Source organism: Nocardioides bigeumensis, from assembly GCF_039531755.1.
Lineage (GTDB): Bacteria > Actinomycetota > Actinomycetes > Propionibacteriales > Nocardioidaceae > Nocardioides > Nocardioides bigeumensis.
Window position 1 is genome coordinate 794,440 of the sequence record NZ_BAAAQQ010000013.1, and the last position, 54,900, is coordinate 849,339.

The 54,900-nt window shown below is 71.7% G+C and carries 58 protein-coding genes and 1 tRNA gene (1 of these 59 only partly in view); 25 read left to right on the forward strand and 34 right to left on the reverse strand.

Annotated elements, in window-relative coordinates; translation table 11 throughout:
• Positions 1-136: 136 nt before the first annotated feature.
• On the reverse strand, positions 137-319 hold the full coding sequence (locus ABD295_RS18010) for a hypothetical protein (RefSeq protein ID WP_344305196.1): 183 nt from the start codon (positions 317-319) through the stop codon (positions 137-139).
• A 100-nt stretch (positions 320-419) separates the two neighbouring features.
• Here ABD295_RS18010 and ABD295_RS18015 point away from each other — a divergent pair, with 100 nt between their 5' ends.
• Positions 420-1,337, forward strand: a complete 918-nt coding sequence (locus ABD295_RS18015; RefSeq protein ID WP_344305197.1) for a LysR family transcriptional regulator — start codon at positions 420-422, stop codon at positions 1,335-1,337.
• Between the two features lie 10 nt (positions 1,338-1,347).
• Here the strand turns inward: ABD295_RS18015 and ABD295_RS18020 are convergent, their stop codons facing one another.
• Genes ABD295_RS18020 through tmk form a run of 4 tightly spaced genes read right to left on the reverse strand, consistent with a single transcriptional unit; the run spans position 1,348 to position 6,607 of the window.
• A complete protein-coding gene (locus tag ABD295_RS18020) occupies positions 1,348-2,985 on the reverse strand; it encodes an alpha/beta hydrolase (RefSeq protein WP_344305198.1) in 1,638 nt (545 codons plus the stop codon).
• Between the two features lie 57 nt (positions 2,986-3,042).
• A complete protein-coding gene (locus tag ABD295_RS18025; protein ID WP_344305199.1) occupies positions 3,043-4,653 on the reverse strand; it encodes an alpha/beta hydrolase in 1,611 nt (536 codons plus the stop codon).
• Positions 4,650-5,822, reverse strand: coding sequence for a DNA polymerase III subunit delta' (locus tag ABD295_RS18030; protein WP_344305200.1), 1,173 nt, complete (start codon positions 5,820-5,822; stop codon positions 4,650-4,652). Before ABD295_RS18030 ends, ABD295_RS18025 begins: the two co-directional genes overlap by 4 nt.
• Positions 5,819-6,607, reverse strand: a complete 789-nt coding sequence (tmk, locus tag ABD295_RS18035) for a dTMP kinase (protein WP_344305201.1) — start codon at positions 6,605-6,607, stop codon at positions 5,819-5,821. Before tmk ends, ABD295_RS18030 begins: the two co-directional genes overlap by 4 nt.
• Before the next feature lie 190 nt (positions 6,608-6,797).
• Between tmk and ABD295_RS18040 the strand changes: the two genes are divergently transcribed.
• Entirely contained in the window at positions 6,798-8,291 is a 1,494-nt protein-coding gene (locus ABD295_RS18040; protein WP_344305202.1) for a lytic transglycosylase domain-containing protein, read from the forward strand.
• Positions 8,292-8,300: 9 nt separating this feature from the next.
• Here ABD295_RS18040 and topA read toward each other — a convergent pair whose 3' ends face one another.
• Entirely contained in the window at positions 8,301-11,009 is a 2,709-nt protein-coding gene (gene topA, locus ABD295_RS18045; RefSeq protein WP_344305203.1) for a type I DNA topoisomerase, read from the reverse strand.
• Between the two features lie 253 nt (positions 11,010-11,262).
• Here topA and ABD295_RS18050 point away from each other — a divergent pair, with 253 nt between their 5' ends.
• A complete protein-coding gene (locus tag ABD295_RS18050) occupies positions 11,263-11,874 on the forward strand; it encodes a hypothetical protein (protein ID WP_344305204.1) in 612 nt (203 codons plus the stop codon).
• A gap of 36 nt (positions 11,875-11,910) precedes the next feature.
• Here the strand turns inward: ABD295_RS18050 and ABD295_RS18055 are convergent, their stop codons facing one another.
• From ABD295_RS18055 to ABD295_RS18065, 3 genes are all read right to left on the reverse strand, one after another.
• The gene (locus tag ABD295_RS18055) at positions 11,911-13,389 is read right to left on the reverse strand and encodes a DUF7059 domain-containing protein (protein WP_344305205.1); all 1,479 of its coding nucleotides are present in this window, start codon (positions 13,387-13,389) and stop codon (positions 11,911-11,913) included.
• Positions 13,390-13,464: 75 nt separating this feature from the next.
• On the reverse strand, positions 13,465-15,762 hold the full coding sequence (locus ABD295_RS18060; protein ID WP_344305206.1) for a sodium-translocating pyrophosphatase: 2,298 nt from the start codon (positions 15,760-15,762) through the stop codon (positions 13,465-13,467).
• Positions 15,763-15,913: 151 nt separating this feature from the next.
• The gene (locus ABD295_RS18065; protein ID WP_344305207.1) at positions 15,914-16,261 is read right to left on the reverse strand and encodes an anti-sigma factor antagonist; all 348 of its coding nucleotides are present in this window, start codon (positions 16,259-16,261) and stop codon (positions 15,914-15,916) included.
• A gap of 285 nt (positions 16,262-16,546) precedes the next feature.
• Here ABD295_RS18065 and ABD295_RS18070 point away from each other — a divergent pair, with 285 nt between their 5' ends.
• Together ABD295_RS18070 and ABD295_RS18075 are read left to right on the forward strand one after the other, a co-directional pair.
• Positions 16,547-18,835, forward strand: a complete 2,289-nt coding sequence (locus ABD295_RS18070; protein WP_344305471.1) for a DEAD/DEAH box helicase — start codon at positions 16,547-16,549, stop codon at positions 18,833-18,835.
• Positions 18,836-18,851: 16 nt separating this feature from the next.
• Positions 18,852-19,139, forward strand: coding sequence for a hypothetical protein (locus tag ABD295_RS18075; protein ID WP_344305208.1), 288 nt, complete (start codon positions 18,852-18,854; stop codon positions 19,137-19,139).
• 16 nt (positions 19,140-19,155) lie between these two features.
• On the opposite strand, the gene ABD295_RS18080 is transcribed toward ABD295_RS18075, so the two are convergent.
• From ABD295_RS18080 to ssd, 7 genes are all read right to left on the reverse strand, one after another.
• Entirely contained in the window at positions 19,156-19,554 is a 399-nt protein-coding gene (locus ABD295_RS18080) for an Rv3654c family TadE-like protein (RefSeq protein WP_344305209.1), read from the reverse strand.
• On the reverse strand, positions 19,551-19,946 hold the full coding sequence (locus ABD295_RS18085; protein WP_344305210.1) for a TadE family type IV pilus minor pilin: 396 nt from the start codon (positions 19,944-19,946) through the stop codon (positions 19,551-19,553). The genes ABD295_RS18080 and ABD295_RS18085 overlap by 4 nt, the downstream gene beginning before the upstream one ends.
• 2 nt (positions 19,947-19,948) lie before the next feature.
• Entirely contained in the window at positions 19,949-20,110 is a 162-nt protein-coding gene (locus tag ABD295_RS18090) for a DUF4244 domain-containing protein (RefSeq protein WP_344305211.1), read from the reverse strand.
• A gap of 174 nt (positions 20,111-20,284) precedes the next feature.
• Complete coding sequence (locus ABD295_RS18095) at positions 20,285-21,022, reverse strand: type II secretion system F family protein (protein WP_344305212.1); 738 nt, start codon at positions 21,020-21,022, stop codon at positions 20,285-20,287.
• Positions 21,019-21,687: a type II secretion system F family protein gene (locus tag ABD295_RS18100; protein WP_344305213.1), complete on the reverse strand. Its 669-nt coding sequence runs from the start codon at positions 21,685-21,687 to the stop codon at positions 21,019-21,021. Before ABD295_RS18100 ends, ABD295_RS18095 begins: the two co-directional genes overlap by 4 nt.
• Before the next feature lie 116 nt (positions 21,688-21,803).
• Positions 21,804-22,982 (reverse strand): TadA family conjugal transfer-associated ATPase, encoded by a 1,179-nt coding sequence (locus tag ABD295_RS18105; protein WP_344305214.1) that lies wholly within the window; start codon positions 22,980-22,982, stop codon positions 21,804-21,806.
• A complete protein-coding gene (ssd, locus tag ABD295_RS18110) occupies positions 22,979-24,028 on the reverse strand; it encodes a septum site-determining protein Ssd (protein WP_344305215.1) in 1,050 nt (349 codons plus the stop codon). The genes ABD295_RS18105 and ssd overlap by 4 nt, the downstream gene beginning before the upstream one ends.
• Before the next feature lie 151 nt (positions 24,029-24,179).
• Between ssd and ABD295_RS18115 the strand changes: the two genes are divergently transcribed.
• On the forward strand, positions 24,180-24,995 hold the full coding sequence (locus ABD295_RS18115; protein WP_344305216.1) for an HAD family hydrolase: 816 nt from the start codon (positions 24,180-24,182) through the stop codon (positions 24,993-24,995).
• 214 nt (positions 24,996-25,209) lie between these two features.
• On the opposite strand, the gene ABD295_RS18120 is transcribed toward ABD295_RS18115, so the two are convergent.
• Positions 25,210-25,995: an oxidoreductase gene (locus ABD295_RS18120; RefSeq protein WP_344305217.1), complete on the reverse strand. Its 786-nt coding sequence runs from the start codon at positions 25,993-25,995 to the stop codon at positions 25,210-25,212.
• A 59-nt stretch (positions 25,996-26,054) separates the two neighbouring features.
• Between ABD295_RS18120 and ABD295_RS18125 the strand changes: the two genes are divergently transcribed.
• The 4 genes from ABD295_RS18125 to ABD295_RS18140 all read left to right on the forward strand — a co-directional run bounded on the left by ABD295_RS18125 (position 26,055) and on the right by ABD295_RS18140 (position 31,203).
• Positions 26,055-26,894, forward strand: coding sequence for a class I SAM-dependent methyltransferase (locus ABD295_RS18125; protein ID WP_344305218.1), 840 nt, complete (start codon positions 26,055-26,057; stop codon positions 26,892-26,894).
• 416 nt (positions 26,895-27,310) lie between these two features.
• Complete coding sequence (gene acs / locus ABD295_RS18130; RefSeq protein WP_344305219.1) at positions 27,311-29,320, forward strand: acetate--CoA ligase; 2,010 nt, start codon at positions 27,311-27,313, stop codon at positions 29,318-29,320.
• 28 nt (positions 29,321-29,348) lie between these two features.
• Positions 29,349-30,686, forward strand: a complete 1,338-nt coding sequence (locus tag ABD295_RS18135) for a hypothetical protein (protein ID WP_344305220.1) — start codon at positions 29,349-29,351, stop codon at positions 30,684-30,686.
• A gap of 112 nt (positions 30,687-30,798) precedes the next feature.
• Positions 30,799-31,203 carry a phage holin family protein gene (locus ABD295_RS18140; RefSeq protein WP_344305221.1) on the forward strand — a complete coding sequence of 135 codons (405 nt, stop codon included), beginning with the start codon at positions 30,799-30,801 and terminating at the stop codon, positions 31,201-31,203.
• A gap of 4 nt (positions 31,204-31,207) precedes the next feature.
• On the opposite strand, the gene ABD295_RS18145 is transcribed toward ABD295_RS18140, so the two are convergent.
• The 4 genes from ABD295_RS18145 to nth are packed head-to-tail and all read right to left on the reverse strand — an operon-like array spanning position 31,208 to position 34,366.
• The gene (locus tag ABD295_RS18145; RefSeq protein ID WP_344305222.1) at positions 31,208-32,386 is read right to left on the reverse strand and encodes a MarP family serine protease; all 1,179 of its coding nucleotides are present in this window, start codon (positions 32,384-32,386) and stop codon (positions 31,208-31,210) included.
• 23 nt (positions 32,387-32,409) lie between these two features.
• A complete protein-coding gene (locus ABD295_RS18150) occupies positions 32,410-33,126 on the reverse strand; it encodes an NUDIX hydrolase (protein ID WP_344305223.1) in 717 nt (238 codons plus the stop codon).
• Positions 33,123-33,623 carry a TlpA family protein disulfide reductase gene (locus tag ABD295_RS18155; RefSeq protein ID WP_344305224.1) on the reverse strand — a complete coding sequence of 167 codons (501 nt, stop codon included), beginning with the start codon at positions 33,621-33,623 and terminating at the stop codon, positions 33,123-33,125. The genes ABD295_RS18150 and ABD295_RS18155 overlap by 4 nt, the downstream gene beginning before the upstream one ends.
• The gene (gene nth / locus ABD295_RS18160) at positions 33,620-34,366 is read right to left on the reverse strand and encodes an endonuclease III (protein WP_425574121.1); all 747 of its coding nucleotides are present in this window, start codon (positions 34,364-34,366) and stop codon (positions 33,620-33,622) included. Before nth ends, ABD295_RS18155 begins: the two co-directional genes overlap by 4 nt.
• A gap of 124 nt (positions 34,367-34,490) precedes the next feature.
• On the opposite strand from nth, the gene ABD295_RS18165 reads away from it, so the two are divergent.
• On the forward strand, positions 34,491-35,168 hold the full coding sequence (locus ABD295_RS18165; protein WP_344305225.1) for a Crp/Fnr family transcriptional regulator: 678 nt from the start codon (positions 34,491-34,493) through the stop codon (positions 35,166-35,168).
• Positions 35,169-35,291: 123 nt separating this feature from the next.
• On the forward strand, positions 35,292-36,116 hold the full coding sequence (locus tag ABD295_RS18170; protein ID WP_344305226.1) for a DUF559 domain-containing protein: 825 nt from the start codon (positions 35,292-35,294) through the stop codon (positions 36,114-36,116).
• Positions 36,117-36,205: 89 nt separating this feature from the next.
• Here the strand turns inward: ABD295_RS18170 and ABD295_RS18175 are convergent, their stop codons facing one another.
• Genes ABD295_RS18175 through ABD295_RS18200 form a run of 6 tightly spaced genes read right to left on the reverse strand, consistent with a single transcriptional unit; the run spans position 36,206 to position 39,458 of the window.
• The gene (locus ABD295_RS18175) at positions 36,206-37,051 is read right to left on the reverse strand and encodes an MBL fold metallo-hydrolase (protein ID WP_344305227.1); all 846 of its coding nucleotides are present in this window, start codon (positions 37,049-37,051) and stop codon (positions 36,206-36,208) included.
• Positions 37,048-37,914, reverse strand: coding sequence for an NUDIX hydrolase (locus ABD295_RS18180; RefSeq protein WP_344305228.1), 867 nt, complete (start codon positions 37,912-37,914; stop codon positions 37,048-37,050). Before ABD295_RS18180 ends, ABD295_RS18175 begins: the two co-directional genes overlap by 4 nt.
• Positions 37,911-38,369, reverse strand: coding sequence for a RidA family protein (locus tag ABD295_RS18185; RefSeq protein ID WP_344305229.1), 459 nt, complete (start codon positions 38,367-38,369; stop codon positions 37,911-37,913). The genes ABD295_RS18180 and ABD295_RS18185 overlap by 4 nt, the downstream gene beginning before the upstream one ends.
• A gap of 3 nt (positions 38,370-38,372) precedes the next feature.
• Positions 38,373-38,531: a Sp36 family protein gene (gene sp36, locus ABD295_RS18190; RefSeq protein WP_167880347.1), complete on the reverse strand. Its 159-nt coding sequence runs from the start codon at positions 38,529-38,531 to the stop codon at positions 38,373-38,375.
• Between the two features lie 9 nt (positions 38,532-38,540).
• Complete coding sequence (locus ABD295_RS18195; protein ID WP_344305230.1) at positions 38,541-39,158, reverse strand: YdeI/OmpD-associated family protein; 618 nt, start codon at positions 39,156-39,158, stop codon at positions 38,541-38,543.
• A gap of 42 nt (positions 39,159-39,200) precedes the next feature.
• On the reverse strand, positions 39,201-39,458 hold the full coding sequence (locus ABD295_RS18200; protein ID WP_344305473.1) for an Ig-like domain repeat protein: 258 nt from the start codon (positions 39,456-39,458) through the stop codon (positions 39,201-39,203).
• Between ABD295_RS18200 and ABD295_RS18205 the strand changes: the two genes are divergently transcribed.
• Complete coding sequence (locus ABD295_RS18205) at positions 39,379-39,780, forward strand: hypothetical protein (RefSeq protein ID WP_344305231.1); 402 nt, start codon at positions 39,379-39,381, stop codon at positions 39,778-39,780. The genes ABD295_RS18200 and ABD295_RS18205 overlap by 80 nt on opposite strands.
• On the opposite strand, the gene ABD295_RS18210 is transcribed toward ABD295_RS18205, so the two are convergent.
• Complete coding sequence (locus tag ABD295_RS18210; RefSeq protein WP_344305232.1) at positions 39,743-40,147, reverse strand: hypothetical protein; 405 nt, start codon at positions 40,145-40,147, stop codon at positions 39,743-39,745. The genes ABD295_RS18205 and ABD295_RS18210 overlap by 38 nt on opposite strands.
• Before the next feature lie 84 nt (positions 40,148-40,231).
• On the opposite strand from ABD295_RS18210, the gene ABD295_RS18215 reads away from it, so the two are divergent.
• Genes ABD295_RS18215 through ABD295_RS18235 form a run of 5 tightly spaced genes read left to right on the forward strand, consistent with a single transcriptional unit; the run spans position 40,232 to position 44,105 of the window.
• A complete protein-coding gene (locus ABD295_RS18215; protein ID WP_344305233.1) occupies positions 40,232-41,944 on the forward strand; it encodes a sensor histidine kinase in 1,713 nt (570 codons plus the stop codon).
• A complete protein-coding gene (locus tag ABD295_RS18220) occupies positions 41,941-42,591 on the forward strand; it encodes a response regulator (RefSeq protein WP_344305234.1) in 651 nt (216 codons plus the stop codon). The genes ABD295_RS18215 and ABD295_RS18220 overlap by 4 nt, the downstream gene beginning before the upstream one ends.
• Positions 42,592-42,623: 32 nt before the next feature.
• Positions 42,624-43,367, forward strand: coding sequence for a phosphotransferase enzyme family protein (locus ABD295_RS18225; RefSeq protein WP_344305235.1), 744 nt, complete (start codon positions 42,624-42,626; stop codon positions 43,365-43,367).
• Between the two features lie 55 nt (positions 43,368-43,422).
• The gene (locus tag ABD295_RS18230; protein WP_344305236.1) at positions 43,423-43,554 is read left to right on the forward strand and encodes a hypothetical protein; all 132 of its coding nucleotides are present in this window, start codon (positions 43,423-43,425) and stop codon (positions 43,552-43,554) included.
• Positions 43,551-44,105 (forward strand): P-loop NTPase family protein, encoded by a 555-nt coding sequence (locus ABD295_RS18235; protein WP_344305237.1) that lies wholly within the window; start codon positions 43,551-43,553, stop codon positions 44,103-44,105. Before ABD295_RS18230 ends, ABD295_RS18235 begins: the two co-directional genes overlap by 4 nt.
• Positions 44,106-44,135: 30 nt before the next feature.
• Here the strand turns inward: ABD295_RS18235 and ABD295_RS18240 are convergent, their stop codons facing one another.
• The gene (locus ABD295_RS18240; RefSeq protein ID WP_344305238.1) at positions 44,136-44,576 is read right to left on the reverse strand and encodes a hypothetical protein; all 441 of its coding nucleotides are present in this window, start codon (positions 44,574-44,576) and stop codon (positions 44,136-44,138) included.
• Positions 44,564-45,187 (reverse strand): hypothetical protein, encoded by a 624-nt coding sequence (locus ABD295_RS18245; protein ID WP_344305239.1) that lies wholly within the window; start codon positions 45,185-45,187, stop codon positions 44,564-44,566. The genes ABD295_RS18240 and ABD295_RS18245 overlap by 13 nt, the downstream gene beginning before the upstream one ends.
• Positions 45,188-45,319: 132 nt before the next feature.
• On the opposite strand from ABD295_RS18245, the gene ABD295_RS18250 reads away from it, so the two are divergent.
• Positions 45,320-45,715: a low affinity iron permease family protein gene (locus tag ABD295_RS18250; protein ID WP_344305240.1), complete on the forward strand. Its 396-nt coding sequence runs from the start codon at positions 45,320-45,322 to the stop codon at positions 45,713-45,715.
• A 15-nt stretch (positions 45,716-45,730) separates the two neighbouring features.
• On the opposite strand, the gene ABD295_RS18255 is transcribed toward ABD295_RS18250, so the two are convergent.
• Both ABD295_RS18255 and ABD295_RS18260 read right to left on the reverse strand, forming a co-directional pair.
• Positions 45,731-46,411, reverse strand: a complete 681-nt coding sequence (locus ABD295_RS18255) for a 3-oxoacid CoA-transferase subunit B (protein WP_344305241.1) — start codon at positions 46,409-46,411, stop codon at positions 45,731-45,733.
• A 1-nt stretch (position 46,412) separates the two neighbouring features.
• Positions 46,413-47,195 carry a CoA transferase subunit A gene (locus ABD295_RS18260; RefSeq protein ID WP_344305242.1) on the reverse strand — a complete coding sequence of 261 codons (783 nt, stop codon included), beginning with the start codon at positions 47,193-47,195 and terminating at the stop codon, positions 46,413-46,415.
• 83 nt (positions 47,196-47,278) lie between these two features.
• On the opposite strand from ABD295_RS18260, the gene bagA reads away from it, so the two are divergent.
• Entirely contained in the window at positions 47,279-48,286 is a 1,008-nt protein-coding gene (gene bagA, locus ABD295_RS18265) for an ATPase BagA (RefSeq protein ID WP_344305243.1), read from the forward strand.
• Entirely contained in the window at positions 48,283-49,488 is a 1,206-nt protein-coding gene (gene bagB / locus ABD295_RS18270) for an ArsA family ATPase (RefSeq protein WP_344305244.1), read from the forward strand. The genes bagA and bagB overlap by 4 nt, the downstream gene beginning before the upstream one ends.
• Positions 49,489-49,513: 25 nt before the next feature.
• Here bagB and ABD295_RS18275 read toward each other — a convergent pair whose 3' ends face one another.
• The gene (locus ABD295_RS18275; RefSeq protein ID WP_344305245.1) at positions 49,514-49,801 is read right to left on the reverse strand and encodes a WhiB family transcriptional regulator; all 288 of its coding nucleotides are present in this window, start codon (positions 49,799-49,801) and stop codon (positions 49,514-49,516) included.
• Between the two features lie 248 nt (positions 49,802-50,049).
• On the opposite strand from ABD295_RS18275, the gene ABD295_RS18280 reads away from it, so the two are divergent.
• Complete coding sequence (locus tag ABD295_RS18280; protein WP_344305246.1) at positions 50,050-52,548, forward strand: transglycosylase domain-containing protein; 2,499 nt, start codon at positions 50,050-50,052, stop codon at positions 52,546-52,548.
• A 59-nt stretch (positions 52,549-52,607) separates the two neighbouring features.
• On the opposite strand, the gene ABD295_RS18285 is transcribed toward ABD295_RS18280, so the two are convergent.
• Positions 52,608-53,066: a GatB/YqeY domain-containing protein gene (locus ABD295_RS18285; protein ID WP_344305247.1), complete on the reverse strand. Its 459-nt coding sequence runs from the start codon at positions 53,064-53,066 to the stop codon at positions 52,608-52,610.
• Between the two features lie 82 nt (positions 53,067-53,148).
• Between ABD295_RS18285 and ABD295_RS18290 the strand changes: the two genes are divergently transcribed.
• From ABD295_RS18290 to ABD295_RS18300, 3 genes are all read left to right on the forward strand, one after another.
• On the forward strand, positions 53,149-54,105 hold the full coding sequence (locus tag ABD295_RS18290; RefSeq protein WP_344305248.1) for a metallophosphoesterase: 957 nt from the start codon (positions 53,149-53,151) through the stop codon (positions 54,103-54,105).
• A gap of 72 nt (positions 54,106-54,177) precedes the next feature.
• A tRNA-Pro gene (locus tag ABD295_RS18295) sits at positions 54,178-54,254 on the forward strand.
• Between the two features lie 231 nt (positions 54,255-54,485).
• Positions 54,486-54,900, forward strand: partial view of a SigE family RNA polymerase sigma factor gene (locus ABD295_RS18300; protein WP_344305249.1) — the 5' portion only. The gene runs 122 nt beyond the window's last position; the window shows 415 of its 537 coding nt (coding positions 1-415); the start codon lies at positions 54,486-54,488; its stop codon lies beyond the right edge, outside the window.

Consider the following 54,900-nt stretch of genomic DNA (forward strand, 5'->3'; position numbering starts at 1 on the left):
CGCCGGGCAACCCGCCGAAGTATACGGAGCGCCTGGGCCCGGGGCGAAATGCAGAAACCGGGTCGAGTGCGCACGCGGCTGTTGCGCCGCAGCCGGTGCGCACTCGACCCGGTGGGCCGTGTCGGACGCCGTGTCGTCAGGCGGCGGTCAGGGTCCGCGTCTCGGAGGGGGCAGCCTTGCCGGTGGTCCAGGTCTGGTCGGCACCGCACCAGCAGGCGAAGGCGATCTCGATGCCGTGGTCGGTGTTGGCCATCGAGACGATCTGGCTCGCGAAGACGAGCGAGCGCTTCTGGCAGGACGTGCAGTAGTGGTCGAACATCGGTGACCTCCTCCGGTCTCCTCGGCTGGTGCCACCATCCTGACGTGATCCAACCGATAGGGGTAGCCTCACTATCCAATCTGACCCCTAGGGAGTTCCTATGCTTTCCCTGCACCAGCTGCGGTGCTTCCTGGCGACGTACGAGCTCGGGAGCCTGACGGCCGCCGCCGAGGAGCTCGGCTACGCACAGCCCTCGGTCTCCGAGCAGATCCGCACGCTCGAGCGGTCGTTGGGCGTCGAGCTCTTCCATCGCGTCGGCCGGGGGGTCGTCCCGAGCGACGCGGCCGACTCGCTGCGTCCCTACGCCGAGCAGGCGCTGGGCGCGGCCGAGGAGGGACGTCGGGCGGTGCGTGCGGTCACCGAGCTGGAGACGGGGACCGTGCGGTTCGGCATCTTCGGCATCGCCCGCCTCTACACCAGCGCCACCCTGGTGGCCGACGTGCTCGAGCGGTATCCCGGCGTGCGTGTGGAGCTGATCGGGCAGAACTCGACCGAGGTGCTGGAGGACCTCCGTCGCGGGCGCATCGAGGCCGCGATGGTCGCCGCCCCCCAGACCAGCGAGGGGCTGGCGGTCACGCCCGTCGCCCGCGACGAGCTGGTCTACTGCAGCGCCGACCCGGCGCGCCTGGCCACTCCGGTCACGGCCAAGCGGCTGGCCGAGGCCGACCTGGTGATGCCCGACACCACGTGGCGGGCGGTCGACTCGACCAGGGTCGCGCTGCGCCGCTGGTTGCACGAGTCCGGCCACAATCCCCGCACCCGCATCGAGGTCGAGGACGTCGAGACCGCTGTCGAGGTGATGGGGCGCGGGCTCGCCGACACGGTGCTCCCCAAGGGAGCCGCAAGGGAGCTCCTTCCCCGCCTGGCACCGGGTGCCGGGTGGGCAAGTCTGCGACCACGCATGTACGACACGTTCGCGATCGTGCACCGCACCAACGCCCGGCTCTCGCCCGCGGCGCGGCTGATGATCGAGCTCGCCACGGCGCGCATCCGCGAGGTCAGCGAACCGATCTCGTGACCGAGCCGGGTCACCGGGGCTTGTTCTTGTCCCGGTCCTTGATCTTGCCGATCTTGCCGGGCTCGACCTTGCCGGACTGGCACTCGAGTCCGTCCTGGGGCACCTCGCCCCAGATGAGGTAGTTCTCGACGGCCAGGTCGACGCACTGACTGCCGACGTCGTAGCCCGTGTGCCCGTCGCCCTCGCGGCTGATGAGCACGCCGGACTCGAGCTGGTCCGCCAGCGTGACGGACCACTCGTACGGCGTCGCGGGGTCCCGGGTCGTCCCGACCACGATGATCGGGGCCGCTCCCTCGGCCCTGATCTCGGGAGCCGGCTCCGCGGCCTTGGCCTTCCACGCGCGGCACGAGGTCGTCATCCAGGCGAAGGTGCGTCCGAAGGTCGGCGAGGCCTCCTCGAACCGGGGCACCAGCGCCGGGACGTCGGCGGGCTCCACGGCCGAGGGGTCATCGAGGCAGCCGATCGCGTAGAACGCGGCGTCGGAGTTGTCGGCGGGCTTCTTGGCGTTGTCGAGGGGCTCGAAGTTGGCCGACAACCAGAGCAGGTCCTCGCCGTTGCCGTCGGCAGCCTCCGTCAGCGCCTCGGCCAGCGGCGGCCAGAACTGCCTCAAGTAGAGCGAGTGGGTGATGGCGTTGAAGACGTGCACCCTGGTGAGCGGAATGCCGTAGGGCCGCAGCGGCGAGGTCTCGCCCTGATCCAGGAAGGCCCGGATCCGCTGCACTCCCGCGTCGACGGAGTCGCCGAGGGCACAATCGTCCAGCTTGATGCAGTAGTCGACGAAGGCGCGCAACGCCGTCTCGAAGCCCGCCGCCTGCCCCAGCAGCAGCTCCTCGTGGGCCAACGTCACGTCGAGACCGCCGTCGAGGATGAAGCGCCCGACCTTCTCGGGGAACAGCTCGGCATACATCGCGCCGAGCTTGGTCCCGTAGGAGGCGCCGTAGTAGTTCATCCGCTCCTGCCCGAGCGCCGCGCGCAGCACGTCCATGTCGCGGGCCGCCTCGACGGTGGTGACGTGGCCGGCAACCCCGCCGGACAGCTCGGCGCAGCCCGACGCCATCCGCTCGGTCCAACGCGTGAAGCTCGCGACCTCCGCAGGATCGTCCGGGTCAGGATCGGCGGGGTAGAAGTCCGCCAGGTCCTTCTCCCGCACGCACGTGACCGGCGCGCTGCCTGCCGTGCCGCGCGGGTCGAACCCGATGATCTCGAAGTTGCGCAGCACCGGCTTGCCCAGCACCTGCCGAGCGCTGGCGGCGAACTCGACGCCCGAGACGCCGGGCCCGCCTGGGTTGACCACGAGCGGGCCGAGCTGGCCCGACGAGGGGACCCGGAGCACGGACAGCTCGATGACCCGTCCCTTCGGCTTCGCGTAGTCCAGCGGCACCTTCAGGGAGGTGCAGTCATAGCCCTTCTGGCAGACGTCCCACTCCAGCGCCTGGGTGTAGAAGCGCTCGAGCGCCGGCTCCGGCGGCACCCGGACGCTGGCGTCGGGGATCTCCGAGGCTCCGAACGGGTTGGTGGGCCGACCGTCCTTGCCGATGCCGGGGCCGAGCTGCGCGGTCCTGTCGATCCGGCCACCGGCGAAGGCGAAACCGCCGACCACCAGAGCGGCCAGCACGACGAACACCGCGACCGGGTGAGGACGGCTCACCGACAGATTGAAACATTCTCTTGTCGGGTAGGGAGCGACTTGGCGCGGGTCGACCGGTCAGCACTCGAGCCCGTCATCAGGCACCGTCCCGTCCACGAGATAGGCCTCCACCGCCTCATCGACGCAGTCGTTGCCGGAGTTGTAGCCCGTGTGGCCATCGCCGTCGCGCGAGACCAGGACGCCGGAGTCGAGCTGGTCGGCGAGCGCGGTGGCCCATTCGTACGGCGTCGCCGGGTCGCGCGTCGTACCGACCACGACGATGGGTGCGGCCCCCTCGGCCTTGATCTCGGGCGCCGGCTCGACTGCTTCGAGGTCCCACCCGCCACAGTTGGTCAGCGCCCACGCGAAGACGCGTCCGAAGGTCGGCGAGACCTCCTCCAGCGCCGGCACGCGGTCGGGAATCTCGGCCGGCTCGATCGACCTCGGGTCGTCCAGGCAGCTGATCGCGTAGAAGGCTTCCTGCGAGTTGTTCTCGTATCCACCTGGTCCGCGCGAGGCGTAGGCGTCGGCGAGCAGACCGAGCGTCATCCCGTTGCCGTCGAAGGCCTGCTTGAGGGCACCGCTCAGGACGTACCAGTAGTCGCGGACGTAGAGCGGGGTGACGATGCCGTAGAACGCGCGCCCCACGGTCAGCTCCCGGTCGCCGCCAGGGATCGGCTGGGCGTCGACCTCGTCGAGGAAGTCGCGGATCCGCTGGAGCCCCTCCTCGACGGAGTCGCCGAGGAAGCAGTCGGAGGTCTCCTCGACGCAGTTGGCGACGTAGGCCTCCAGCGCGGTCTGGAAGCCGCCGGCCTGGCCGACGGCGTACTGCTCCAGCGTCAGGGTCGGGTCGACCGCGCCGTCGAGCACCAGCCGCCCGACCCGCTCCGGGTAGAGCTCGGCGTACGTGGCACCGAGCTTGGTGCCGTAGGAGGCCCCGAGGTAGTCGAGGCTCTCCTCGCCCAGCGCAGCGCGCAGCACGTCCATGTCGCGGGCTGCCTCGACGGTCGACACGTGGCCGGCGACCTCGCCCGAGAGCTCGTCGCACCCCTCGCCGAAGCGGTCCGTCCACTCTGCGTAGGTGTCGGCCTCAGCCGGGGTGTCGGGGTCGGGGTCCTGGGCGAGGTAGGCGTCGAGGTCGGCGTCGCTGAGGCAGTCGACCGGGCTGCTGTCGCCGGTGCCGCGGGGGTCGAAGCCGACGATGTCGTAGGCGTCCAGGAGCGGCCTGCGGAGCACCGACTCGGCCTGGGCGGCGTAGTCGGTGCCGGGGGCTCCGGGGCCGCCGGGGTTGACCACCAGCGAGCCGATGCGGTCCCCGGAGGCGGGCACGCGCAGGAGCGCGACGTCGATGGTGTCACCGGCCGGAGCGCTGTAGTCGAGGGGCACCTCGAGCGTCGCGCACTCGTACCCGGACTCGCACGACTCCCAGTCCAGTGACTGGGAGTAGAACGGCGCCAGCGCAGGATCGGGAGGTTCGGTCACCGACGCGTCCGGGGTGGGCGTCGCGTCGTCCGAGGGCCCGGTCGACGGCGCGGAGGACTCGCCTGCCACGGGCCCGAGGTCGCCGCCGCGGTCCACCGCGCGCACGGCCACCGCGAAGCCGACGACCAACAGCGCTGCGATGACGGCGAAGACCACGACGGGGACGACCCAGCGGCGCTGGCGCGGCGGCACCTGGGTCGAGCTCATCGGTCTCCCCCTTTGTCCAGGCGCAACCCCATCATCATCGCCTCCAGGGCCAAGGCCGGCTGGACGTTGAACTCGAGCATCTGCTCGCGCGCGGCGAAGATGGTGTCGATGCGGCGGAGGTTGTCGTCGGGGCTGGTACGCCGCGCGAGCTCGGTGATCTCGCCGCGCATCTCCTCGTTGACCAGCGCCGTGGTGGCGCGGGTGGCGAGCGCGATCGCGTCACGGTAGACCGACACCAGGTCCATGAGTCCTCGGTCGACGACGTCGAGGTGGCGCCGCTTGGCTCGGGTCTTCTGGCCCCTCTCCAGCGCGGCGACGGCGGGGGCGTACTCCCGCGGGCGGCGGCCGCGCTCGAAGACGCCGTAGGCCGTGTCGAGGTCGGCCTTCTCGCGGGCGTCGAGATCGGTCGTGATCGCCGCCGACTCCTCCTGCGTGGTCTCGACGAGATTGGCCGCGGCGGTCATGCAGGCGCCGATCGAGGTGAGCCGGGACGGGAGGCCGACGACCTCGCGTCGCCGGTTGCGGGTGTCCTCGTCGCGGGCCAGCGCGCGGGCGCGGCCGATGTGCCCCTGGCTGGCCCGTGCGGCGTACGCCGCCAACGCCTCGGTCACCCCGTCGCGCCGCACGAGGAAGGCGGCGACGTCGGCAGCCGTGGGCGTGGTGAGCGCCAGGTGGCGGCAGCGCGACCTGATGGTCGGCAGGACGTCCTCGGTCGTCGGGGCGCACAGCAGCCACACGGTGCGGTCGGTCGGCTCCTCGATCGCCTTGAGCAGCGCGTTGCAGGCCTGGTCGGTGAGCCGGTCGGCGTCCTCGACGACGAGCACCTGCCAGCGGGCACCGATCGGCGCGAGGGCGGCGCGACGCACGAGCTCGCGGACGTCGTCGACGCCGATCGAGAGCTTCTCGGTGCGGACCACGGTGACGTCGGCATGGGTCCGCGCGAGCACGGTGCGGCACGCGTGGCACTCGCCGCACCCGCCGGCGGCGCCCCCCGCATCGGCTGTGCGCTCGCACTGCAACGCCGCGGCGAACGCGATCGCCGCGTTGGAGCGGCCCGAGCCGGGCGGCCCGGTGAAGAGCCAGGTGTGCGTCATGCCCTGGCCGCCCACCGCCCGGCGCAGGACCTTGATCACGTGCGGCTGGCCGACCAGCTCGTCCCAGACGGTCACGTCGCCACCCGCTCGGCCTGGGCCAGGAACGGGCGCGTCCGCTCGCGCACCGCCGCGCTGATGTCGGCGACGGGCAGGCGGGCGTCGAGGACGAGGTAGTGGTCCGGGTCCGCGTCAGCCATCGCCAGGAACCCCGCGCGGACCCGCTCGTGGAACTCCATGGACTCCCCCTCGATGCGGTCGCGCTCCTCGAAGCGGCCGAGCCCCGACGTGGGTGCGAGGTCGAGCAGCACGGTCAGGTGCGGCCGGAGGTCGTGGGTGGCCCACCGCGCCACCCACTCGACGTCGCTCAGCTGCAGCGCTCGGCCGGCACCCTGGTAGGCCAGCGTGGAGTCGACGTAGCGGTCGGTGATCACCACCTCACCGCGCTCGAGCGCGGGAAGCACCACCGTCTCGACGTGCTCGGCCTTGTCGGCGGCGTAGAGCAGCGACTCGGTGCGATCGGCCAGCGCTCCCGTCTCCGGGCTCAGCACGATGGACCGCAGCAGCCGGCCGACTGGGGTGTCGCCGGGCTCGAAGGTCAGCAGCGGTCGGAAGCCCTCGGCACGCACCCACTCCGCGAGCGCGTGGGACTGGGTCGACTTGCCCGACCCGTCACCGCCCTCGAAGCAGACGAAGACCCCGGACGCGGTGAAGCGGCCCGGGAACGCAGGCGGCTCGGCGCGGTGGGCGGACAGCGTGGGCTCCTTCGCAGGTGTGGACCGAGTCCGGTCAAGGGCGGTCTGGGCCGGTCGGCGCCAGGCTGGCGCCGTACGACGCTCGGGGACGACGCTACGAGGTAGCACCGACGCCCGTCATCCGGGGTTCCACACGCGACTTCACCCACAGGGATGGGACGCGTGGGGGACGGAGGTAACTGTTCGTCGACAGGTCTGGTCGAAGCCTTGAAAGCACGGCCAGCGGGTGTGAGGGTGTGGATCTCGGGAAGTGCGCCGGCGGGGGGTTGGCGCGCGCACGGGGGAATGAGGGGAAACCATGGCGAACGCGTTCGTCCGAGTGTCCGGTCGGGTGGGACCGCGCCGGCGGCGTGCCCTCGCCCTCGTCCCGCTGGCGCTGATCGCCGGCGCCTGGACCCAGTCCTCGGCGCCTGCCGCCCCCGTGCTGGCCGCCGCGCCGGCACCGGCTCCGATCGCCGTCGAGCCGAGCCCTCTTCCGGTCGTCCGCCAGCCCGCCAGCGTCTCGCGGCCGACCGAGTCCGTCGCGACCTCTCCGCTCGTCCGCGACGCAGTGGTCACCGAGGTCGGCTCGGCCTCCGACATCCCGACCGTCGCCCAGGCCGCCTACCAGCGCGCCGAGGCGGTCCTCGCCTCGGCCGCACCCCGCTGCCAGCTGACGTGGGAGCTCGTCGCCGCCGTCGGGCGGGTCGAGTCCGACCACGGTCGGCACGACGGCTCGCGGCTGACCGCCAAGGGCGTCGCGCGCCCGCACATCCTCGGGCCGCGGCTCGACGGCCGGAACCGCACAGCCCGGCTGCGCGACACCGACGCCGGTCTGCTCGACGGCGACAAGGGCTACGACCGCGCGGTGGGGCCGATGCAGTTCGTCCCGTCCACCTGGGCCGTGGTCGGCGTCGACGCCGACGGCGACGGACGCCGCAACCCCCAGGACATCGACGACGCCGCCCTGGCGTCCGCCGTCTACCTCTGCTCCGGCGGCGAGGACCTGTCGACCGAGGAGGGCCTGCGGTCCGCGATCCACCGCTACAACCACAGCGACTCCTACGTCGACCTCGTCCTCCGGGTGATGGCGGCCTACGAGGCCTCGCGGAGCGCGACGGTCGCCTTCACCTCGCAGGCTGTCCTCGCGCCCGGCTTCGACCTGCCCCGCGCCACCCTTCCTCGTGAAGCCGTCGACCCCGGCGCCGACCCCGACGACCACGGGTGGACGGACCCGAAGTCCCCCGACGATCCGCGTGGCCCCAAGCCACCCGACGACCCCAAGGGGCCGAAGCAGCCGGCCGACCCGAAGGACCCAGGCGACCCGGCTCCGGCTCCCTCGCCCGCTCCGGCACCGGAACCCGCGCCCGCACCGGCTCCTGCGCCCGCCCCGGCTCCAGCGCCCGCCCCGGCTCCAGCGCCCGCTCCGGCTCCTGCGCCCGCTCCGGCACCCAGCCCCACGCCGACACCGACGCCCACGCCGACCCCTGAGCCGACGCCCGAGCCGGTCCCGGTCGACCCCGCCGCTGCCTGTGCCGCCCTCGGTCACGTCGACGACCCGGCTGTCGCCGACGACTCCTACGACCGGTGCGTGGCGGCGTACGCCGGCGTCGCCGACGCCTGCCGCAACGCGAACCTCGTCGACGACCCGGAGGCCACCAACGACCCCTACGACCAGTGCGTGGTCTCGGGCCTGCCGCCCGTGACGCCGACCGAGCCGGTCGGTGACCCGACCAGCGGCGGCTCGGCGCCCGAGAGTCCGGCGAGCACCGAGAACCCCGAGAGCACCGAGCCCACGACGCCCGCCGGCTGAGCGGCTCGCTCAGGACTTCTTCGCGGCAGCCTTCTTGGCGGTCTTCTTCGCCGTCTTCTTGGTCGTCTTCTTGGCCGTCGCCTTCTTGGTGGTCCGCTTGGCCGTCTTCTTCGCCGGGCCGCGCTCGCGACGCTCGGCGAGCAGCTCTGCGGCCCGCTCGAGCGTGATCGACTCGACGGTGTCGTCCTTGCGCAGGGTCGCGTTGTACTCGCCGTCGGTGACGTACTCACCGAAGCGACCGGCCTTGACCACGACCGGCTGGCCCGACACCGGGTCGTTGCCGAGCTCCTTGAGCGGCGCGGCCGCCGCAGCTCGCCCCCGTTGCTTGGGCTGGGCATAGATCGCCAGCGCCTCGTCGAGGGTGATGTCGAAGATCTGGTCCTCGGTCGTGAGCGACCGCGAGTCGGTGCCCTTCTTGAGGTAGGGCCCGTAGCGGCCGTTCTGCGCGGTGATCTCGACGCCCTCTGCGTCCGTACCGACCACGCGCGGTAGCGACAGCAGCTTGAGCGCGTCGGCCAGGGACACCGTCTCCATCGTCATCGACTTGAAGAGCGAGCCGGTGCGGGCCTTCGCCGACTTGGGCGCGTCCTCGGGCAGCACCTCGGTGACGTAGGGGCCGAAGCGACCGCTCTTGGCGACGACCGGCAGGCCGCTCTCCGGATGGGTGCCGAGCGGGATCTCCTCACCGGCGGGGTTGGCGAAGAGCTCGCGCGCCTTGGCCATCGTCAGCTCGTCAGGCGGCAGGTCCTCGGGGACGTTGGCACGCTTGGCTGCCGGGTTGCCGTCGTCGTCGGGACCCTCGAGGTAGGGGCCGTACTTGCCGACGCGCAGCACGATGCCGGCCTCAGGGTCCCCGATGGGGAAGGTCGCCAGCTCCTTGGCGTCGATGTCGCCGAGCCCGCTCACCAGCGGCTGGAGACCGGCCACCCGGTCGGAGCCGTAGTAGAACTCGCGCAGCTCAGAGACGCGGTCCTTGCGGCCGGCGGCGATGTCGTCGAGGACGTCCTCCATCCCCGCGGTGAACTCGTAGGAGACCAGGCGGGGGAAGTGCTCCTCCAGCAGCCTGGTCACCGAGAACGCCAGCCAGGCGGGCACCAGGGCGGTGCCCTTCTTGTAGACGTAGCCGCGGTTGAGGATCGTCCCGATGATCGAGGCGTACGTCGACGGGCGGCCGATCTCGCGGTCCTCGAGCTCCTTGATGAGGGTCGCCTCGGTGTACCGCGCAGGGGGCTTGGTCTCGTGGCCCAGCGCGTTGAGCGACGCAGCCGAGACGCTGTCGCCCTCGGCGACGTTGGGCAGCCTGGTCTCGGCATCGTCCCGGCGCTTCGACTGGTCGTCGATGTCCTCGACGTAGGCCTTGAGGAACCCGTGGAAGGTGATCGTGCGGCCGCTGGCCGAGAACACCACGTCGCGCCCGTCGGCCGCGGCGCCACCGAGCCGGATGGTCACGGAGTTGCCGGTCGCGTCCTTCATCTGCGAAGCGACCGTGCGCATCCAGATCAGCTCGTAGAGCCGGAACTGGTCTCCGGTCAGCCCGGTCTGCGCGGGAGTGTTGAACGCCTCGCCTGCGGGGCGGATCGCCTCGTGCGCCTCCTGGGCGTTCTTGACCTTGCCGGCGTAGGTGCGCGGGGCGTCCGGCAGGTACTCCGCCCCGTAGAGCTCGCGCACCTGCGTCCGAGCCGCCGCGACCGCGGCGTCCGAGAGCGTCGTGGAGTCGGTGCGCATGTAGGTGATGTGGCCGTTCTCGTAGAGACGCTGGGCCACCGACATCGTGGTGGAGGCGCTCATGCCGAGCTTGCGCGAGGCCTCCTGCTGGAGGGTGGTGGTGCGGAACGGCGCGTAGGGCTGGCGGCGGTAAGGCTTGGACTCGACCGAGCGGACGGCGTACGACGTGTCGGCGAGCGCGGCGACCAGCGACTCGGCGGCGGCGCGGTCGAGGTGGACACGAGCACGCTTCTCGGAGGAGCCTGTCGAGACCTTGATCTGGCCGTCCTGGCCGAAGTCGGAGCCGCCGGCCACGCGCACGTCGTCGATGCTGTGCAGGCGCGCCGGGAACATCCGCTGCTCGTGCTTGGCGCCGGCGTCGAAGGTGCCCTCGAGGTCCCAGTAGGACGCCACACGGAACGCCATCCGCTCGCGCTCGCGATCGACGACCAGCCGGGTCGCGACCGACTGGACCCGACCGGCCGAGAGGCCGGACATCACCTTGCGCCACAGCACCGGCGAGACCTCGTAGCCGTAGAGGCGGTCGAGGATGCGGCGGGTCTCCTGCGCCTCGACGAGGTCGTCGATGATCTCGCGGGGGTTGGCCACGGCGGCGAGGATCGCCGGCTTGGTGATCTCGTGGAAGACCATCCGGCGCACGGGGATGCCCTTGGGCTTGAGCTCGTCGAGGAGGTGCCAGGCGATGGCCTCGCCCTCGCGGTCCTCGTCGGTGGCGAGGAAGAGCTCGTCGGCGTCCTTCAGTAGGCCCTTGAGCTTGGCGATCTGGCTGCGCTTGTCACGCGGGACGACGTAGTAGGGCGCGAAGTCGTTGTCGACGTCGACGGCCAGCCGTCCCCAGGGCTTGTCCTTGATCTTCGCCGGGGTGTCGGCAGCCGACTGCGGGAGGTCGCGGATGTGGCCCACCGATGCCTCCACGACGTAGTCCTTCCCGAGGAAGCCGCCCAGCATCTGGGCCTTCCTGGGGGACTCGACGATCACCAGCTTGTGTGCCACGGACGCGAACTTCCTCTTCTCGTGCTGCTCGGACGCGCTCTCGGCGCGGACTCAAGGGGACTGTACGGCCGCTCACGGTAGCGCGTGCCACCCGGCCCGACGGCCGGGTCCGCCCTGAGGGTGGGCCAGGACGGCCCACCTCACGTCCACAACCAACCGTGACCCGGCCTTCTTCCACAGCCTCCCGTCGCGGACCCCTCGTCTCGTCGGCGCCGGGCAGCAGCCTCGAGCTCCCCGACCGAGGAGGCTGTCTTTGTCAGATCCCACCCACCACCCGGAACCCGCTCACCCGATCCCCGTCCAGTGGCCGAGGATCACCCTGGCCTGGCTGGACGGCCTGGTCGGCGGCCGCGCCGAGCTGCTCGCGCTGCGCGACGAGGACCCGCCTCCGATGTTCCAGGCGCTGGCCGACGAGGCAGAGGGGCTGGCCTTCGATGCCCTGGCCGACGAGGTCGACAGAGCCGCCGAGCTGCTCCAGGACGCGGAGGTCGCCGACGCGCTGGACCGAGCCATGGCGACCTTCTGGTTCCTGCGGCCGGCTGGCCTGAGGGTGAGCGGTGGCGATCGCTCGCGCGATCTCGCCGGCGGGCTCGTGTGGGTGGTCGGCAAGGCCAACGGCGTGTTCGACGCGAGGCGGCGCCAGACCGACCTCCAGCGGGCGCTCGGACTGAGGCGGCCGCTGCGTGGGCCCGGGGCCGGTGTCGCCCGCGTCGTCGGCCGTGCACGACCCGTCGTCGCGCCACGGCCGGCCGGCGCCCCCGACCTGATGGGGTTCGGCCGGTCGTCGCTCCTGACGCCGACCACACGACGGGTCGTCATCGCCTGGCGCGACCGCGCGCTCGAGGCGCTCGAGGTGCCCTGGTGATGTCGGGGGTGATGTCGCTGGTGATGTCGGGGGTGGTCAGGCGACGCCCAGGAAGCCCGCCGCCGCCAGCTTCCGCACGCGCGGCAGCAGCTCGGCCGCCAGCTCCCCGGCATCGCGGTCCAGCAGCTGCGCCAGGGCGGCGACGATCTGCCCGACCGTCAGGTCCCCGTCGCAGGCGCCGACCAGGGCCGCCTCGGCGGTGGTGGCCTGCTCGGCGCGGCGCAGCCCGAGCTGCCGGCGCAGCACGATGGTCTCGGGGTCCGCCGCTCCCGGGGCCCCGCGCGTCTCCTGCACGACGTCCGGGCGGGTGACCAGCCGCAGGCCACGCAACGCCTCGTCTTCGTCGTCGGGCAGGGCGGCCTGGTCACGCGCCCACTCGCCGACCGCAGGGGCGATCGGCTGCTCGACGTCGTAGGGCCAGTGGAGCAGCTCGCGTCGCGGCTGCCCTGGCTTCTCGTGCCTGCGCAGGTTGATCCAGCCGAAGCCGATGGCCTCGACCTGCTCGGCGTCGAACCACGCCAGCCACTCGTCATAGCGGCGCATCCCCTCGACACCGCCGTGTCGGCCGGCGTCCTTGAGCCACAGCTCGACGTACGCCGCCGGGTCGAGGGTCTCGCGCTGCACGACCAGCGCGTCGCAGTCGTCGTCGATCCAGCCGGCCAGCCGCTCGTCCCACGGCGTGTCCCGGGCGATCACCCAGTTGGCGAGCACCTGGCACCAGCCCCCTGGCGCCAGGTGGCGCGGAGCGGTGCGCACCACGTGCTCCACGACGGCGTCGCCGGGCAGCCCGGAGTCGCGATAGACGAGCCGCTCCTCGGTCGCCGGCGAGATGACGAAGGGCGGGTTGGTGGTGACCAGGTCGAAGGTCTCCCCAGCCACCGGCTCGAAGAACGACCCGTCCCGCACGTCCACCTGCCCTGCCGCGACCTCGTTGAGCGCGAGGTTGAAGCGGGTCACCCAGAGTGCGCGGGGGTTCACGTCGGTGGCGACGACGTGATCGGCGTGGGTCGTCAGGTGGAGCGCCTGCACCCCGCACCCGGTGCCCAGGTCGAGCGCGCGGCCGACCGGCTCGCGGATCGTCAGCTGTGCCAGCGAGGTGGCCGCCGGGCTGATCCCGAGCACGTGGCTCGCTCCGACCTGCTGTGGCGCACCGTCGAGGCCGGGGGTCAGGTCGCTGACGACCCAGAGGTCGCGCCCGTCGGCAGCGTAAGGCCGGACGTCGAGGCGAGCCGCGACCTCGTCCCCGCCCTGGTCGACGAACCCCTCGGCAGCGAGCTCTCCGACCAGTCCGGGCAGGGCCCGTTCCACCTGCGCGTGCGGCACCCGCGACTGGAGCAGGAAGAGCCGGGTCAGCGTGGCGAGCGGCGACCCTTCAGCCGTGCGCCTCAGGCCAGGAGTGGTCTCGTTGCGGCCGAGCGCGGCGTGCGCCTCGGGCCCGAGCAGCTCCGCCACCGCGTCGTAGGTGAAGTCCGCGGCGACGAGCGCGTCTCGCAGGCGATCAGGCAGGTCGGGCACGGCTCCACCTTCGTGAAATGCCGAACCGGCGCCAAGTCCGGAAGGACTCGGCGCCGGCTCGTCGAGCGGAACGCCTCAGGCCGACGCGGTGGTCGTGGCCGGAGCGTCGTCGCTGATGGAGATCTCGCGCTGCTTGGAGATGTAGACCGCGACCACGATGATCGCCACCGCCACGAGGGCGATGATGATCCGGACCGGGTCGTTCTGGTCGTCGCCGATGCTCAACGACACGACGGCGCTGGCGATCAGCAGCGAGACCAGGTTCATCACCTTGATCAGCGGGTTGATCGCCGGGCCGGCGGTGTCCTTGAAGGGGTCGCCGACGGTGTCACCGATGACGGTGGCCTCGTGGGCAGGCGAGCCCTTGCCGCCGTGGTTGCCGTCCTCGACGAGCTTCTTGGCGTTGTCCCAGGCTCCACCCGCGTTGGCGAGGAAGACGGCCATCAGCGTGCCGGTGCCGATCGCTCCGGCGAGGAAGCCCGCCAGCGCGGTGACGCCGAGGCCGAAGCCGACGGCGACGGGGGCGAGCACGGCCAGGATGCCCGGCGTGATCAGCTCACGCAGCGAGTCCTTGGTGACGATGTCGACGACCTTGCCGTACTCCGGCCGGCCGGTGCCCTCCATGATCCCGGGGATCTCGCGGAACTGGCGGCGAACCTCGTAGACCACCGCGCCGGCCGCCCGGCCGACGGCGTTGATCGCCAGCCCGGAGAAGAGGAACACCACGGCCGCACCGAGCAGCACGCCGACGAGGACGCCGGGGTTGAAGACGGTGAAGTCCAGGACGTCGTTGGAGCCCGAGTCGACGTAGGCCTCGAAGACCGACGTCGAGTAGGAGCCGAAGAGCGCGGTCGCCGCGAGCACGGCCGTGGCGATCGCGATGCCCTTGGTGATCGCCTTGGTGGTGTTGCCGACCGCGTCGAGCTCGGTGAGGATCAGCGCGCCCTCCTCGCTCACGTCGCCGGACATCTCGGCGATGCCCTGCGCGTTGTCGGAGACCGGGCCGAAGGTGTCCATCGCGACGATGACGCCGACGGTGGTCAGCAGGCCACAGCCCGCCAGGGCCACCGCGAACAGCGAGACGGTGAGCGTCGCGCCACCCAGCAGGAAGGCACCGAAGACGGCCGCGCCGATCACCAGCGTGGTGTAGACGGCGGACTCGAAGCCGACCGACAGGCCGGACAGGATGACCGTCGCGGGACCGGTGAGCGAGGTCTTGCCGACGTCCTTGACCGGCTTGTACTCGGTGCCGGTGAAGTAGCCGGTGAGCGCCAGGATGCCGGCGGCCATCACGATGCCGATGACGACGGCGGCCGAGGCGATCAGCCTCGGGTCGCCCTCGGCCGTGGCCATGTCGACGCCGGTGATGTTGTCGAACCCGGCGAAGCTGTCGGGCAGGTAGAGGTAGGAGAGCACGATCGAGCCGACGGCACCGACAGCAGCCGAGATGTAGAACGCCCGGTTGATCGTCTTCAGGCCGTTCTCACCCGTGCGCGGCTTGGTGATGTAGACGCCGAGCACGGCGGTCAGCGCGCCGATCGCGGGGATGAGCAGCGGGTAGACGAGGCCCTCGTTGCCGAAGGCCTGCGAGCCGAGGATCAGCGCCGCGACCAGGGTCACGGCGTAGGACTCGAACAGGTCGGCGGCCATGCCGGCGCAGTCGCCGACGTTGTCACCCACGTTGTCGGCGATGGTGGCGGCGTTGCGCGGGTCGTCCTCGGGGATGCCCTGCTCGACCTTGCCGACCAGGTCGGCACCCACGTCGGCGGCCTTGGTGAAGATGCCGCCGCCGACCCGCATGAACATGGCGAGGAGGGCGGCGCCGAAGCCGAAGCCCTCGAGCACGTGCGCGGCCTCGTTGCTGAAGATCAGCACCACGAGGCTGGCGCCCAGCAGACCCAGGCCCACGGTCGCCATGCCGACGAAGGCGCCGGTGCGGAACCCGATGACCATGGCAGGGTTGCGGCCCTCGGAGTTGGCCGCGGCGGCGACGCGCAGGTTGGCGCGCACCGCGAGCGACATGCCGAGGTAGCCGATGGCGGCCGAGAAGCCGGCGCCCAACAAGAAGAAGATGGACCGTCCGATCCGGACGGCCGCGTCGTCAGCCGGCAGCGCCAGCAGGACGAAGAAGGCCACTGCGGCGAAGACGCCCAGCGTGCGGAACTGACGGGTGAGGTAGGCGTTGGCACCCTCTTGCACGGCTTGGGCGATGTTCTTCATGTTGTCGGTGCCTTCACCTGCGGCAAGAACCTGCTGGCGGAACATCGCGGCCATCCCGAGCGCGCCGAGCGCGATCAGGAGGACGACGATGACCAGCGTGAGATTGCCCCCGGTGAGGTCCGGCTCCACGACGGCGGGAAGGATCCCGGTCATGTGTGTCCTCCTGGGAAATGATGCTCATCGATGAACGCCGGGAGTCTACGCATCAGGACCCCTGCGGCCGCACTCGGGTGTGAGTGAACGCACGGGTCACACCCCGAGGGGTGATCGCCGGGTTCAGGAGGTGGAGTCGGCTGGGCGGGACTCAGCTCACCGGCTCGGGCCCGAGCGCGTCCTCGGCCGAGCGGTGGATCACGAACACCTTCGCGAGACCCGTGATGCGGAAGATCTTGAGCAGCCGCTCCTGGTTGCACACGAGCTGGAGCGACCCGGCGTTGGCACGGACCTTCTTGAGCCCGCCGACGAGGACGCCGAGGCCGGTGGAGTCGAGGAACTCGACCGCCTCCATGTCGACCACGAGGTGGTAGCGGCCTTCGCCGACCAGCTCGGTGATCTTGTCGCGCAGCTTGGGCGCGGTGTAGACGTCGATCTCGCCGCCGACGGACACGATGGTCGTCCCTTCGACCTCGCGCGTAGCCAGTGTCAGATCCACGTCTGCTCCTCAGGGCACCTGGCGTCCGGTGCCACCCCATCCTTCATGGCTCAGCCTCGGGGCCTTCCGGACCCTCGGCGGCGCCTCTTTGGCCGGGTGGCGCCTGCCCCCGAAATGCTGCCAGAGGTATCAAACCATGCCCCGGACGCCTCTGCAGAAAACCTGTCACAACCCGGGTCGCGCACGATGTCGGTCGAGTTTGCGACACTCGAGGGCGTGCAGCGCATCGCCACCCGCCCGACTGCCGCCGTCGCGCGCAGCGGCCGCGTCGTCGACCGGCTGGCCATGGGGGCGGACCGCGCCGGGCGTCTGCGCCACGTCGAGGTGCTGGCGGCCCGCGGCGCGGTCGAGGAGCACTGGCCCGATTGGGCGGCACCCGATGTCGTCGCGGCCTTCCGCGCCCACGGCGTCGCACGCCCGTGGCGGCACCAGGTCGTGGCTGCTGAGGCGGCCCGAGCCGGGCAGCACGTGGTCCTCGCGACCGGCACCGCGTCGGGCAAGTCGCTCGCCTACCAGCTCCCGGCCCTGACCGCGGTCCGCGAGGGTCGGCGCGATCGCGCCCAACGCGGCGCGTCCGTGCTCTACCTGGCTCCCACGAAGGCGCTCGCCCACGACCAGCTCGCCTCCCTGCGCGGGCTCGGGCTCGACGTCCGCGTCACGACCCACGACGGCGACAGCAGCCGTGACGAGCGGGACTGGTCGCGCGACTTCGGGGAGTACGTCCTCACCAACCCGGACATGCTCCACCGTTCGATGCTCCCGGGACACCGCCACTGGGCGGGCTTCTGGGCGTCGCTAACCTACGTCGTCGTCGACGAGTGCCACCACTACCGCGGCGTCTTCGGCGCGCACGTGGCGCAGGTGCTGCGCCGGCTGCGGCGGGTGGCCGCACTGCACGGGTCCGCACCCACCTTCGTGCTCGCGTCCGCGACCGTCGCCGAGCCCGAGGTCGCGGCCCGCCGCCTGACCGGGCACGACGTGCTCGCGGTGACGGCCGACCACTCACCACGCGGCGAGGTCACGCTGGCCCTCTGGGAGCCGCCGTTCGTCTCCTACCTCGGCGAGCACGGCGCGCCCGTACGCCGCGCGGCATCGTCCGAGACCGCCGACCTGCTCGCCGACCTGGTCGTCGACGACGTGCGGACCCTCGCCTTCGTCCGATCGCGTCGCGGTGTCGAGCAGGTGGCCGCCACGGCGGCCCGGCTGGTCGACGAGGTCGAGCCGGGTCTGGGCGCGCGGGTCGCGGCGTACCGGGGGGGCTACCTCCCCGAGGAGCGCCGCGCCATCGAGGCCGACCTGCGGGAGGGACGGCTCACCGGTCTGGCGGCGACCAACGCGCTGGAGCTCGGCATCGACGTGCACGGGCTCGACGCCGTGCTGCTGGCGGGCTACCCCGGCACCCGGGCCGGCTTCTGGCAGCAGGTCGGCCGTGCCGGTCGCGGCGGCACGGACGCCCTCGGCGTGCTGGTGGCTCGCGACGACCCGCTGGACACCTACCTCGTGCACCACCCGGAGGCGCTCTTCGACCGCCCCGTCGAGGCCACCGTCTTCGACCCCGACAACCCGCACGTCCTGCGCCCGCACCTGTGTGCCGCCGCGCACGAGCAGCCGCTGACCGCCGGCGACCTCGACCTGTTCGGCCCCGGCGCGGGCGAGTGCGTCGACGAGCTGGTCGCAGCCGGCCTGCTGAGGCGTCGTGCACAGGGGTGGTTCTGGACGGACCGCCGCCGACCAAGCGATCTCACCGACATCCGGTCCACAGGTGGCAGCCCGGTCCAGCTGATCGAGGCCGAGACCGGCCGGGTCGTCGGCACCGTCGACGCCGGCGGTTCCCACGCCACCGCCCACGCCGGCGCGATATACGTCCACCGTGGCGAGGCCTGGCACGTGGAGTCGCTCGACCTCGAGCAGCGGGTCGCGGTGATGCGGTCGGCCCGCGTCGACTACAGCACGACGGCGCGCGAGGTGGTCGACATCGCCATCGCCGACGTCCGCGAGTCACGGTCCCTCGGGGCTGCCGAGCTGAGCGTCGGGACCGTCGAGGTGACCCACCAGGTGGTGTCCTTCCTCCGGCGCCGGGTCCCCAGTGGCGAGGTGATCGGCGAGGAGCCTCTCGACCTTCCGCCACGCACCCTGGTCACGACGGCGGTCTGGTGGACGGTGCCCGACGACGTGCTCGACGAGGCGGGACTCGCCGCCAGCGACCTCCCCGGTGCCGCCCACGCCGCCGAGCACTGCTCGATCGGGCTGCTCCCCCTCTTCGCCACCTGCGACCGGTGGGACATCGGTGGCGTCTCGACCGCTCGCCACCCGGACACGGGTCGCCTCACCGTCTTCGTCTACGACGGTCACCCTGGCGGGGCAGGCTTCTCCGAGCGGGGGTACGCCGTCGCGCTCGACTGGCTGAGCGCCACCCGCGAGACCATCGCCTCCTGCGAGTGCCCTGATGGGTGCCCGTCGTGCATCCAGTCACCCAAGTGCGGCAACCAGAACAACCCCCTCGACAAGGCCGGCGCGGTTCGGCTGCTCGACGCGTTGCTGGCCGTGCCAGCCTGCCTTCCTGCGGCGGGCTAGCCGCTAGCCTGCGGTCATGGTCATCCTCGGTCTGCTTCTCATCGGCGCGGGCGCCATCGCGATCCTGTCGGCCCTCTTCGTGAGCGAGGGCCGCGGTGAGCTGCTCGGCATCGACATGCCCATCCTCGCCGTCTTCCTCGTCGGCGTCGGCGCCGGCGCCGCGATCCTGTGGGGCTACACCATCCTCAAGTACGGCGCCAAGCGCGAGCTCCGCGCCAGGCGCGAGCGCAAGGAGCTCAACGAGCTCTCGGCCAAGCTCGAGAAGGCCGACGAGGACCGCAAGCGCGACGACGAGTCGCTGTAGTGCCCCGACCGCGCCACTAGGCCCCGGACCCCGCCCGGGCGCGTCCCTCGACCCGACCGACCCAGTCGCGCCAGCGCGGCCCGGTGATCAGGGTGGTCACGAGCACCTCCGTGCCGACCGACGTGCAGGTCGACAGCGTCGCTGCATTGGCTGCGGCGATGGTCGCCGCCACCGCGCAGCCATCACCTCCGCGGCCGAGCTCCACCGCGCCCGCGAGCGCCGCAAGGTCGGCGGCGGCTTGGGCACGGCGATGGTCGACCACCAACGACGCAGTCATCCCCAGGACTGACGTCAACAGGGCCAGCACACCGACCATGACCACCGCCAGGAGCGAGGCCGCTCCTCGCTCGCTGGCTCCTCGCTCGTTGGGTCCTCGCTCGCCGGCTCCTCGCTTGCCGGGTTGGACGCGAATCACGGGTCCTCCTCGACCAACGCCGTCGCCTCCGCGCTCAGCATCAGGTCGGGCAGCAGCGACCCGGCCGGGCCGCGGTCGCCCGCCGGCGCGGCGACGCTGACCACCACCTGGCCGTCACCGCCGGGGGCGATGGTGAACCTCGCGCCCTCGGGCGCCACCCGTCGCCCGACCTCGAGCGCGGCCTCCTGGTCGTCCCCCCTGGCGACCGCCCTGGCCACCTCGCGGGCGGCATCGACCAGGCGCAGCTGCGTGCCCCCGAGCGCCAGCAGCCAGGCCAGCGCGCAGGTCACGACGACGAGCATCGGCAGGGCCATCGCCAGCTCGGCCGTCACCGCGCCGCGCTCGTCGCGCCTGCTGCGCGCCCGCCCGACGCCCGGTCGAGGCCGTGCCACGGTCAGCCGATCCCGAGCAGGTCGAGCACGTGGTCGAAGAGCGTGGTCAGCAACGTGTCGCCGAAACCTCCGGTGAGCATCTTGTAGAGCAGCCCGGCCAACCCGGCCCCGGCAGCCGTGCCGACGGCGTACTCCGCGGTCGTGATCCCCCGCTCGTCGAGCACCCGTCGGGATCGATCAGTAGCTCCATGACGCATGGTGTCTCCCAGTCCGGACGGGTCGGGCGCCCGTCCTGGAGACGAGCCTGGATCAGTCCGCGGACGCGGACGTTGCCCGGAGCGGCCCGCTGTGGAGAGCCGCGCGCAGCCCGGTCCTGTGGACGTGGCCGGGGCCGTCGTTCAGCGCGTCACCTCGGCAAACAGGCCGGCGACCAGCGGCACGATGCCCAGCAGCAGGAAGGACGGCAGCAGGCACAGGCCCAACGGCAGCGCGGCCCGGACGCCGACCGCGCGGGCCCGGTCCTCGCGCTCGGCTCGGTGGCGATCGGCGAGATCCCGGGCGAGCCGTTCGACGGCCTCGGCGACCGGAGCACCCGAGCGGCTGGCCCTCGCGAGGGTCCGGCCGAGCGGGGCCAGCACCGGGTCGTCCCCGAGTGCCTCCCAGACGGAGACGGGATCGAGCCCCAGGGCGAGCCTGGCTCGCACCCCGTCGAGGCGCTCGGCCGCCGCGCCGGGGAGCGCGGCGGCCACGACGAGCACGGCCGACTCGGGCGGTGCGCCGCCGCGCAGCACGGACCCGAGCAGGAGCACGAGGTGCGGCAGCTGCGCCGCCGCCTCCTCGCGTCGGCGTCGAGCGTGCGGGTCCTCGCTGCGCCGGACCGCGCGCAGGCACAGGGCGACGACGACGGGACCGGCGACCAGGCCTGCCCCACCGCCGAGGAACACGGTCGCACCCAGGCCGGCTGCCAGGCTGAGCGGCCAGGCAAGAACGTGCGCCAGACCCCGCTCCGGCGTTCGGACGTCGTCGCGGCCTGGGTCGGCCACCCACGGGCGGCGGGGTGGCCCGACCGGCCCTGGCGCGGCCAGCGCGCCCGCGCACGCCGCCGTGAGGGAGGCGAGCACGGTCCACGCGGTCATGTGGCGTCCCCGGTCAGGACCTCGATCCACCAGAGGCCGGCGAGACCGAGGCTGAGACCTCCTGCCAGGCAGGCGAGGCCGGGTGTCGTCGTCAACAGGAACTCCCAGGGCGAGCCACCCGTGCCGGCGCCGAGCGTGAGCGCGGCGACCGGCAGCGCAGCGACCAGTCGAGCAGTGGCCCGCGCCGACGCCAGCTCACCGGCGACCATCCGGGCGGTCTGCTCCTCGGCGCGCAGGCGTCCCGCGACGCGCTCGACGGTGTCGGCCAGCCCGGCACCGCTGCGGTGGGCGACCTGCCACCCTGCGGCCAGCAACGCCAGGTCACGGCGGCCCGGCTCCGTCGCCGCCGCCCTGAGCGCACCGGGCACGTCGCCACCGAGCGCGAACGCCTCCGCCACCGGGCGCAGTGCCGCACAACACTCGGCCGCGCGCTGCAACGCCGACCCCGGCGGCAGGCCGGCGGACAGCTCGGCGCCCAACAGCTCGCAGGTCTCGCGGACCTCCGCGGCGGCGAGGACCATCGCCAACCGGGCTGAGCGGCGTCTCCAGAGGCCGGTGCCGATCCACCCCGCGGCGAGCCCGATGCCGGCGAGCACCACGGCAGCACCCGGGAGGAGCGCCGTCCCGGCCAGCAGGCCAGCACCGCCACAGGCCAGACGTCGCACGCGTGATGCGCCGTACCGAGCTGACGAACCCCGGCTCGGTCCGCTCCCGGTCGCCGGCGGCGGCCAAGCGAGCCAGACCGCTGCCACCGCGGCGAGCGCCGCCAGTCCGGCGAGACTCACCGTTCGAGCCGGACGCCGAGGACGTCGGCCGCCGGCCCGGCTCTGCTCCGGGAGCCTTCGAACACCACGGCGGTCTGCATGGACACCAGGCCGTCGTCGCCACGCAGCGGGACCGCCACCTCGCGCAGCCGCCGCTGTCCGTCCCGGCCCCGGTCCAGGTGGATGACGCAGTCGAGCGCGGCGGCGAACTGGCTGTGCGCAGCGGCCCGTGGAAGCCCCGCTGCGAGCGCGAGCGCCTCGATCCTGGCGGGCACGTCGGCCGCCGAGTTGGCGTGGACGGTGCCGCAGCCGCCCTCGTGGCCGGTGTTGAGCGCGGCGAGGAGATCGGTCACCTCGGCGCCCCGGACCTCGCCCACCACGAGCCGGTCAGGACGCATCCGGAGGGCCTGACGCACCAGGTCGCGGACGGACACCTCCCCCGCGGACTCCACGTTGGGCGGGCGCGCCTCGAGGGTGACCACGTGCGCGTGGTCGGGGTCCAGCTCGGCCGAGTCCTCCACCAGCACCAGCCGCTCGGCGGGATCGACCAGACCGAGCAGGGTGGCGAGCAGCGTGGTCTTGCCCGAGCCGGTGCCGCCGCTCACCAGGAACGCGAGACGTGCCTTCACCAGGTCCCTGAGCAGCCGGGCACCCGACTGCGGCACCGATCCCGACGCGACCAGGTCGTCGATGCCGAATGAGCGGCGGCTGGGCACTCGCAACGACAGGCAGGTGCCGCGTCGGGCGACCGGGGCCAGGACCGCGTGCAGGCGGGTGCCGTCACGCAGGCGCACGTCGACGAACGGGGTGGCGTCGTCGAGCCGGCGCCCACCGGCGGCGGCGAGACGTTGGGCCAGGCGGCGTACGGCATCGTCGTCGGCGAAGGCAACGTCGACACGCTCGAGTCCGTCGCCGCGGTCGACGTAGACGTGATGGGGACCGTTGACCAGCACGTCGGTCACGCCCGGCGCAGTGACCAGCGGCTCGAGCAGCCCCGCTCCCACCACCTCGCCGCGCAACGCGTCGAGGACTGCCAGCACAGTGGCGTCGCCGACCGGCCGCCCCTCTTGCCGCAGGGCCATCGCGACCCGGGCCGGGGTCAGCTCACCGGGCTCTCTGCTGAGCCGCAAGCGGACCGACTCGACGGCGTCGCGCACGTCGCCCGGTCCCATCGGTGAGCGGCCTGCGCCGCTCATGCCGCGAGGCCCGGGGTCGCCAACAGGTCGAGCACCTCCGCTGCCGCGAGCGCCAACGGACCGCGTGACGAGCGCACCGGCCCGAGGCCCAGGTCGATCGACTCGGCGAGCCGCCGCTGGTCGCGCATCCACAACGCCCCGGGGACGCCGGTGGCCCGCTCGATCTCTCCCACGGGTAGGCCGTCACCGCGGACCAGCAACCGCGCCGGCCCGAGGCGCCGCATCCGGCGGACCTGCCGCGCCGCCGACGACACCCCCGTGATCGTCGGGACCGTCACCACGACCAGGAGGTCGCACCGTGACACCAGCTCGTCGACGACGGGGTCGGCCGCGCGGGGCAGGTCGACCACGACGACGTCGTGACCGCGCCGGGCAGCCGACATCGCCTCCCGGGCCGCGAACGCCTGCAGGCTGCCGACCTGGCCAGGCGCCCAGGTGAGCACCCCGAGACCGGCGCGGCGCGGGACCGCGTCGTGCAGCGACCTCGAGCTGAGCCGGCCGGTGGTCTGCTGGAGGGCGTCCCAGCGGATGCCCTCCTGGAGGTCGAGCCCCAGGACGCGATCGAGACCCGGGCCGTGCGGGTCGAGGTCGAGCACGAGGGCGTGGCCGGAGCGGGAGGCCACCTGGCCGAGCGCGCACGCGAAGGTGGTGGCTCCCGCCCCGCCCGAACCGCCCACGATCCCGACGGTCAGCCCGCGGGCCGGCGCGTGGTCACCCGCGTCGGTGAGCAGCTCCACCAGCCAGGCCTCCGAGCGCGGCAGCTCGGCCACCGACTCGGCGCCGAGGGTGAGCGCCAGCCCGAAGAGGTCGCTGGGCGGCGCCGTGTCGCGGACCAGCACGTGCACGGCGTCGCGCCGGGGAGGGCGCAACGCGGCCAGCGCCGGCGCCAGGTCGGCGCCGACCAGGACCACCGACGCGGCCGACCACCGCGCCAGGGCCTGCGCGACGCCCTCGCAGACCTCGGTGCCGACTCCGGCAGCGGCGGCCAGCCGCAGGACGGAGTCGGACAGCGAAGGGTCGGTGGTGACGACCAGCGGAGTGCCCATGACGGCACGCTGTCGCAGCTCGCCCTCATCCAGGAGCCACCGTCGGCGCGACTGTGGACGACTCGGCGACCGGCCCTCTTGTGGACGCGGAGCGGGCCGCCTCGCCACTGCGTCCCCGCAGCAGCACCCTCGCTCTCCTACGATGGCGGGCGTGGCCGCGGACGATCAGCTGAGGACCACGACGGGCGCGGCCTTCTTCGACCTCGACAAGACGATCATCGCCAAGTCGAGCTCGTTGGCCTTCAGCAAGCCCTTCCAGGCCGGCGGCCTCATCTCCCGCGGGGCGTTGCTGCGCTCGGCGTACGCGCAGTTCGTCTTCTTCGTCGGCGGCGCCGACCACGACCAGATGGAGAAGATGCGGCAGTTCATGTCGCAGCTGGTCGCCGGCTGGGACGTCGCGACCGTGCGCGAGATCGTCGCCGACACCCTCCACAACATCGTCGACCCCCTGGTCTTCGACGAGGCGGTCTCGCTCATCGAGGAACACAAGCTCGCGGGCCGCAACGTCGTCGTCGTCTCGGCGTCCGGCGCCGAGGTCGTCGGACCCATCGCAGACATGCTCGGTGCCGACCTGGTCATCGCGACCCGGCTGGAGATCGTCGACGGCCGCTACACCGGCGAGATCGACTACTACGCCTACGCCGAGGAGAAGGCACGCGCGATCGTCGCGCTTGCCGAGGAGACGGGGTACGACCTCGACGACTCCTACGCCTACAGCGACTCCATCACCGACGTGCACATGCTCGAGGTGGTCGGCCACCCACACGCGGTCAACCCCGACAAGGAGCTGCGCAAGGTCGCGGTGTCCCGGGGGTGGCCGATCCTGGTCTTCAGCAAGCCGGTGGCCCTCAGGTCTCGGGTCACGCTGCCCTCGCGGCCGACACTGACCGCCCTCGCCGTGGGTGGCGCGGTCGCGGTGGGTGGGGTCGTGTGGGCCGGTGTACGCCGGCGCCGCCCCACCACGTGACCGGTCTGCGGACACGACACGCGGACCCACACCCGGCGGGCGAAGTCAACCCTTGAAGGTGCCCCTGGATCGGCGTACAAACGAGAGCAAGAAGTGAAGAGCGAGCACGTGAGCCGGGTACCCACGCGGCGATCCACCCTTCCTACAGGGCGCTGGTCAACGGGAAGCTCCCGGGGCCACAACTTGAGAGATGCACGCCTGGTAGCCATCGGCGTCACGTGTCAGCGGCGGCATCCGGATCCCCTGCGAATCGGATGCCGTCCGCATGTCCGCTCCCGGACAGCACCGGGCTGAGCTCGGCGCTCAACGTGTAGGCCTCCGCCGTGTAGAGCAGCCACGCATGCACCCCGGCCGGCCCGCCGTCGCGGTAGCCGCGCAGGTTCGACTCGTACGCCGCCCGCAGCGACAGGTGCGCGGCCTCCGGGACGACCAGCGACTTCTCGTCCACGCCTCGCGCCACGAGCACCAGCCGCTCGGCGGACCGCGCCACGATCCCCTCGTGGCTGCCGAACGCCCCCGACGTCGCGAGCTCGGCGTGCACCACGGCGGCGACGAGGAGCGCCGGGCCCGCAGCAGGGTCCGCGAGCAGGGAGCCGAGCGACTGCAGGCGCTCGGCGCCGGCCGCGTCGGCCGGGCGTCCCGCAAGCTCGACGGCGCCGGTCGCCGCGGCCAGCGCGTGCAGCCGGGCCAGCGCCTGGAGCGGCTGCCTGCGCAGCATCGGCGCGAGCGAGAGCAGGTGGGTCGAGACCCTGAGGGCGTCCTGCGCGACCGCGTCACCGGCGCCGGACCGCACCTCCTCCAGCGTGGAGGCCGACCCGGCCAGCACCGCGTTCGCGTGCGCGCCCCGCAGCAGCGACTCCGCGGTCGTCCCCGGGGTGGTCCGGCGGAGCCCGCGGTCACGCAGGACCACGTCGATCCCGTCGCGCGCGGCGGCGTACCCCGACCCGACGCCCTCGAGGGCGGCGAGGCGGCCGAGCGGGCCGTCAGGTCGTGAGGTCACCGGCACAGGTTAGGCGGACTGATCGGACGACGTCCGATCGACAGGTAGCGTGCGAGGTCATGGACGAGCAGGAGCCGACCCAGGGTCAGCGCTGGGCGAATTCGTTCGGTGCCGTGGCGGCGGCGTACGAACGCGGCCGGCCCACCTACCCCGCCGACGCGGTGCGCTGGCTGGTCGGTCGCGAGGCGGCGACCGTGCTGGAGCTCGGTGCCGGCACCGGAAAGCTGACGGCCGAGCTGGTCGCGCAGGGGCACGACGTCTTGGCGACCGAGCCCGACGAGCAGATGCTGGAACGCCTGGAGGCCAACGTGAGAGGCGCGCGGACCGCCCTGGCCTCGGCGGAGGACCTCCCTGCCGGCGACCGCTCGGTCGATGTCGTGATCGCGGCGCAGGCGTTCCACTGGTTCGACCACGAGGTCGCGCTGCCCGAGATCGCCCGGGTGCTCAAGCCGGGCGGCGCCCTCGCCCTCGTCTGGAACCACCGCGACGACAGGATCCCCTGGGTACGCCGGCTCGGCGACCTCATCGGCACCCAGGAGCAGCTCTCCGAGCCGGCCGGGGTGATCGCGGACTCCGGCTGCTTCGAACCCACGGAGCACAAGACGTTCAAGCACTGGCAGGAGATCAACCGCGACTCCCTCGTCGACCTGGTGCTGTCCCGGTCCAACGTGTCGACGTTGCCCGACGACGAGCGCGAGGCGAAGCTGGCGGCGGTCCTCGAGTTCTACGACGACTTCGGGCGGGGGTACGACGGCATGCAGCTGCCCTACGTCACGCACTGCTTCCGCGCGCCGGTCGTGGACCGGCTGGCCGGACGAACCGACGGCGACGACCTCGAGGAGTCGGGGCCGCCGACCGACGGCGGCGACAGCGACGTGCTGCTGATCGACTTCAGGTGAGACGGGCGGGCGACGCACCGGGTCTCGTGACTTTGGTTGCTGCGCAACCTCCTCGACCACCGGCCGAAATGAGAATCGCCGCCGCGGTGAGTTCGAGCCTCACCACGACGACGATCTGTTGGAGTTAGCCCCCCGGCGCTCTCAACTGCCTGTCGGCGGGTCAACTATAGGTTTGCCGCCGAACGCTCTGCGTGCTGGTCTAGATCAGTTTCTGTAAAGAATCCGCCATTCGGCTGCGATCGCCGGCAAAACCGGAGCCAGCGGTCGCGCGAGCCAGGGCCGCACCCCCTTGGGGAGGGAGGAGCGGCCGTTCGGTCGGGCTAGCGTGGCCCCCATACGGGCAACCTTCGGACAACCTGGCCGCGATAGGTTCGAAGGACAGCCCGTCCTCGAGTCGTACGCCCCCAGGAGCACGCATGCCTGACAGCGAGACCCTCTCCAACCTGATGAGCGAGAACCGGAGGTTCGAGCCCCCGGCCGAGCTCGCGGCCGACGCCAACGTCAAGGCCGAGGCCTACGACCGGGCGGCGGCCGACCGGCTGGCGTTCTGGGCCGAGGCGGCCGAGCGTCTCGACTGGGGCCAGAAGTGGGACGAGGTGCTCGACTGGTCCGACCCGCCCTTCGCGAAGTGGTTCGTGGGCGGCACCCTCAACGCCGCGGTCAACTGCGTCGACCGGCACGTCGCCGCCGGCGACGGCGACAAGGTCGCGCTGCACTGGGTGGGTGAGCCGGAGGGTGACACCCGCGACCTGACCTACGCCGACCTCAAGGACGAGGTGTGCCGGGCCGCCAACGCGCTCACCGAGCTCGGGGTGCGCAAGGGCGACCGGGTCGCGATCTACATGCCGATGATCCCGGAGACCGTGGTCGCCATGCTTGCGTGCGCGCGGCTCGGCGCGCCGCACACCGTGGTCTTCGGAGGCTTCTCGGCCGACGCGCTGGCCACGCGCATCGCCGACTGCCAGGCCAAGGTCGTCGTCACCGCCGACGGCGGCTACCGCCGCGGCAACCCCTCGGCGCTCAAGCCCGCCGTCGACGAAGCCTGCGAGAAGGCCGCGGAGAACGGGCAGACCGTCGAGAAGGTGCTCGTGGTCCGGCGTACCGGCCAGGACCTGGGCGAGTCGGGCTGGGACGACGACCGCGACGTGTGGTGGCACGACGTCGTCGCCTCCGCGTCCTCCGAGCACGAGGCCGAGCAGCACGACAGCGAGCACCCGCTGTACGTCATGTACACCTCGGGGACCACCGGCAAGCCCAAGGGCATCCTGCACACGACCGGCGGCTACCTCACGGGCACGGCCTACACCCACTGGAGCGTCTTCGACCTCAAGCCCGGGACCGACGTCTACTGGTGCACCGCCGACGTGGGGTGGGTGACGGGGCACTCCTACCTGGTCTACGGGCCGCTGGCCAACGGCGCGACGCAGGTGATGTACGAAGGCACGCCCGACAGCCCGCACAAGGGCCGCTGGTGGGAGATCGTCGAGAAGTACGGCGTCACCATCTTCTACACCGCGCCGACCGCGATCCGGACGTTCATGAAGTGGGGCGACGAGCACCCCGGGAAGTTCGACCTGTCGTCGATCCGCGTGCTGGGCTCGGTGGGCGAGCCGATCAACCCGGAGGCCTACATCTGGTACCGCGAGACGATCGGCGCAGGGAAGGTCCCCGTCGTCGACACCTGGTGGCAGACCGAGACCGGCCAGATCATGATCTCACCGCTGCCGGGCGTGACCGCCGGAAAGCCGGGGTCGGCGATGAAGGCGCTGCCGGGCGTCTCGGCCGACGTGGTGACCGAGGCGGGCGAGTCGGTGCCCAACGGGTCGGGCGGCTACCTCGTGCTCACCGAGCCGTGGCCGGCGATGCTCCGCACGCTGTGGGGCGACGACGAGAGGTTCAAGGAGACCTACTGGGCCAAGTACGCCGAACAGGGCTTCTACTTCGCCGGCGACGGCGCCAAGAAGGACGACGACGGCGACCTCTGGATGCTCGGCCGCGTGGACGACGTCATGAACGTCTCGGGCCACCGCCTGTCCACGACCGAGATCGAGTCGGCCCTTGTCTCGCACCCCAAGGTCGCCGAGGCGGCCGTCGTGGGCGCCACCGACGACATGACCGGTCAGGCCGTCGTCGCGTTCGTGATCCTGCGCGAGTCCGCCGTCGAGGAGGCGGACGAGGAGGGCGAGGGCGAGGAGCTCGTCCAGGAGCTGCGCCAGCACGTCGCCAAGGAGATCGGCGCGATCGCCAAGCCGCGGCAGATCATGATCGTGCCCGAGCTGCCCAAGACGCGGTCGGGCAAGATCATGCGACGCCTCCTGCGCGACGTCGCCGAGCACCGCGAGGTCGGCGACGTCACCACCCTTGCCGACTCGACGGTGATGGACCTGATCAAGCAGAAGGAAGGCACGGGGGCGTCGGACGACTGAGCCGCCCTGAGCCCACTACCCTCGCTCCGTGGCCCACACACGGTCCGGGGGGACCCGGGCGCTGATCCTGTCGGGCCTTGTCCTCGGCATGCTCGTGCCGCCGCCCGCGTCCGGTGCCGTTGAGGTCTGTCTCGGCAGTGAGGCCACGATCACCGCCGTCGCCAACACCTCGGTCCGCGGCACAGAGGGCGACGACGTGATCGTCGTGCCCCGTGGTTCGACCGGAGGGGTCGACGCCCTCGGCGGGAGCGACGTGATCTGCCTGGTCGACGGTCCGGCAGCCCCTGGTCCCGTCGGTGACGTGACCACGTTCGTCGTGTTCGGCGGCCCCGGTGACGACACGATCGTCAACCTGGTGACCCACCCCTACAGCTCGCTCACGATCCTGCCTGGCAGCGGCCGGGACGTGGTGCACGGCGGCGCCGAGGGCGAGCTCGTCAACGCCGGTGACCCCTCGGGAGGACCGGACGGCGACGTCGAGGCCGACGAGCTGCGGCTGGGTGGCGGCGACGACTCGCTCATCACCGGTGCGCGCGGGTACCCCAACCCCGACGTCGTCGACCTCGGTCCCGGCGACGACTCGGTCGTGTACGCCGGCACCGGCACCGCTCCGGGCGGGCTGCTCGACGGCGGCACGGGTGTCGACGTGCTGCGGCCGTCTTCGCTGGACCTCGTCGACCCGCCCGCGGAGCCGGTGGCACCCGGGCGGGTGACGTTCGACAACCGCGCGGGACGGTCGTGGGTCGACGGCGCGGCGTACCTCCAGTGGACGGGGTTCGAGGAGTTCGAGCTCCACGAGTTCCGCAAGAGCCGGCTGCGCTTCACCGGGTCGTCGGTGGACGAGACCCTCTGGCTGGGTGAGGGCCGTCAACGTGTCGACCTCGGCGGTGGCGACGACGTGGTGTCCAACTCGGGACGGCTGTTCCCGAGCGGCCGGGTGCTGGGTGGGCCCGGCGACGACACGCTGCGGGTCTCGGTCTGGGACACGGCGGAGGTCGATCTGCGCGCCCGGCTGCGGACGACCTACCGCCACCGCAAGGTCAACGCTCAGGTGCGCGGGTTCGAGGTCGCCGAGGTCAGCGCCACGGTCGCTCAGGTGCGCGGCACGAACCGCCCCGAGACGATCCGGGTCGCGGCGTACCGCTCCTCTGTGTCGGCAGGTGGTGGCCGTGACGTCGTCGAGCTGTCGCTGCGGATGATCGTCCGGCAGGGCAAGCGTCGCTCGCTCGCCCGCGGCGGCCCGGGCAGTGACCGCCTGGTCGGCACCAATCGCGACGACGTGCTGCTCGGTGGTGCGGGCCGCGACACGGCCCTCGGGGGCGGGGGCCGCGACCGCTGCGACGCCGAGGTGCGCCGCAGCTGCTAGGGCGCCTCTTTTCGGCTTGCCCGGCTCACCTGGGGTGCGAGCCTGTCCCTGGTGGGTACGACGGTAGGGTCGGCCTGGTCGAACTGGCCCGCCAGGCGCAGGAAGGACGAGCATGCCCATCGAACCGGTCAAGGACACCGATCCGACGATCGGACGTCTCGTCACCGACGCGACCCGTGACATCTCCTCCCTGATCAACAAGGAGATCCAGCTCGCCAAGTCCGAGCTCAAGATCAGCGTCAAGGCCGGCGGCGCCGGTCTCGGGCTCTTCGCCGCGGCGGGCTTCCTCGTCCTGCTGGCGATCATCATGTTCTCGATCGCCCTGGCCTTCTTCATCCACTGGAACGGCTCCGGCCTCGACCTGCACTGGGCCTTCCTCATCGTCTTCGGCTTCTACCTCCTGGTCGCCGCCCTGCTCGGGTTCGTCGGCTACCGCAAGGTCCGGCAGGTGCGCCCGCCGGAGCGCGCCATCGAGCAGGCGCAGGAGACCAAGCGGGCGCTGAGCAAGCGCGGCTGACGCGTCAGGACACGCACTCGCCGGTGTCGACCGGGTCGCTGCTGGTCAGCCCGATCGCGGCGCTCTCCGCGATCTGGTCGGACGTGAGGGCGTAGCCGGTCTCGGCGTCGGTCACGGACGCCGCGAACACCATGCCGAGCACGTCGCCGCCCGACGACACGACCGGCCCACCCGAGTTGCCGGGGCGGATCTCACCGCGCAGCGAGTAGACCTCGCGCAGCACCGAGCCGTCGCCGTAGATGTCGGGCGAGCGCAGCCGCTGCACCGACCGGATCCGGCCGGTCCCGACGTCGTAGGGCCCGTCCTGGGGGTAGCCGAGGATCGCCAACCCCTGCTTGGGCTCGGCGGTCTCGCGGTCGATGCGCAGCACCGGCCGATCCCCGTCGTCGAGGGCGAGCACGGCCACGTCCAGCTGGGAGTCGTAGAGGACCACGCGCGCCTCGACGGTGCTGTCGTCGATGATCACCTCCGGCCGGTCGACACCCGCGACGACGTGGGCATTGGTGAGGAGCCGGTCGTCGGCGTAGAGGAAGCCGCTGCCCTCGACCCCGCGCCCGCAGCTGTTGGTGCTGCGCACCTTGAGCACGCTGGCCTCCGCGGCCTCGACGTCGGGGTCGGTGAGCAGGCGCTGCGGGCCGGGCGAGACCTCGACGATCCGCTCGGGCGCGAACGGCTCGAGGTAGCGGGGGAAGAACGTCGTCCCGACCACGTTGTCGAACGCCCGCAGCAGCTGGGCCGAGCCGTTGGGCAGGGAGGCGTCCACCCGGGCCAGCACGGCGGACTCGCGCACCAACGGGGTCACGCCGCCCAGCCGCGAGCCCGAGATCGCCACCCCCAGGGCCCAGGCCACCAGCAGCACCGCGAGAGCGCTCAGCACCGCGCCGCCCACCGCGTCGACGGCCCGGATCGGCTGCCAGGTGATCGAGTCGCGGATGCGCGCGCCGGCGTACTGCAGGAGCGCCTGGCCGATGCTCGCCGAGACGATCACGATGAACAGCGCACCGAGAGAGACCCACAGCGACGGGTCTGCGTCACCCAGCGCCAGCGGCGCCAGCCAGATGCCGAACAGGCCGCCCAGCAGCAGGCCGGCGGTCGCGAACGCGCCCGTCACGAAACCTTGCCAGTAGCCCGACAACGCGTAGGCGAGAACCACCAGGACCAGCAACCAGTCCAAGAGGTTCATTCGGGTCCTCGGGTGTGCGCGGGTCAGGTCTCGGGGGCGGGACGGGGCGGCGGCAGGGGGCGGTCCACACCTTGCAGCATGTAGGCCGGGACGTCACGCACCTCGCTGGCGTCCCACTGCCTGGTCCAGCCCAGGAAGTCGAAGAGGCGGGTGATGATCCCGGCAGTGAAGCCCCAGAGGACGACGTCCTTGTCGGGTCCGATCATGAAGGCGGGCGTGGTCCACTCGCCGCGCGGCGAGCGGACCGTGAAGCGGTGGGCGGGATCGAGCAGCTCCTCGATCGGCGCGACGATCACGGCGTGCACCTCGTCCGGGTCGACCACGTCGACGGGGGTCGGCTCGTGCCACCAGCCGAGCACCGTGGTCACCGCGAAGTTGCTGGGCGGCAGCCACAGCTCGGGCAGCTCGGCGAACACGTGGACGCCGGTCGGGTCGAGACCGGTCTCCTCCCACGCCTCACGCAGGGCGGCCTCCACGTGGGTCTCGTCGCCGTCGACCGAACCGCCGGGGAACGACACCTGGCCGGGGTGGGACCGCATGTGGTGGGCGCGCTCGGTGAGCAGGAGGTAGCCCTCCTCCCGGGTCTCACCGCCGAAGAGCATCAGGACGGCGCCACGGCGCGCGTCACTGCCGGGCGGCGGCACGAAGCGGGACAGCTCACCCGCCGAGATCCCGGCCGCCCCGTCGGCGACCGGCCGCAGCCAGCCGGGCAGCCCGGGCACTGCGGCCGGCTCGCTCACAGGTCGGTCCCGAGGTGCTCGTTGACGGACGCCTCGATCTCGTCGACGGACTCGAACGCCTGGTAGGCGATGTAGGCGACCTCGCCGTCCTCGTCGACGTACACCTGGATGGGGAGCGCCTGGACGTGGGGCAGGGGCTCGGCGCCGTTGAGGTCGCCGACCTCGTCGAGCAGCAGCCGGTAGGTCACCCCGGTCTCGGCGACGAGGTCCTCCGCGCTGCCGAGATTGGTCTCCTGGAAGTCGATGCCGACCACGGCGACCTCGTCGCCGTGCTTCTGGTGGAACTGCTCGAGGAGCGGCATCTCGTGCCGGCAGCTCGTGCACCACGAGGCCCAGAGGTTGACCAGCATCGGACCCTCGAGGCTGCGCAGCCCGACCGTCTTGTCGCCGTCGACCTCGGGCAGCGCGAGGTCGGGCAGCGGCTGCCGGTCGCCGGTCATCGTGCACCCGGAGAGCAGCAGGCTCCCCGTCGCCACCGCCGCGACGACTGCTCTCACGCGCGGCCCTCCGTGCGCAGCAGCTTGGCGGCCTCGACCGGGTCGGTCGGCCCCTCGCCGTACGCCGGGCACCACCGTGCCACCGGGCAGGCACCGCACGCGGGCTTCTGGGCGTGGCAGCAGCGGCGGCCGTGCCAGATCAGGTGGTGGCTGAGCATGACCCAGTCCTTCTTGGGGAACAACGCCCCCACGGCGTGCTCGGCCTTGACCGGGTCGGTCTCGTCGGTGAAGCCGAACCGTCGGCTCAACCGGCCGAAGTGCGTGTCGACGGTGATGCCGGGGATGCCGAAGGCGTTGCCCAGCACCACGTTGGCGGTCTTGCGGCCGACTCCCGGCAGGGTGACCAGCTGGTCGAGGGTGCGCGGCACCTCGCCGTCGTAGCGCTCGACCAGCGCGGCGCTCAGCTTGAGCAGCGCCTCGGTCTTGGCCCGGAAGAAACCGAGCGGGCCGATGATGCCCTCGAGCGAGGCGCGGTCGGCGGCCGCCAGCGCGGCGGGGGTGGGGTACGCCGAGAACAGGGTCGGACGGACCGCGTTGACCCGCTTGTCGGTCGTCTGCGCGCTCAGCACGGTGACGACCAGGAGCTGGAAGGCGTCGTCGAAGTCGAGCTCGCACCTGGCGTCGGGGTAGGTCTCCCCCAGGACGCGGTCGATCTTGCGGGCCCGGCGCACGAGGGTCGTGGGGGGTGCGACGGGTGCCGGTGCTGCCTTCTTGGGGGCAGTCTGGGCGGCTTTCCTGGGCACGGTGCCAGCGTACGGGCCGCCCCCGACGTACCCCCTCGTCGCCAGGAACGAAGTCCGGTGACCTGTGATCCAAACCACTGGCTAAGATCAGCGCGACGATCATCGAAGATGTGGAGGATCCGGCGTGGACACCACCGTTCTCCGTCAGGCGACGCTCTTCAGCGCCCTCGACGACGAGGCCGCGACCGCGCTTGGCGCCTCGATGGGCGAGGCCAGGCTGCGCCGCGGCGAGGTGCTCTTCCACGAGGGCGACTCCGGAGACAAGCTCTACATCGTCACCGAGGGCAAGGTGAAGCTCGGCCGCACCTCCTCCGACGGCCGTGAGAACCTCCTGGCGATCCTCGGTCCCGGTCAGATGTTCGGCGAGCTCTCGCTCTTCGACCCCGGCCCCCGGTCGGCGACCGTCACCGCCGTCACCGACACCGTCTTCGCCTCGCTCTCCCACGAGGACCTCTTGCGCTGGCTCGAGGGCCGCCCCACCGTCGCGCGCGGGCTGCTCGCCCAGATCGCCGGTCGGCTCCGCAAGGCCAACGACGTCAACGCCGACCTGGTCTTCTCCGACGTGCCCGGCCGGGTCGCCAAGGCCCTGCTCGACCTAGCCGACCGCTTCGGCCGCACCGCCGACGACGGGGTGCACGTGCACCACGACCTCACCCAGGAAGAGCTCGCCCAGCTCGTCGGCGCCTCTCGCGAGACCGTCAACAAGGCGCTGGCCGACTTCGCCTCGCGCGGCTGGCTGCGGCTGGAGCCGCGGTCCGTCGTGATCATGGACGTCGAGAGACTGGCCCGCCGAGCTCGCTGACTTGGCCCTCGCGGCCCCTCGACTTGGCCCTCGCGGCCCCTCGACTTGGCCCTCGCGGCACTGTTGTCCACAGGCCGCAGACGTCACGGTGTAGAACCGCTCCGCCGGGGTCAGAAGCAGGGCATGTACGCGCTGCCCTCGACACCCTTCACGGCCGCGACCTCCGGGCTGACCCGCAAGCAGCTGAGGCGCGCGGTCGCCATGCGCGAGGTGCGGCGTCCCCTTCGGGGCGTCTACCTCGCCGCGTCCGTCGAGCTCAGCGAGCTGGTCAGGGCGTGGATCCACGGGGTCGACTGCCTGCGGTACGCCGAGCTCGACGCGATGCCTCCGATCGAGAGCTGCGTGCTTCCCGGGCGCGAGCCGACGCAGCGCGTCGAGGTCCTCGGCCGCACCCGGGACCTGCGGCCGGAGGACATGATGACCGTCGGCGGCGTCCGGGTCACGACGCCGCTGAGGACGGCGGCGGACCTCCTGTGCGCGCTGCCGCGCCGGGAGGCGTTGGCGGCTGCCGACGCCCTGGCCCGTCTGCACGGCTTCGACGCCGCCGACCTCAACCGGCTGCTGGTCCGCTACTTCCGACGTCGCGGGGTGGTGCAGGCGCGCGAGCTCGCCGGTCTCGTCGACGCGCGCTCGGAGTCGTCGGGCGAGTCGTGGGCCCGGCTCGAGATCATCGACCGAAACCTCCCCGCGCCGGTCCCGCAGCACTGGGTGCTGGTCGACGGCGTCGCGACGTACCGTCTGGACCTGGCCTATCCAAGAGCCCGGATCGCGATCGAGTACGACGGCGAGGCCCACCACAGCTCGACAGAGGACCGAGCCCGGGACGCCGCGAGGCGAGCCTGGCTTCGCGCCCGGGGGTGGACGATCATCGTGCTCACGAAGGCCTCCTTCTCGGAGGCGGCGGCCAACGCCTGGACCCGTCAGCTGCGCCAGCTCCTCGTCGGCTGATCTAGGCCGGGACAAGTGCCAGCGGACGGGGCCCGGAGGGCCAACTCGAAAGGCCCGGAGGGCCAACTCGAAAGGCCCGGGGAGCCAACTCAACCACGCAGGTAGTCGAGCTGGGCTCGGACCGACAGCTCGGCGGCGCCCCAGAGGACCGGGTCGACGTCGGCGTACACGAGCTCGACGACGGCGCGCGGCAGGTCCTCCGGGTGGTGGGCGGGATCTGCCGGGACGTCGAGCGTGCGGAGCGCCTCGCGCACCTGCTCGAGCCGCTGACGGCGGTGCGCGAGGTAGTGGTCGAGGACGGCGAGGGCGTCGCCCAGCACCGGGCCGTGGCCCGGCCAGACCACGTCGACCTCGTGGGCCTCGGCCAGCGCGTGGAGACGGTCGAGGGAGTCGAGGTAGGCGCCGAGCTTGCCGTCGGGGTGGGCGACCACGGTGGTGCCGCGGCCGAGGACCGTGTCGCCGGTGAGCACCGCGCGGTCCGGGGCGTCGGCGCGCACCACGAACGACAACGAGTCGGCGGTGTGCCCCGGCGTCCCCACCACCGCCAGCTCCAGGCCGTCGACCGCGACCACGTCGCCGTCGTGAAGACCCTCGGTGCCGAGCCGGTACGCCGGGTCGAGGGCCCGCACGCCGCAGCCGACGAGCTCGGCGAAGCGTCGCGCCCCCTCGGAGTGGTCGAGGTGGTGGTGGGTCAGCAGTACCGTGGCCACGTGCCCGGGGCCACCGGCCGCCTCGGCGACCGCAGCCAGGTGGGCCTCCGACGACGGGCCGGGGTCGACCACGACCGAACGCACTGCATCGACGGGGCCGGGCGCGCGCAGCACCCAGGTGTTGGTGCCGTCGAGCGTCATCGGGCCGGCGTTGTCGGCGAGCACGCAGGTGGCGACCGTGCCGAACGTGCCCCCGGTCCAGGCGTCCCCGCTCGTGCTGGTCATGCTTGCTGCCGGGCCGCCAGGCGGGCGTCGTACTCCGGCGGCGTCGAGAGGTACGGCGCCTCCCCGTCGACCAGCGTCGGCATGAACATCTCGACCACCCGGTCGTGGGAGGAGTCGAGCACGGCTCGGGGCTCGGGGTGGGTCGAGAGGTCGAGGAGGGTGAGGTACGTCGGTGGCATCAACCCGATGGTGCCGGCGTCGCTGAGGTCCAAGGCCCGGTCGGGGGTCAGCCAGGTGACTTCGTCGGACTCGCTCGACACGTCGCGGGTGCGTTGCCCGGCAGGGAGCTCGGCCACGAAGAACCAGGTGCGGAACCGCCGCGGCTCGAACTCCGGCGTCGTCCAGGCGCTCCACGCCCCGAGGAGGTCGGTGCGCAGGACGAGGCCCCGTCCGGCGAGGAAGTCGGTCAGCGACAGCTCGCGCGACTCCAGGGCGACCCGGTCGGCCTCCCAGTCGTCACCGGTGGTGTCGGCGACGACCGCGTCTGGCGACGGCCCGGCGAGCAGCACGCCGGACTCCTCGAAGGTCTCGCGCACCGCGGCACAGACGAGGGCGCCGGCCATCGACGCGTCGGCGCCGAGCCGCTGCGCCCACTCGTCGCGAGACGGTCCCGCCCAGGCCACCGAGGCGTCGAAGTCACGAGCGTCGACACCGCCCCCGGGAAAGACGCACATGCCGCCGGCGAAGGCCATCGAGGTCTGCCGGCGCAAGAGGTAGACCTGCGGCCCGTCCTGGCCGGGCCGTAGGAGCACCACGGTCGCGGCGTCCCGCGGCTCGGCGGGCTCCCGCCGCCCGGCGGCGTACTCACGCGCCTTGGCGACCAGACCCGGCGGCAGCGGCGGGCGCACGGGACGGGACGTCAAACGGCGACGATCAGCTCGACCTCGACGGGCGCGTCGAGCGGCAGCGCTGCGACCCCCACCGCCGACCGGGCGTGCACGCCGGCGTCGCCGAACACCTCACCGAGGAACTCCGAGGCGCCGTTGGCGATCTTGGGCTGCCCCGTGAAGTCGGGAGTGGAGGCGACGAAGACGACGACCTTGACGATGCGCTTGATGTCGGAGAGCTCACCGACCTGCGTCTTGATGGCGGCCAGGGCGTTGAGGGCGCACTGCCGGGCGGCGGCGTACCCGTCTTCCTCCGACACGGCCCCGCCGACCTTGCCCGGCGTCATCAGCTGGCCGTCCTTCATGGGCAGCTGACCGGACGTGAACACGCGGTCGCCGTCACGCACGGCGGGCTGGTAGACCGCCACCGGCGGCACCACGTCGGGGACGGTGATGCCGAGCTCGGCCAGCTTGTCTTCAGGGGACGTCATCTCTCAGCCCTCCAGGGGACGCTTGAAGTAACCGACCAGGTTCTCCGGGTTCATGCCCGGCGCGATCTGCACCAGCTCCCACCCGTCGGAGCCGAAGTTGTCGAGGATCTGCTTCGCAGCGTGCGTCAGGATCGGCGCCGTCAGGTACTCCCACTTGGTCATGGACCGACCTTAGTGGGCGTCGCCGAGCGCCGGTCGAGGGTGACCGGCCTTCTGCGGGTGCGGCGTCTCGCCACGCGCCAGCATGGCGACCATCTCGGCGATCTTGCGGGCCCGGCTCTCCGCGCGCTTCATGCTCTCGACACGGTGGATCACCGCGAACCGGTTGGCGCTCGTGAGCACGTCGTACATGGCCTGGGCGTCGGGCTCCGCCGCGATCGCCGCGGCGAGGTCGTCGGGTGCCTGCCGGGTCGCCGGCCCGGCGTACGCCGCGTCCCAGCGGCCGTCGGCGCGAGCGGCCTCGACGGCGGCCCGGCCCGCTTCGGTCATCCGGCCCTGCTCCTCGAGCTTCGCGACCAGCGCGACGTTGCGCAGGGACCACGCGCCCTTGGGGCGTCGCGGCGTGACGCGCACGGTGTAGCTGCCCTCGTCGCGCTTGCCTGCCTGCCCGTCGATCCAGCCGAAGCACAGCAGCTCCTCGACGGCGCTCGCCCAGGTCACGGTGGTGTCCGCGCCGCCCTTCTTGGTCAGCACCAGGCGTACGCCGGGCGACGTCGCGTGGTGCTCCTCGAGCCACGCCCGCAGTCCAGCGGGGTCGGCCACGAGGAGCTCGGGAAGCTCGATCGCCATGCGCGCGACGTTAGCCGCCAGCGCCGACACGACCGCAGGTGCTCACTTCTTGACGACCACCTGCGCGTTCGCCGAGGAGCCCTCGGTGGTCGCGTTGCCCTGGTAGCTGCTCGTGAGCGTGTACGTACCGGCCTTGAGCCCGTTGACCGGGACGATGGCGACACCGAGGACCAGGGTGACCGTCGTCGTGGTCGACCCGTAGGTCACCGTCACCTTGCCGGTGGCCGGCAGCCCCGACTCCGTGGTGACCGCGATGAGGGCGCTCCAGGGCTTCGACGGCTTGACGGTCGTGGGTGCCAGGAGTGTGGTGCGTGACGCCTGGCGGACGCTGAGCTGGCGGCTCGGTGACGTCGACCCGACCTGGTTGGCGGTCGACGGCTCGAAGGCCGTCGGTGGCGTGTCCGTCGTCGTGACCAGGAGCCAGGTCGCCTTCCGGCACCGCAGGGGCTTCGCCTACGTCTGGCGCCCGGGACAGTACGTCGACAACGACGCTCCCGCAGTGCTGTCCATCGCTTTGCCGCACGCGCCTGGCTCGCGGAGGCGTACGCGACTGCGAGATGACAGACGCCGGTGCACCGTGTCCATCACGCCAGTGAGGTTCGCGTCAAGCGCTGGCGGTTGAGGGCAACGGCGACAGCCAGCGCGACGAGCGCGACGACCCACAGGTTGAGCTCAGCCCACACCCAGTGCCGGTCCGGGGCCGACGACGCCAAGGCTGCGACTGTCGCGTCGACGACGAGAGTGGCGGCGATCCCCACGACGAAGGCACACACCCCCGCAGCGAGGCGCAGCCAGATGTTTGCGCGGCCGGTGACGGCGACGCCGAGGGCGACGACCGCAACGACGAAGAAGACGAGACCGGCGAAGAAGAACGGCCCTTCGAGCGCGCTCTTGCCGAGACCGCCGGCGATTCCGATGGCGACAGCCTTGGCCGTCCAGGTGCTGGCGGCGGCGACCGCGGCCACCAGTGCGATGTGTCGAGATTTCATGCTCCAACGATGGCGATCCGTCGGGCGGAGTGCGTCCCTCTCGAGAGTGACGTGCGACGACTTCTCGGCCTCTAGTCTCGATGCATGCCCCGCTCGGCTGTCGCGATCGCGCTCCTGTTGACGGCAGTTCTGGCACCCGTTGCCGCGGTGGCCCGCGGGTGGGACTGGTACGTCGGCGGCCCGTTGATGGTGCTGCTGCCGGTCATCGGCGGGTACGCAGCCGGCGCTTGGCTGCCAAGGAGATGGTCCGTGGCCGGCGTTGTCGGAGCCGCCGCGATCCTCGTCGCGGTCAATCAGGCTCGTGGCGACCTCTACCACTGGATCGACGACATGGTCTTCTTCCTCGTCGTCGTCGGTGGGCCTGCGGCAGCCGGGGCGGCGGTGACCAGGCGAGCGCGTCAGGTACGCCGGTTGCGGCGACTGCAGGCTGAGCTGGAGGAGCTCGAACGAATCGACGTGGCGGCGGCCCGGCTCGACGAGCAGAGCAGGGTCATCGCAGAGGTCCACGCCGGGATCGCCGAGCAGATCGCGGCGATCGCGATCCGCGCCGAGGGAGCGCGGCGGGCGGCGGACGTCACCGCCTTGGCGGCCATCGAGAGTGAAGCGCGTTCCGTCCTCGACCGTCTGCGGGACGCGCTCGGCTCCATGCGTGCCTCCGACGCACCGCCCCCGACCCCGTCGGCGGTCCCAGCGCGCCCAGCACTCGGACCGACCGTGCTCGACGTGCTGGTTCCCGCGGGTCTGGGCATCGCGATGGCGGTCGAGACAACGGTCAGCTCGGACGCACGCGGCCCCGCGTGGGCCAACGCCCTGGCCGCGCTGGCGGTGGCGGCCCCGCTGGTTGCGCGTCGGAGTCACCCGATCGCGGCGACCGCCGCCTCGGCGGCCGCCGGAGTCGTGCTGAGCGCCTTCCTCACGCCGGTCCCTGCGACGGTCACCGGCGTCGCGCTGCTCACCGTCATGTTGTACGGCGTCGGCGCGTGGTGCCGTCGCTGGTGGTGGATCCTCGGCTGGGTGATCGGCGCATCGGGAACGGTGGCGATGGAGTGGGTCTCGGGCCCGAGCTCCGAGGCCGCGGGTGGGGACGACGAGTGGATCATCCTGTTCTGGACCGTGGGAGCCGTCGCCGTCGGGCGCATCACCGCAGGCTGGCAGGAGCGCGTGCGACAGACCGAGGACGTGGTCGCTGCGCTCGAGTCGGGTCGCGGCGCCGCCGTACGGCTCGCGGTGGCGCGGGAGCGTGAAGCCCTTGCCAGCGAGCTGCACGACACGGTGGCTCACGCGATGACGGTCGTGTGCCTGCAGGCCGGGGCACAGCAGCGGGTCGGCGGCAGGCAGGACGAGGCGCTGCAGGTGGTGGCCACCGTGGCCGAGAGGAGTCTGGTCGAGCTGCGCGAGGGACTGGAAGCCATGGAGAGTGCGGAGAATCCGCTCGACCGGTCGCGCATAGCGGCACTGGGCAGGCGGGTCGGCGTTGATCTCCACGTCAGCGCCGACGAGGCAGGATCGGGCCCGGCGGCCGCTCTCGCGCACCGGGTCATCCGGGAAGCCATCGTCAATGTCGCCCGGCACGCACCCGGAGCGTCGGCGTCCGTGCGCGTCCACCGAAGCGGGAACGACCTGTCCATCGAGGTCGTCGACGACGGCACTTCCGAGGGAGCGACCCTGACGGGGACCGGCACGGGCTTGCGAGGGCTCGCCGAGACCCTCGAGACCACGGGAGGCAAGCTCGAATGGGGGCAGCGGGAGGCAGGCGGCTTCCGGGTCGCCGCGCTCATCCCTCAGGAGCGGCGATGACGTCGATACTGCTGGCCGACGACCAAGAGCTGGTCCGCACCGGCCTGCGCATGATCTTGGAGGCCGAGGAGGACTTCCAGGTGGTGGGAGAGGCGGCGGACGGGCACGAGGCAGTGGAGCTTGCCCGCGCGCTGCGACCACAGGTCGTGCTGATGGACATCCGCATGCCCGGCCTCGACGGCATCGAAGCGACCCGGCGGATCGCCGCGAGCCAAGGAGATCCGCGCATCGTCATGCTGACGACGTTCGACCGGTCGCAGCTGGTGTACGACTCCCTGACCGCCGGCGCGAGCGGGTTCCTGCTCAAGGACGCACCGAGTCAGCAGCTCGTCGCCGGCGTGCGAGCCATCGCCCGCGGTGAAGAGCTGCTCGCACCGAGCATCACGCGGCGCCTGATCGAGGAGTTCACGCGGGCGGGCCGTAGCGGACCGCCGCGCGGCTACGAGTCGCTCACCGACCGCGAGGCAGAGGTGCTTGTCCTCGTCGCTCGGGGAAGGTCCAACGCCGAGATCGCCGAGGAGCTCTTCGTCAGCGTCCAGACGGTCAAGACCCACGTCGCCCGCGTGCTCGCCAAGCTGGGGCTGCGTGACCGCGTCCAGGCCGTCGTGCTGGCCTACGAGCACGGTTTGGTCCGCCCGCGCGAGTAGCCGGGCGAGGGTCGCCCCGGCGCTCTGCGACGATGTCGCGCGTGGGCTGGGAGTCGCTGGACCGGTGGGGCGACGACGTCGTCCGCGTCGAACCGCTCGTCGGCGGAAGCGCGAACGACGTGTGGAGCGTGCGCCTCGACGGGCGTCTCGTGGTCGCCCGTTCGGGATCCAGGAGCGACGCCGATCTCCATTGGGAGACCGAGCTCCTGCGCCACCTCGACCGGGAGGGTCTGCCGGTGCCGGTGCCGATCCCCACCTCGGACGGGCGGCTCTTCGCTGACGGCCTGGTGGTGATGACGTACGTCGAGGGCGAGCCGCCGACCACGGAGAGCGACTGGAGGCGCGTGGCCGACACGCTTCGCCGGCTGCACACGCTGACCCAGGGCTGGCCGCAACGGCCGGGCTGGCGATCGTCGACCGACCTGCTGCACACCACGACCGGGACGAAGGTCGCCCTCGACGCGATGCCGCCCGAGGCGGTGGCCCGCTGCCGGGCGGCGTGGGCACGTCTCGTCGGACGCCAGACCTGCGTGGTGCACGGCAATCCCGCCAACCCCGGCAACGTCCTGGTGACCGCAGACCGCGTCACGATGATCGACTGGGACGAGGCCCACGTCGACGTGCCCGACCTCGACCTGGCCCTTCCCCACAACGCCGCCGGCCTCGACGACGACGCGCACGACGTCGCCGCGCAAGCAGCAGCCGCTTGGGAAGCCGCCGTGTGCTGGAAGGACGAGTACGCCGTGCGGCGGCTGGCCGAGGTCCGAGCGGTCTGAGCCGCACCGGATGCCGGGGCTGTGCTGTTGTCCGTCCGGCTGGGACACTCGCTCCATGTCGTTGACCGTCGTCGGCGCCGGCCTCGGACGCACCGGGACGAGCTCGCTCCAAGACGCACTCGGCATCCCCGTCCCCGACATCGCGTTCCCGCATGCGAACACTTATGAGGACTTCCAGAAGACATGAAGCGAATCTCCGTCGTGGGCAGCTCGGGCTCCGGCAAGACGGAAGTCGCTCGCCGGTTGGCGAAGGCCCTTGATGCCCCCTACGTCGAGCTCGACGCCCTCTTCTGGGGACCAGGCTGGACTCCGGCGACAGGCGCCGAGCTCTCGGAGAAGATCAACGCCGCGACCGTCGGCGACACCTGGGTCGTTGACGGCAACTACTGGAGCAAGGTCGGGCCTCAGGTCTGGACCAAGGCCGATACGGTCGTCTGGGTGAGCCCGCAGCGCTGGCTGGCGATCTGGCAGTCCCTGACGCGCACTGTGCGGCGGGCGGCGACCGGGCAAGAGCTGTGGAACGGCAACCGAGAGAGCTGGGGCAGTCTCATGTTCTGGCGCGGCGAGAAGTCGATCCTGTGGTGGGCATGGACAACCCATCGGCGGACCCAGGAGCGGTACGCCGCGGCCATGTCGGACCCGAAGTGGAACCACCTCACGTTCCACCGCCTTCGAGCTCGCCGAGAGATCGAGCTCTTCTTCGCCAACCTCGGCCCGCTCGATCACGACGACGGCTGAGCCGACGCCCTGAGTCCGGCCGCGGGGCGTCTAGGCCTCTTGCTGGAGACCCCTGCGGCGGACGTGCACAGGCCCGATCGCGGCGGCCACGACCACGAGGACCAGGAGGGCGATCCCGACGGCAGGCGAGAACGCTCCGGTCTGGACGCAGCCCGAGTCAGTCGCGAGTTCCGGACCACCCCCCTGGCCGAAGGACGAGGTGTAGCAGTAGCCGCTGGACTCGCGCGTGATCAGCCATGCCCCGACGAAGGCGCCGAACCAACCGCCTGGGAACACGAGTGTCCCGATCACCTTGTCGCGTCGCGTGAGCACCGGATCGGACCAAAGCAGCCCCACGCCATGGAGCCAGCCCACTAGCGGGATCAGTGATCCCAGGCTCAGCCAACGGGCGATCGCACGCACCTCTCGTGCGCGGTCCGCCTGTCGCGCCGCCGCGTCGTCGGTCGCCGCGGCCCGAGTCACATGCTGCAACTGACACTCCTGCTGTAGAGGCCGGTCGCCCCGCCGCGGACCTGCATGCACTTGGAGATCCCACCGATCCAGAAGCTCCAACTGTGGGTGGTCACTCCGCGCACCTCCCAACCGACGTTGCGGGTGCTCTTGGTGTTGCCCTGATAGCTCAGACCCGAGCCCGATCCCCCGACGTTGCTGATGCTGTAGGAAGTGATCGACCCCTTGCTCCCGCACCAGTTGAGCGTCATCCACGAGTTCGCGATCGACGCGCCGTAGAGAGTCCAGTTGGTGTAGTAGTAGTGCGACCAGCAGCCGCCGGCCACGACTGCCGTGAGCGTGGCCGCCTTCGTCTTCGGAGGCTTGAGCCCCAGCTCCTGGGCCGCTGAGGGCGTAAGGGCGACGGTCCTTCCACTCTCGGTGGAGGGCGCGACAGCCTCCGCGACCATGGTCCGCACCTCCTCCTGCTCGGCGGAAGGAAGCGCCGCGAACGCGGCTTCGGGATCATCGCTGGACACGATCTCCACGACGTCGTCCTGGGTCACTTCCTCGGTGGGTGCTGAGGCCTGCGCGATCGTGGGACTGAGGACGAATGAGAGGACGAGGACGAGCAAGGCCGTGAGCCGACGCATGGGCGAGTTCTCCGATCAGGTCCGAGTGGGTCGGCGTAGGCCACAGATGGTTGAGTCAGAACCATTGCCCACCCCTCGCGAGGCGTCAAACAACTGAGCACAGCTGGACGAAATCACCCCTAAGGTCTCGTCATGGACACCCGCGACGCCGCTGACGACCGCAAGAAGTCCGACGGCCGGGGGCCGTTCGAGAAGTTCGTCGAGGCGGTGAACCAGCAGGTCAGCCGGGCGCCGTTCTTCGTCGTCTGCCTCGGCATCGTCGTCGCGTGGCTGGCGAGCTATCCGCTGTTCAGCAGCGGCAAGAACTGGCAGTACGTCATCCACACCGTCTCGAGCGTGATCTCGCTCCTGCTGCTCGTGCTCCTGGAGAACGCCGGCCGGCGCTCGCAGGAGAGCGTGCACGAGAAGCTCAACGTCCTGGCCGAGGGCATGGCCGCGCTGATGAAGTCGGAGGGCCGCGACGACCCGGCGCTTCGCGAGGCCGAGCAGAAGCTCAACGAGGCGATCGGCCTCGAGGAGCGGCACTGATCCGGGCAGACCTCCTCAGCGCAGCGGAGGCTCGGTCTTCTCGCGCACCTCGTCCTCGGTGACGCCGGGGGCGAGCTCGACCAGCTTGAGCGCACGTTCGCCGAGGGTGCCGGACGCGGCGACCTCGCCGGTCTCGGGGTCGATCACGTCGATGACGGCGAGGTCGGTGATGATCCGCTGCACCACGCGCAGGCCGGTGTAGGGGAGGTCGCACTCCTCGAGGATCTTCAGCGACCCGTCCTTGGCGACGTGCTCCATCAGCACGATCACCCGCTTGGCGCCGTGGACCAGGTCCATCGCGCCGCCCATGCCCTTCACCATCTTGCCGGGGATCATCCAGTTGGCGATGTCGCCGTTGCGCGAGACCTGCATCGCGCCGAGGATCGCGGCGTCGATCTTGCCGCCGCGGATCATCCCGAACGACGTGGCGGAGTCGAAGAACGACGCCCCCGGACGGACGGTGACCGTCTCCTTGCCGGCATTGATCAGGTCGGCGTCGACGTCGTCGTCGTAGGGGTAGGCACCGACGCCGAGGATGCCGTTCTCCGACTGCAGCACCAGCTCGACGTCGTCGGCGACGTAGTTGGGCACCAGGGTCGGCAACCCGATGCCGAGGTTGACGTAGGACCCGTCGGTCAGCTCGGACGCCGCCCGCGCGGCCATCTCTTCACGGCTCCACCCCTTCTGCTCGGGCATGTCAGGCCTCCCCACCAGCAGCACGGACGGTGCGCTTCTCGATCCGCTTGTCCGCGGCCTGCTCCGGTGTCAGCGGCAGCACCCGCTGCACGTAGACCCCCGGCGTGTGCACCGAGTCGGGGTCCAGCTCGCCCGGCTCGACCAGGTGCTCCACCTCGGCGATGGTGATCCGGCCGCACATCGCCGCGAGCGGGTTGAAGTTGCGTGCCGACTGGCGGAACACGAGGTTGCCGTGCCGGTCGCCCTTCCAGGCCCGCACCAGCCCGAAGTCCGCGACGATGGCGTTCTCGAGCACGAACTGCTTCTCGCCCTCGGCGGTGGGGAAGGTGCGCACCTCCTTGGGCGGGGACGCCACGACCACGTTGCCGGCGTCGTCGTACCTCCACGGCAGGCCTCCCTCGGCCACCTGGGTGCCGACGCCGGTCGCGGTGAAGAACGCCGGGATCCCCGAGCCACCCGCACGCATCCGCTCGGCGAGCGTCCCCTGCGGAGTCAGCTCGACCTCGAGCTCGCCGGAGAGGTACTGCCGGGCGAACTCCTTGTTCTCCCCGACGTACGACGAGATCATCCGGCGCAGCCGCTTCGCCATCAGCAACCGGCCCAGCCCCCACTCGTCGACGCCGCAGTTGTTGGACACGGCCTCGAGGTCCTCGACGCCCGCGTCGAGCACCGCGTCGATGAGCACCGACGGCACCCCGCACAACCCGAAGCCGCCCACGGACAGCGTCGCGCCGTCCTGGACGTCGGCGACCGCCTCCGCCGCGCTCGCGACCACCTTGTCCATGCCAGACCTCCTGAGTGCCCTCCGATTACGCGGCGATCCTAGGGTGTCGGCGCACCTCAGGGCGCGCTCAGTAGTCTGGCGCGATGGCTGACAGGCGCGGAGCGCGACTCCACGTCGTCACCGGCAAGGGCGGCACCGGCAAGTCCACGGTCGCGGCCGCGCTCGCCCTCGCCCTGGCCTCCGACGGCCACCAGGTGCTGCTCTGCGAGGTCGAGGGCCGCCAAGGCATCGCCCGCATGTTCGACGTCGACCCGCTGCCCTACGAGGAGCGGCGCATCGCGACGGGCCTCACCGTGGGCTCGGGTCCGCCGCCCGGTGCCGTCCACGCGCTGCACATCGATGCGGAGTCCGCCCTGCTGGAGTACCTCGCGATGTACTACCGGCTCGGCCGCGCCGGCCGGGCGCTCGACCGCTTCGGGGTCATCGAGTTCGCCACGACGATCGCCCCCGGCGTCCGCGACGTGCTGCTGACCGGCAAGGTCTACGAGGCGGCACGCCGCAACGGTCAGGCTCCCAAGGGGTCCGGACGGCGGTACGACGCCGTGGTGCTCGACGCCCCGCCGACCGGCCGCATCGCGCAGTTCCTCGGCGTCAACCAGGAGCTCGCCGGTCTCGCCAAGATGGGCCCGATCAAGAGCCAGGCCGACAGCATCATGGCGCTCTTCCGCTCCGACGGGACCCGTGTGCACCTGGTGACGGTGCTCGAGGAGATGCCGGTGCAGGAGACGGTCGACGGGATCACTCAGCTGCGCGAGGCGCGGCTGCCGGTCGGCAGCGTGCTGGTCAACATGGTGCGCCCGCGCGACCTCGACGCCGACGACCTCGCGGCTGCCCGCGCCGGCGAGATCGACGTCGAGGCGGTGCGCGCCGATCTCACCAGCGTGGGCGTGGACACCGACGACGAGCTCCTGGACTCGCTGCTGGCCGAGGCTCGCGACCACGCCGAGCGACGCGCCCTCGAGGACGCGCAGCGGGAGGTGGTCGACCGTCTCGGCGTGCCGACGTACGACCTGCCGCGCCTGGCCTCGGGGATCGACGTCGGCGCCCTCTACGAGCTCGCCGCCCTGCTCAAGAAGCAGGGGGCCGCATGAACGCCCGCAAGGCCCGGCCGCGCGTGGGCCCGCTCGCGTCCATCCCGTCGGACGCCCCGCCCCTCGACGTCGACGCGCTGCTCGACGACCGGAGCACGGGGATCATCGTCTGCTGCGGCTCGGGCGGGGTCGGCAAGACCACCACCTCGGCGGCCCTGGCCCTGCGCGCAGCCGAGCGAGGTCGCAAGGTCGTGGTGCTCACCATCGACCCGGCTCGGCGACTGGCTCAGTCGATGGGGATCGAGGAGCTCGACAACACCCCGCGGCCGGTCTCCGGGGTCCGCAAGCCGAGGGGCGGGGAGCGCGGCTCCCTCGACGCCATGATGCTCGACATGAAGCGCACCTTCGACGAGGTCGTCGAGAGCCAGGCCACTCCTGAGAAGGCGCAGCAGATCCTGCAGAACCCCTTCTACATCGCCCTGTCGAGCTCCTTCGCCGGCACCCAGGAGTACATGGCCATGGAGAAGCTGGGGCAGATCCACCGGCAGGCCCAGGCCGACGGCAGCTACGACCTGATCGTGGTCGACACGCCACCGTCACGCTCGGCGCTGGACTTCCTCGACGCACCGGAACGCCTGTCGAGCTTCCTCGACGGCCGGTTCATCCGGCTGATCCTGGCCCCTGCCCGGGGTCCGGCCAGGCTGATGACGGCCGGCCTGAGCGTGGTCACCAACGCCCTCACCAAGGTGCTGGGCGCCCAGGTGCTGCGTGACATGCAGACGTTCGTGGCGGCGTTCGACACGCTCTTCGGTGGCTTCCGGGCCCGCGCGGACAAGACGTTCGCGCTCCTCCAGGCCGAGGGCACGGCGTTCTTGGTGGTGGCGGCGCCCGAGGCGGACGCGCTGCGCGAGGCGGCGTACTTCGTGGAGCGCCTGGGCGAGGACCGGATGCCGCTGGCCGGACTCGTGGTGAACAGGGCCAGCTCGCCGCCGGCGGACGCGCTCAGCGAGGACGAGGCCCGCGCCGCCGCTGCGCGCCTCGAGAGGGTGCGCGGGGCCCGGGCCGACTCGGCGTCACGGACCGCCGGACTGCTGCGCCTGCACGCCGACCGCAGCCGACTCGTCGCGCGCGAGGCGCTCGAGCGACGCCGCTTCGCAGCCGCGCACCCCGACGTACCGACCGTCGTGGTGCCCGCGCTGGCCAGCGACGTGCACGACCTCGCCGGGCTGCGGCAGGTAGGGGCACTGCTAGCCGGTCAGTGACCTGCCGACCGGCCTCAGCGGCTGGCTAGAGAGAGGCAGGCAGCTTGCCGGCGCTGTTGCGGGCGGTCTCGAGGACCGCACGCCACGAGGCGCTGGGGTGACGGCGGAGCAGCGCGCGGCGCTCCCGCTCGGTCATGCCGCCCCACACACCCCACTCGATCTGGTTGTCGAGGGCCTCGGCGAGGCACTCCGTGCGCACGGGGCAGCCGCTGCACAGCTGCTTGGCCTTGTTCTGCTCGGCGCCGCGGACGAAGAGCTCGTCCGGGTTTGCCTCTCGGCACGCGGCCGCGGGGGCCCAGTCTTCAACCCACATGTTGTATCCCCATATTCATCTCGGTCGGCGGTTGTCCCCATGACACCCACTCGAGAGACGGCCTCTTCGGCCTGAAGTAAAAGGTAAAGACACAACGAGTCGGCCAACAGCCCCGTAACGGCCCTTTCGCATAGTCCGAACGGACTATGCCCGGCTAGCCGCATCGCCTCACGGGGAGATACCCGCCGATGCACCCGTCGGACACCGGATTTCGTGTCGGATGGGTCCGCTCCCGTACTCTGGAGGCCATGTCATCCGCGCCGCCGCCCGCGATGGAGCCCTCGGGAGAACGGCTCTCCGCCGGCCGGATCCTCTCGCACCTCGCCGTCATGGTCGCCGTCGCCGGCGTCATGGGCGTCGTGGTCGCCGGCCTGGCCATCCCCTTCGCTGGTGCGCTCGGCATCGGAGCGCGCGGCGTCGCCAAGTCGATCGAGGACCTGCCCGCCGAGCTCGAGACCGAGGACCTGGCGCAGAAGACGCAGATCGTCGACTCCGCGGGCAACGTCATCGCAACCCTCTACGACGAGAACCGCATCAGCGTCCCGCTGTCGCAGATCTCGCGCAACATGACCAAGGCGATCGTCGCGATCGAGGACTACCGCTTCTACCAGCACGGCGCCCTCGACCTGAAGGGCACCTTGCGCGCCCTGATCACCAACCAGGCGAGCGCCGGCGTCGTCCAGGGCGGTTCGTCGATCACCCAGCAGCTGGTGAAGCTGACGCTGGTCGACCAGGCCGACACCGCCAAGGAGCGCCGGGCGGCCACCGACGACACCTACGCTCGCAAGCTGCAGGAGCTGCGCTACGCGATCGCCGTCGAGCAGAACTACGACAAGGACTGGATCCTCGAGCGCTACCTCAACATCGCCTACTTCGGCGACGGCGCCTACGGCATCCAGGCGGCGGCCAAGCACTACTTCAACACCAACGCCAAGGACCTCAACCTCCAGCAGGGGGCGACGCTCGCGGGCCTGGTGAAGAACCCCACCGGCTACGACCCGACCAACGCACCCGACCGCGCCCTGGCCCGACGCAACGTCGTCCTCGACCGGATGGCCGAGCTCAACGTCATCCCCCAGGAGAAGGCCGACAAGGTCAAGGAGCGCAAGCTCGGCCTCGACGTCACCCGCACCGACAACGGCTGCGTCAACTCCACGGCCCCCTTCTTCTGCGACTACGTCGTGCGCTACCTCATGCGGGACCCCCAGCTCGGCAAGACCGCCGAGGAGCGCAAGAACCTCCTCCGCTCCGGCGGCCTGACGATCCGCACCACCGTCGACCTCGAGATGCAGGCCGCGGCCGACGCCTCGGTGAAGAACCACGTGAACCAGACCGACAGCGCCATCGGCGGGCTCGCCATGGTGGAGCCGCGCACCGGCAACGTGCGGGCGCTGGCCCAGTCGCGGCCGATGGGCACCGACAAGGCCGGCGGCCAGACCTTCCTCAACTACGTCGTCAACTCCAAGTACGGCGACTCGGCCGGCTTCCAGGCGGGCTCGACGTTCAAGGTGTTCGTGCTGGCCGCCGCGATCGAGCAGGGCATCCCCCTGAACAAGACGATCAGCTCTCCCGAGAACATCGTCCTGCGCAAGGAGGACTTCCTCGACTGCGACGGGCTGCCCTACGACTACGGCGAGTGGCCGGTGGGCAACTCGACGTCGTCCGGGACCATGGACATGTACACCGGCACCCGTGAGTCGGTGAACACCTTCTTCGCCCAGCTCGAGATGGAGACCGGCCTCTGCGAGCCCTTCAAGCTCGCCAAGGACATGGGCATCGAGCTGACCTCACCCAACGGCGAGGGCGGCGTCCCGCCCGAGCGGGTCGCGTCGTTCACGCTCGGCGTCGCCGACACCAGCCCGCTCGAGATGGCCGAGGCGTACGCCACCTTCGCCGGACGTGGACTGCACTGCCCGGCCCGGCCGGTCACCACGATCGAGGACTCGCAGGGCAACGAGATCCGCGACTACCCCACCGACTGCCGGCAGGTGCTGCCCGGGCCCGTCGCCGACGCCGTGAACGACATCCTGCGCGGCGTCCAGGAGCCGGGCGGCTTCGGCTACAGCGCCGGCCTCGCCCTCCAGCAGCCGTCGGCCGGCAAGACCGGCACGATCAACAGCAACCGGGCCGTGTGGTTCGTCGGCTACACCCCCAACCTCGCAACCGCGTCGATGATCGCCGGCGCCGACATCAACGGGAACCCGATCACGCTCAACGGCCAGACGGTCGGCGGGAGCTACGTGACCGAGGCGTTCGGTTCGACGCTCGCCGGCCCGATGTGGGGCGACGCCATGAAGGCCATCCAGGCCAAGCTGCCCGACGAGAACTTCGTCCCGCCGAGCGGGCTCGACCTGGTCGGCATCCAGACGTCCATCCCCGACCTGGGCGGGCTCAGTGTCGAGGCCGCGCGCGACCAGCTGGAGGAGCTCGGCTTCGGCGTGACCGTCGCCGGCTACGTGCACTCGGAGTACCCCGTCGACACCGTCGCCTACACCTTCCCCGCCGCAGGTGACTCGCTCAACAGCGGTGACACCGTCACGATCTACCAGTCCGACGGCGTCCCGCCCAAGAGCGGTGACGGTGACGGTGGCGGCGACGGCGGTGGCGGCGGTGGCGGCGGTGGCGGCGGTGGCGGCGGTGGCGGCGGTGGCGGCGGTGGCGGCAACGACGGCCCGGGCAATGGGAACGGCAACGGCAACGGCGGCGGAAACGGGAACGGGAACGGCGGGGGCCACGGCAACGGCTAGCTCCACTGGTCGAGGACGTCGCGCAGCGACCGTCACGAGACAGTGAGGCGAAAGCAGCCTCAGCCGAGCTGTCGGCGTACCTCCGCGGCGACGGCGGACCCGTCGGCACGACCCTTGACCTGAGGCTGCACGACGCCCATCACCTTGCCCATCGCGCGCATGCCTTCCCCGGCGGCACCGGTCTGCTCGACGGCGGCGGTGACGATCGCGGCGACCTCGGCGTCGCTCAGGGGCGCGGGCAGGTACTCGGCGATGACCGCTGCCTCCGCCTCCTCCTTCGCCGCCATCTCGGGCCGGTTGCCCTCGGCGAACGCGGTCGCCGCCTCGCGTCGCTTCTTGGCCTCGCTGGAGAGCACGGTGAGCACGTCGTCGTCGGTGAGCTCGCGGGCCTCCTTGCCGGCCACCTCGGCGTTGGTGATGGCGGTGAGCACCATGCGCAGCGTGGAGGAACGGACCTCGTCGCGCGCCTTCATCGCGGTGGTGAGGTCGGCACGGAGTCGGTCCTTCAGAGCGGCCATTTCTCCATTCTGCCCACCCTGCCCCTCCTCGTGCCGCTCAGGGGTGAGGTCGACGTGGGGCGTCGTGTGAAAGCCTGAACGCGTGGGTCGTCGAGGGGTCGCCAAAGCCGCGGGCGTGACGCTGGGCAAGGTGGTGGGCAAGGTGGTGGGCGCGGGGGCCGCCGCCGGGACCGCGCTGACGGCGTACGCCCTGTGGGAGGCGCGGCAGTTCACCCTCCGCGAGGTCACCGTGCCGCTTCTTCCGGCCGGTCACGCGCCCCTGCGCGTCCTCCACCTCTCCGACGTGCACCTCACGCCCGGCCAGACCCGCAAGCAGGAGTGGGTGCGGGCGCTGGCCGACCTGCGGCCGGACCTCGTCATCAGCACCGGCGACAACCTCGCCCACCGCGATGCAGTGCAACCCGTGCTCGATGCGTACGACGGCCTGCTCGACGCTCCGGGCGTCTTCGTGTTCGGCTCCAACGACTACTACGAACCCACGATGCGCAACCCGCTCCGCTACCTCCTGCCCGACGACGGCGAGCGGAACATCACGGCACCGCAGCTCCCGTGGCCGGACCTCCAGCTGGCGTTCCTCGAGCAGGGTTGGATCGATCTCACCAACCGCTTCGGCGCTCTCGACGTGGGCGACACGAGGTTCGCGTTCGCGGGCGTGGACGACCCGCACCTCTCCCGCGACGACCTCGCCGCGGTGGCCGGACCCGCCGACGACACGGCCGACGTACGGGTCGGGGTCACCCATGCGCCGTACCTGCGGGTGCTCGACCAGTTCGCGCGCGACGGGTACGACGCCGTCATCGCCGGGCACACCCATGGCGGACAGGTCTGCCTCCCCGGCGTCGGTGCCCTCACCACCAACTGCGACCTCGACAACGCCCGCGCCAAAGGCCTGCACCGGCACCCTGCGGACTCCCGGCCGGGCGACCCCGGCTCGTCCTGGCTGCACGTCTCGGCGGGGGTGGGCACGTCGCCGTACGCCCGGATCAGGGTCGCCTGCCGTCCCGAGGCGACCCTGCTCACGCTGGTCCCCACCGCCTGATCGCACGCCGGTTCCGCCCGCTGCTACCGATTGGGGAGGCCCCCGGCCGCTCCGGTATGCTCACCGAGGCCTCGGGCTGTGGCGCAGCTTGGTAGCGCGCCTCGTTCGGGACGAGGAGGCCGCAGGTTCAAATCCTGTCAGCCCGACCATGTGATGTCTCAGGACATCGCGGACAGCCGGACCTGCGAACGCAGGTCCGGCTGTCGCTCATTTGGGGTGAACACAGATCAACACCAGACCTGGACCTGACCAGAGCCGCCCGCCAGGGCTGACCGCCAGCCCCAGAGCGACAACGCGGTTCCAACCTTCGCGCGTGCTGGATGCGTCTTGTAGCTGGGGACAAGACGTGCTCTTGTCGGTCAAGACGATCGAGGATGCTCATGGCGCAGCGAGGTCCAGGGGACGCCGCAGCCTTCACCGAGTTCATGTCGGGAAGGTCCGCGAGCCTGTTCCGGACGGCGTACCTGATCGTCGGTGACCACCAGCTGGCCCAGGACCTGCTGCAGGAGTCGCTGATCAAGACCTACCTGGCCTGGCCGAGGCTCCGCGACGTCGGCAACGCGGAGGCCTACACGCGCAAGGCCATCGTGACGACAGCGATCTCGTGGCGGCGGCGCCGGTCGTTCCACGAACGGCCTTCGGACGTGCAGCTCGATGCGACCGAACCCGACCCCGGCGAGGCGGTCACGACCCACACCTCGGTGGTGGCGCAGCTGCGCACCCTTCCGGCGCGGCAGCGCGCAGCCGTCGTGCTGCGCTACTACGAGGACCTCTCCGAGGCGCAGACCGCGGCGC

Bases quoted from the DNA above. Each gene is read 5' to 3' on its own strand.
- ABD295_RS18220 (WP_344305234.1), top strand. From the start codon at position 41,941: ATGACGTCGATACTGCTGGCCGACGACCAAGAGCTGGTCCGCACCGGC.
- ABD295_RS18145 (WP_344305222.1), bottom strand. From the start codon at position 32,386: ATGAACCTCTTGGACTGGTTGCTGGTCCTGGTGGTTCTCGCCTACGCG.
- ABD295_RS18040 (WP_344305202.1), top strand. From the start codon at position 6,798: ATGGCGAACGCGTTCGTCCGAGTGTCCGGTCGGGTGGGACCGCGCCGG.
- ABD295_RS18070 (WP_344305471.1), top strand. From the start codon at position 16,547: ATGGGGGCGGACCGCGCCGGGCGTCTGCGCCACGTCGAGGTGCTGGCG.
- ABD295_RS18285 (WP_344305247.1), bottom strand. From the start codon at position 53,066: ATGGCCGCTCTGAAGGACCGACTCCGTGCCGACCTCACCACCGCGATG.
- ABD295_RS18225 (WP_344305235.1), top strand. From the start codon at position 42,624: ATGTCGCGCGTGGGCTGGGAGTCGCTGGACCGGTGGGGCGACGACGTC.
- ABD295_RS18125 (WP_344305218.1), top strand. From the start codon at position 26,055: ATGGACGAGCAGGAGCCGACCCAGGGTCAGCGCTGGGCGAATTCGTTC.
- bagB (WP_344305244.1), top strand. From the start codon at position 48,283: ATGAACGCCCGCAAGGCCCGGCCGCGCGTGGGCCCGCTCGCGTCCATC.
- ABD295_RS18140 (WP_344305221.1), top strand. From the start codon at position 30,799: ATGCCCATCGAACCGGTCAAGGACACCGATCCGACGATCGGACGTCTC.
- acs (WP_344305219.1), top strand. From the start codon at position 27,311: ATGCCTGACAGCGAGACCCTCTCCAACCTGATGAGCGAGAACCGGAGG.
- ABD295_RS18260 (WP_344305242.1), bottom strand. From the start codon at position 47,195: ATGGACAAGGTGGTCGCGAGCGCGGCGGAGGCGGTCGCCGACGTCCAG.
- ABD295_RS18230 (WP_344305236.1), top strand. From the start codon at position 43,423: ATGTCGTTGACCGTCGTCGGCGCCGGCCTCGGACGCACCGGGACGAGC.
- ABD295_RS18170 (WP_344305226.1), top strand. From the start codon at position 35,292: ATGTACGCGCTGCCCTCGACACCCTTCACGGCCGCGACCTCCGGGCTG.
- ABD295_RS18235 (WP_344305237.1), top strand. From the start codon at position 43,551: ATGAAGCGAATCTCCGTCGTGGGCAGCTCGGGCTCCGGCAAGACGGAA.
- ABD295_RS18075 (WP_344305208.1), top strand. From the start codon at position 18,852: ATGGTCATCCTCGGTCTGCTTCTCATCGGCGCGGGCGCCATCGCGATC.
- ABD295_RS18215 (WP_344305233.1), top strand. From the start codon at position 40,232: ATGCCCCGCTCGGCTGTCGCGATCGCGCTCCTGTTGACGGCAGTTCTG.
- ABD295_RS18250 (WP_344305240.1), top strand. From the start codon at position 45,320: ATGGACACCCGCGACGCCGCTGACGACCGCAAGAAGTCCGACGGCCGG.
- sp36 (WP_167880347.1), bottom strand. From the start codon at position 38,531: ATGACCAAGTGGGAGTACCTGACGGCGCCGATCCTGACGCACGCTGCG.
- ABD295_RS18255 (WP_344305241.1), bottom strand. From the start codon at position 46,411: ATGCCCGAGCAGAAGGGGTGGAGCCGTGAAGAGATGGCCGCGCGGGCG.
- ABD295_RS18195 (WP_344305230.1), bottom strand. From the start codon at position 39,158: ATGGCGATCGAGCTTCCCGAGCTCCTCGTGGCCGACCCCGCTGGACTG.
- ABD295_RS18060 (WP_344305206.1), bottom strand. From the start codon at position 15,762: ATGACCGGGATCCTTCCCGCCGTCGTGGAGCCGGACCTCACCGGGGGC.
- ABD295_RS18105 (WP_344305214.1), bottom strand. From the start codon at position 22,982: ATGAGCGGCGCAGGCCGCTCACCGATGGGACCGGGCGACGTGCGCGAC.
- ABD295_RS18095 (WP_344305212.1), bottom strand. From the start codon at position 21,022: ATGACCGCGTGGACCGTGCTCGCCTCCCTCACGGCGGCGTGCGCGGGC.
- ABD295_RS18245 (WP_344305239.1), bottom strand. From the start codon at position 45,187: ATGCGTCGGCTCACGGCCTTGCTCGTCCTCGTCCTCTCATTCGTCCTC.
- ABD295_RS18175 (WP_344305227.1), bottom strand. From the start codon at position 37,051: ATGACCAGCACGAGCGGGGACGCCTGGACCGGGGGCACGTTCGGCACG.
- ABD295_RS18185 (WP_344305229.1), bottom strand. From the start codon at position 38,369: ATGACGTCCCCTGAAGACAAGCTGGCCGAGCTCGGCATCACCGTCCCC.
- ABD295_RS18010 (WP_344305196.1), bottom strand. From the start codon at position 319: ATGTTCGACCACTACTGCACGTCCTGCCAGAAGCGCTCGCTCGTCTTC.
- ssd (WP_344305215.1), bottom strand. From the start codon at position 24,028: ATGGGCACTCCGCTGGTCGTCACCACCGACCCTTCGCTGTCCGACTCC.
- ABD295_RS18280 (WP_344305246.1), top strand. From the start codon at position 50,050: ATGTCATCCGCGCCGCCGCCCGCGATGGAGCCCTCGGGAGAACGGCTC.
- ABD295_RS18275 (WP_344305245.1), bottom strand. From the start codon at position 49,801: ATGTGGGTTGAAGACTGGGCCCCCGCGGCCGCGTGCCGAGAGGCAAAC.
- ABD295_RS18025 (WP_344305199.1), bottom strand. From the start codon at position 4,653: ATGAGCTCGACCCAGGTGCCGCCGCGCCAGCGCCGCTGGGTCGTCCCC.
- bagA (WP_344305243.1), top strand. From the start codon at position 47,279: ATGGCTGACAGGCGCGGAGCGCGACTCCACGTCGTCACCGGCAAGGGC.
- ABD295_RS18015 (WP_344305197.1), top strand. From the start codon at position 420: ATGCTTTCCCTGCACCAGCTGCGGTGCTTCCTGGCGACGTACGAGCTC.
- ABD295_RS18210 (WP_344305232.1), bottom strand. From the start codon at position 40,147: ATGAAATCTCGACACATCGCACTGGTGGCCGCGGTCGCCGCCGCCAGC.